Source organism: Treponema phagedenis (assembly GCF_008153345.1).
In the GTDB taxonomy this organism is placed as follows: domain Bacteria; phylum Spirochaetota; class Spirochaetia; order Treponematales; family Treponemataceae; genus Treponema; species Treponema phagedenis.
The window spans coordinates 519,042-576,712 of the sequence record NZ_CP042818.1; the positions used below are offsets into that span (position 1 = coordinate 519,042).

At 38.3% G+C, this 57,671-nt stretch carries 43 protein-coding genes, 1 tRNA gene and 2 pseudogenes (2 of these 46 cut by a window edge); 25 read left to right on the plus strand and 21 right to left on the minus strand.

The features are described 5' to 3' along the window. The 8 genes from FUT79_RS02305 to FUT79_RS02340 all read right to left on the minus strand — a co-directional run. Window positions 1-1,408, minus strand: partial view of an alpha-amylase/4-alpha-glucanotransferase domain-containing protein gene (locus tag FUT79_RS02305; RefSeq protein ID WP_231577610.1) — the 5' portion only. Its footprint begins 479 nt before the window's first position; only the first 1,408 of its 1,887 coding nucleotides appear in the window; the start codon lies at window positions 1,406-1,408; its stop codon lies off the left edge, out of view. 77 nt (window positions 1,409-1,485) lie between these two features. Next, entirely contained in the window at window positions 1,486-2,025 is a 540-nt protein-coding gene (locus FUT79_RS02310) for a hypothetical protein (protein WP_024752040.1), read from the minus strand. A gap of 201 nt (window positions 2,026-2,226) precedes the next feature. Then, window positions 2,227-2,814 (minus strand): hypothetical protein, encoded by a 588-nt coding sequence (locus FUT79_RS02315; RefSeq protein WP_024752041.1) that lies wholly within the window; start codon window positions 2,812-2,814, stop codon window positions 2,227-2,229. Between the two features lie 5 nt (window positions 2,815-2,819). Next, window positions 2,820-3,269 (minus strand): hypothetical protein, encoded by a 450-nt coding sequence (locus FUT79_RS02320; RefSeq protein WP_024752042.1) that lies wholly within the window; start codon window positions 3,267-3,269, stop codon window positions 2,820-2,822. Continuing rightward, window positions 3,253-4,281 carry an RnfABCDGE type electron transport complex subunit D gene (locus FUT79_RS02325; RefSeq protein ID WP_024752043.1) on the minus strand — a complete coding sequence of 343 codons (1,029 nt, stop codon included), beginning with the start codon at window positions 4,279-4,281 and terminating at the stop codon, window positions 3,253-3,255. Before FUT79_RS02325 ends, FUT79_RS02320 begins: the two co-directional genes overlap by 17 nt. Next, a complete protein-coding gene (locus FUT79_RS02330) occupies window positions 4,278-5,561 on the minus strand; it encodes an SLBB domain-containing protein (protein WP_024752044.1) in 1,284 nt (427 codons plus the stop codon). Before FUT79_RS02330 ends, FUT79_RS02325 begins: the two co-directional genes overlap by 4 nt. Then, on the minus strand, window positions 5,558-7,021 hold the full coding sequence (locus tag FUT79_RS02335) for a hypothetical protein (protein ID WP_024752045.1): 1,464 nt from the start codon (window positions 7,019-7,021) through the stop codon (window positions 5,558-5,560). The genes FUT79_RS02330 and FUT79_RS02335 overlap by 4 nt, the downstream gene beginning before the upstream one ends. Window positions 7,022-7,026: 5 nt before the next feature. Further along, complete coding sequence (locus FUT79_RS02340) at window positions 7,027-7,521, minus strand: divergent PAP2 family protein (protein ID WP_024752046.1); 495 nt, start codon at window positions 7,519-7,521, stop codon at window positions 7,027-7,029. 65 nt (window positions 7,522-7,586) lie between these two features. On the opposite strand from FUT79_RS02340, the gene FUT79_RS02345 reads away from it, so the two are divergent. After that, window positions 7,587-8,525, plus strand: a complete 939-nt coding sequence (locus FUT79_RS02345; protein WP_024752047.1) for an RluA family pseudouridine synthase — start codon at window positions 7,587-7,589, stop codon at window positions 8,523-8,525. Between the two features lie 4 nt (window positions 8,526-8,529). Next, on the plus strand, window positions 8,530-9,390 hold the full coding sequence (locus FUT79_RS02350) for an AAA family ATPase (RefSeq protein WP_002697087.1): 861 nt from the start codon (window positions 8,530-8,532) through the stop codon (window positions 9,388-9,390). Window positions 9,391-9,876: 486 nt separating this feature from the next. Here the strand turns inward: FUT79_RS02350 and FUT79_RS02355 are convergent, their stop codons facing one another. From FUT79_RS02355 to FUT79_RS02365, 3 genes are read right to left on the minus strand one after another with little or no spacing between them, the layout of a single operon-like run. Then, a complete protein-coding gene (locus FUT79_RS02355) occupies window positions 9,877-11,148 on the minus strand; it encodes an alpha-L-fucosidase (protein WP_244951121.1) in 1,272 nt (423 codons plus the stop codon). A gap of 17 nt (window positions 11,149-11,165) precedes the next feature. After that, a complete protein-coding gene (locus FUT79_RS02360; protein WP_148879574.1) occupies window positions 11,166-12,221 on the minus strand; it encodes a glycoside hydrolase family 18 protein in 1,056 nt (351 codons plus the stop codon). Between the two features lie 8 nt (window positions 12,222-12,229). After that, window positions 12,230-15,124: a hypothetical protein gene (locus tag FUT79_RS02365; RefSeq protein WP_024752051.1), complete on the minus strand. Its 2,895-nt coding sequence runs from the start codon at window positions 15,122-15,124 to the stop codon at window positions 12,230-12,232. A 153-nt stretch (window positions 15,125-15,277) separates the two neighbouring features. Here FUT79_RS02365 and FUT79_RS02370 point away from each other — a divergent pair, with 153 nt between their 5' ends. Next, the gene (locus tag FUT79_RS02370) at window positions 15,278-16,294 is read left to right on the plus strand and encodes a poly(ethylene terephthalate) hydrolase family protein (protein ID WP_039943387.1); all 1,017 of its coding nucleotides are present in this window, start codon (window positions 15,278-15,280) and stop codon (window positions 16,292-16,294) included. 321 nt (window positions 16,295-16,615) lie between these two features. Here FUT79_RS02370 and FUT79_RS02375 read toward each other — a convergent pair. From FUT79_RS02375 to FUT79_RS02405, 7 genes and pseudogenes are all read right to left on the minus strand, one after another. Beyond that, a tRNA-Glu gene (locus tag FUT79_RS02375) sits at window positions 16,616-16,687 on the minus strand. A gap of 198 nt (window positions 16,688-16,885) precedes the next feature. Continuing rightward, window positions 16,886-19,678, minus strand: a complete 2,793-nt coding sequence (locus tag FUT79_RS02380; RefSeq protein WP_148889224.1) for a hypothetical protein — start codon at window positions 19,676-19,678, stop codon at window positions 16,886-16,888. Between the two features lie 295 nt (window positions 19,679-19,973). Beyond that, window positions 19,974-20,339 carry a NusG domain II-containing protein gene (locus FUT79_RS02385; protein WP_024752054.1) on the minus strand — a complete coding sequence of 122 codons (366 nt, stop codon included), beginning with the start codon at window positions 20,337-20,339 and terminating at the stop codon, window positions 19,974-19,976. Continuing rightward, window positions 20,336-21,232: a patatin-like phospholipase family protein gene (locus tag FUT79_RS02390; RefSeq protein WP_044634750.1), complete on the minus strand. Its 897-nt coding sequence runs from the start codon at window positions 21,230-21,232 to the stop codon at window positions 20,336-20,338. The genes FUT79_RS02385 and FUT79_RS02390 overlap by 4 nt, the downstream gene beginning before the upstream one ends. A gap of 18 nt (window positions 21,233-21,250) precedes the next feature. Next, on the minus strand, window positions 21,251-22,210 hold the full coding sequence (locus FUT79_RS02395; protein ID WP_002697068.1) for a cation diffusion facilitator family transporter: 960 nt from the start codon (window positions 22,208-22,210) through the stop codon (window positions 21,251-21,253). Beyond that, window positions 22,203-23,237, minus strand: a complete 1,035-nt coding sequence (gene ltaE, locus FUT79_RS02400; protein ID WP_024752057.1) for a low-specificity L-threonine aldolase — start codon at window positions 23,235-23,237, stop codon at window positions 22,203-22,205. Before ltaE ends, FUT79_RS02395 begins: the two co-directional genes overlap by 8 nt. 624 nt (window positions 23,238-23,861) lie before the next feature. Next, window positions 23,862-24,083: pseudogene (locus FUT79_RS02405) on the minus strand (peptide-methionine (R)-S-oxide reductase); the annotation flags it as partial. Window positions 24,084-24,085: 2 nt separating this feature from the next. On the opposite strand from FUT79_RS02405, the pseudogene FUT79_RS02410 reads away from it, so the two are divergent. The 14 genes and pseudogenes from FUT79_RS02410 to FUT79_RS02490 all read left to right on the plus strand — a co-directional run. After that, window positions 24,086-24,706 (plus strand): annotated as a pseudogene (locus FUT79_RS02410) (methyl-accepting chemotaxis protein); the annotation flags it as partial. Between the two features lie 341 nt (window positions 24,707-25,047). Then, window positions 25,048-26,313, plus strand: a complete 1,266-nt coding sequence (locus tag FUT79_RS02415) for a Glu/Leu/Phe/Val family dehydrogenase (RefSeq protein ID WP_002697051.1) — start codon at window positions 25,048-25,050, stop codon at window positions 26,311-26,313. A gap of 737 nt (window positions 26,314-27,050) precedes the next feature. After that, window positions 27,051-27,845 (plus strand): undecaprenyl-diphosphate phosphatase, encoded by a 795-nt coding sequence (locus FUT79_RS02420; RefSeq protein ID WP_024752060.1) that lies wholly within the window; start codon window positions 27,051-27,053, stop codon window positions 27,843-27,845. 283 nt (window positions 27,846-28,128) lie between these two features. After that, window positions 28,129-31,230, plus strand: coding sequence for a DNA translocase FtsK (locus tag FUT79_RS02425; protein ID WP_148879956.1), 3,102 nt, complete (start codon window positions 28,129-28,131; stop codon window positions 31,228-31,230). Between the two features lie 275 nt (window positions 31,231-31,505). Beyond that, window positions 31,506-32,696: a class I SAM-dependent methyltransferase gene (locus FUT79_RS02430; protein ID WP_148889225.1), complete on the plus strand. Its 1,191-nt coding sequence runs from the start codon at window positions 31,506-31,508 to the stop codon at window positions 32,694-32,696. After that, window positions 32,693-33,772, plus strand: coding sequence for a tRNA 2-thiouridine(34) synthase MnmA (gene mnmA, locus FUT79_RS02435; protein ID WP_024752063.1), 1,080 nt, complete (start codon window positions 32,693-32,695; stop codon window positions 33,770-33,772). Before FUT79_RS02430 ends, mnmA begins: the two co-directional genes overlap by 4 nt. A gap of 590 nt (window positions 33,773-34,362) precedes the next feature. Continuing rightward, on the plus strand, window positions 34,363-35,772 hold the full coding sequence (locus tag FUT79_RS02445; RefSeq protein ID WP_052335643.1) for a leucine-rich repeat domain-containing protein: 1,410 nt from the start codon (window positions 34,363-34,365) through the stop codon (window positions 35,770-35,772). 945 nt (window positions 35,773-36,717) lie between these two features. After that, window positions 36,718-38,298, plus strand: a complete 1,581-nt coding sequence (locus tag FUT79_RS02455; RefSeq protein ID WP_024752067.1) for a type I restriction-modification system subunit M — start codon at window positions 36,718-36,720, stop codon at window positions 38,296-38,298. Next, entirely contained in the window at window positions 38,291-39,310 is a 1,020-nt protein-coding gene (locus tag FUT79_RS02460) for a virulence RhuM family protein (protein ID WP_148879285.1), read from the plus strand. Before FUT79_RS02455 ends, FUT79_RS02460 begins: the two co-directional genes overlap by 8 nt. Then, on the plus strand, window positions 39,300-39,620 hold the full coding sequence (locus FUT79_RS02465) for a virulence RhuM family protein (protein WP_215905082.1): 321 nt from the start codon (window positions 39,300-39,302) through the stop codon (window positions 39,618-39,620). The genes FUT79_RS02460 and FUT79_RS02465 overlap by 11 nt, the downstream gene beginning before the upstream one ends. Next, window positions 39,613-40,920, plus strand: a complete 1,308-nt coding sequence (locus FUT79_RS02470; protein WP_148889226.1) for a restriction endonuclease subunit S — start codon at window positions 39,613-39,615, stop codon at window positions 40,918-40,920. The genes FUT79_RS02465 and FUT79_RS02470 overlap by 8 nt, the downstream gene beginning before the upstream one ends. Before the next feature lie 16 nt (window positions 40,921-40,936). Continuing rightward, a complete protein-coding gene (locus FUT79_RS02475; RefSeq protein WP_215905233.1) occupies window positions 40,937-41,524 on the plus strand; it encodes a restriction endonuclease subunit S in 588 nt (195 codons plus the stop codon). Window positions 41,525-41,543: 19 nt separating this feature from the next. Next, window positions 41,544-42,560, plus strand: coding sequence for an IS5 family transposase (locus FUT79_RS02480; RefSeq protein WP_024751992.1), 1,017 nt, complete (start codon window positions 41,544-41,546; stop codon window positions 42,558-42,560). Window positions 42,561-42,840: 280 nt separating this feature from the next. After that, the gene (locus FUT79_RS02490) at window positions 42,841-45,870 is read left to right on the plus strand and encodes a type I restriction endonuclease subunit R (RefSeq protein WP_148889227.1); all 3,030 of its coding nucleotides are present in this window, start codon (window positions 42,841-42,843) and stop codon (window positions 45,868-45,870) included. A gap of 117 nt (window positions 45,871-45,987) precedes the next feature. Here FUT79_RS02490 and FUT79_RS15235 read toward each other — a convergent pair whose 3' ends face one another. Together FUT79_RS15235 and FUT79_RS15240 are read right to left on the minus strand one after the other, a co-directional pair. Next, a complete protein-coding gene (locus FUT79_RS15235; RefSeq protein ID WP_206172334.1) occupies window positions 45,988-46,518 on the minus strand; it encodes an MFS transporter in 531 nt (176 codons plus the stop codon). Window positions 46,519-46,637: 119 nt separating this feature from the next. After that, window positions 46,638-46,952, minus strand: coding sequence for an MFS transporter (locus tag FUT79_RS15240; protein WP_197071873.1), 315 nt, complete (start codon window positions 46,950-46,952; stop codon window positions 46,638-46,640). Window positions 46,953-47,588: 636 nt separating this feature from the next. Between FUT79_RS15240 and FUT79_RS02500 the strand changes: the two genes are divergently transcribed. The 3 genes from FUT79_RS02500 (at window position 47,589) to FUT79_RS02510 (ending at window position 51,001) form a co-directional block, all read left to right on the plus strand. Then, the gene (locus FUT79_RS02500; RefSeq protein WP_024752069.1) at window positions 47,589-49,166 is read left to right on the plus strand and encodes a glucose-6-phosphate isomerase; all 1,578 of its coding nucleotides are present in this window, start codon (window positions 47,589-47,591) and stop codon (window positions 49,164-49,166) included. 192 nt (window positions 49,167-49,358) lie between these two features. After that, complete coding sequence (locus tag FUT79_RS02505; RefSeq protein ID WP_024752070.1) at window positions 49,359-49,790, plus strand: bacteriohemerythrin; 432 nt, start codon at window positions 49,359-49,361, stop codon at window positions 49,788-49,790. A gap of 500 nt (window positions 49,791-50,290) precedes the next feature. Further along, complete coding sequence (locus FUT79_RS02510) at window positions 50,291-51,001, plus strand: histidine kinase dimerization/phosphoacceptor domain-containing protein (protein ID WP_244951123.1); 711 nt, start codon at window positions 50,291-50,293, stop codon at window positions 50,999-51,001. A 127-nt stretch (window positions 51,002-51,128) separates the two neighbouring features. Here FUT79_RS02510 and FUT79_RS02515 read toward each other — a convergent pair whose 3' ends face one another. Next, window positions 51,129-52,145 (minus strand): IS5 family transposase, encoded by a 1,017-nt coding sequence (locus FUT79_RS02515; RefSeq protein ID WP_024751992.1) that lies wholly within the window; start codon window positions 52,143-52,145, stop codon window positions 51,129-51,131. A gap of 166 nt (window positions 52,146-52,311) precedes the next feature. Between FUT79_RS02515 and FUT79_RS02520 the strand changes: the two genes are divergently transcribed. From FUT79_RS02520 to mutL, 5 genes are all read left to right on the plus strand, one after another. After that, on the plus strand, window positions 52,312-52,743 hold the full coding sequence (locus FUT79_RS02520; RefSeq protein WP_024752070.1) for a bacteriohemerythrin: 432 nt from the start codon (window positions 52,312-52,314) through the stop codon (window positions 52,741-52,743). Window positions 52,744-53,243: 500 nt separating this feature from the next. Next, complete coding sequence (locus tag FUT79_RS02525; protein ID WP_024752071.1) at window positions 53,244-54,362, plus strand: sensor histidine kinase; 1,119 nt, start codon at window positions 53,244-53,246, stop codon at window positions 54,360-54,362. Continuing rightward, the gene (locus tag FUT79_RS02530) at window positions 54,343-54,948 is read left to right on the plus strand and encodes a response regulator (protein WP_002696999.1); all 606 of its coding nucleotides are present in this window, start codon (window positions 54,343-54,345) and stop codon (window positions 54,946-54,948) included. Before FUT79_RS02525 ends, FUT79_RS02530 begins: the two co-directional genes overlap by 20 nt. A gap of 1,019 nt (window positions 54,949-55,967) precedes the next feature. Further along, on the plus strand, window positions 55,968-56,555 hold the full coding sequence (locus FUT79_RS02540) for an ECF transporter S component (protein ID WP_002694774.1): 588 nt from the start codon (window positions 55,968-55,970) through the stop codon (window positions 56,553-56,555). A 44-nt stretch (window positions 56,556-56,599) separates the two neighbouring features. Further along, window positions 56,600-57,671, plus strand: partial view of a DNA mismatch repair endonuclease MutL gene (gene mutL / locus FUT79_RS02545; protein ID WP_024752072.1) — the 5' portion only. Its footprint extends 770 nt past the window's final position; 1,072 of the gene's 1,842 nt are visible here — the first part of the coding sequence; the start codon lies at window positions 56,600-56,602; the stop codon falls past the right edge of the window.

Sequence of the window (57,671 nt, forward strand, 5' to 3'; positions counted from 1 at the left end):
CCACCTTTAAACTCAACTCGTGTCGCTGCGGATCAAATCCCGTTTCTCGATATATCTTATCGGAAAAAACAACAGGAAGCGCTTCTGTCTGTCCCGATCTCAGTAATTGCATATCCTGCTCGGAAAGAAGGTAGTCGATAAAAATCCCTCGCTCGTGAAAGGGAATAAACGCATAGTTTTTATATGAAGAAAAAAGGTCAAATTCGAAAATCTTGCCTCCGAGACTTTCTACATACATATTCATACTTTCTCTTTGAGAAAGAAACTCTTTTGTTCCGTCAAAATCAAAATCAAATTTTATAAGAGAGTCGGAAAAAACGCCCGGTATTCTTGTTTGTTTTTCCGCCATTAAAATATTTTTATACGCATGCCGAAAAAGGCTGCCGGCAAATTTTTTCTGAGAATCAAAAAGCGCAAACAGCTCGCCGCCCTCCCCTTTATGCAATTCATGCAAGACGGCGGTTTTTCGTTGTCTGTCTCCTTTTATTTGAGTAACCATATTGTAAACAAACATCATTTTTGCATAAAGTAAAAACGAATCTTTATCATTTGTAAGAATTTGTTTTATCGGCTTATGTAGAACCTCATCCTCAAATACGGTGTTTGCGGAAATATACACAGTTTTCATTTTTTGCCGATTCTTATATACTTCACCTGTATGTGTAAGCTTTATTGCCGAATTAGAGCTTTGCGTCAAATCGATAAATTCATCAAACCAACTTTTTTTCTCCTTTTTTGCCTGAAAGAGACTGTTAAAATTATCTATCGACAAAAAAATGATTACAAGCGAGTTCGGGGTATTTTGGTATTCTGAAACAAGTTTTTGATAAAATTCTTCGGGAGTATCCGTAATCACCGAATTTCGCCAATCTTTATACGGCAAGGCAACAATTGTTTTGCTGTTATCTTCAAGGATAACCGCTTCGCTGCCGTTTATTGACTCGGCTTTAAAAAGGCGGTGATCTAAAAGGCAGTATTCCATGCCTGTTTTTACAAAAGAGCTTATCAGTGAAGGAGCCCATGCCGACGCTTCCAAAAAACAGCCGCGCGGGCGTTTATCAAAATGTTTGCGCAATAAAGCTGTCAATGCTTCAACTTGACTTATAACCGTTGCCGAGGGCAGCAGAGGAAAATACGGTTGATAAAATCCTCCGCCTAAAAGCTCTAAGCGCTTTGCGCCCGCCATTTCGTTTATAATATAAGTGTACGGGGATTCCTTTTTTTGTAAGACATCAGCGAGAGCGCCGCTTATATGCAAACTAAGCGGTAGTTTTTCATGCTTACATAAATTTGAGAAAAAAAGTTTATGTTTTTGAACGGGGTCTTCTTTCAGAATTTGCTGTTTATAGGTAAATTCAAGCTTTGCTGCAAAACAAAGATTGATTTTTTCTCTTTTTATAATACTCACTTTATCCTCTTCTTTATTATTCGGCACGGTCTAAGTATAATCTGTAATAAAAAAAAATGATAGACTTTTTTTTGGTTTTATAAAAAACTCCACAAAACATCTGTTGCATAAAAAGCCATTGCAATAAACCCCATGCTGATAAGTAAAAGAGGCGCTGTTTTCCAATCTTTGCTCGCATATCCCTGATAAATTCTTTCTTTTATCGCATGCAGTATAACTGAGCATACAAGCAATGAGACATTTACCGCAATACAAAGATATACCGCATGTAAAAGGTTTTCCGCTGTGTAAAGGCATAAGAAAACTGTCCCATAGATAAAAAGCTTTTCTTCGGGAACCCGCTGCTGTATAAAGTTATGCAAACCCAGATCAAGCAAAAAAATACAAAGATATGTTATGAGTCCGATAAAAATCGGAATTGTAAAATTAAGTTTTAAAGGAATAAGTACCCAAAAGATGAGCCCGCTACATAGGATAAGGCTTAGACAAGATGCAATCAAAGGACGGATAACGCCAAGCAAAATGCCCTTGGAGGAGCCCGCCTGTATATAAAGCCGTTCGGTGCCCACTCCCCATAGAAAAATAATTGATACACTAAAAACAAATAAAAAAAACATTTTTCCTCCCATAAAAACCTTTTGAAAGAGTTATTAAATTCCGAAAGCCTTTTTTCCCTGCTCTTCTACGGCAAAATTTGAAAAAGCAGAATTGATAAACAATGTTTTGGTACAAAAATTTTTATGCATACTGCCTTATCTTTTACTCTCTTTAAAATACAATCGCTTTCGATACACGAATTGCTGTTTTTGTTTAGAAAATCAATACGTATTTTCAAAGGGCAGAATTTCTCCTCTCTTTATTGTTCGATAAACCCAAAGTCCGACGCCCGTTAACATAAAGGCTCCTGCGGAACTTGCTAAAAAACGCACGGGAACTGTAAAAGGTAACAGGTTAAAAAGCAAAAAACCGGAAGGAACAGGCAAAGAAATCGTTCCAAAACCAAGCAGCTCCCGTATAAGCGATAAAATTAAAAGCAAAAGAGAAAATGTCAAAGGAAATTCAAAAGATTCATAAAAAGCTTTGTAATGATTTAGGCTTATTGTCAGCACATACGAGCCAGCGATAAAATAAACATATAATGAAAGAGAGAGTTGTAATATGGGAAAAAGTGTTTCTAAAAAGGTATTGCAAAAAACTGCAGCGGAAAAAATAAAAAAAACCGAGAATACGCGAGCTGTTTTTTTTAGCTCTAAAAGGGTAATCAAAAAATCCGATAAAATTCCTGCAAAAAAAAGAAGCCAAAATACACAGAAAAGTAAAATCCCGTATGCAAAATAACTTGTAGCCGGAATAAGAATTCCCAATCCAAAAATAAATAATGCATTAAAATTTTTCATTACTTTCATGCTATTTAAAATCCTTCTGTTTTTTCTATTTTTTGGCAAATGATTTTACACATGTTTTTTGAAATTCCATAATAGTCGGCATCTTTTTGATCAAGGTTTCCTGTTAAACCTGAGAATTCGCAACCTTTTTTTGAATCATATACAAAAACTCCTTGAAAAGAGCCGTATTTTCCCATTAACGGCAGCAAAAACACTTTCACCTCTTTGTCATTATCTTTTGCATTCAATGCAATTCCTGAAAGAGGATACCCGGAATGTGTTTTGTTTAAGCTTAAAATTTGCACGTGCTTGTGCGCAGGTGTTTCTTTTAAAACATCTTGTGCTGCTTGAATAAGCACGGTCTCCTTTACAAATGTCGCCATAAAAGAAAAACCCCAAAGCAGTAAAAACATGCCGATAATTATGCCGAAAAGGTATCCATATTTAATAAGTTTTTTTTTAGTTTTCAAAGTCATATTTCATCCTTTTTCGCCGATATAGTTTTTGTTCGGCGGATTCAATGAGCGGAGTAAAAATATTTCCGGCAAGAACGGCAAAGGGAATACCGATTGCGGAAAATCCGGGACCAGCAATTAAAAATGCAAAAACTCCCGTCAACATACCGTATATACATCTTCCCGTTTTAGTTCGAGGAGAACTTCCTGATTCCGGTAATACAAAAAATGCGGTAAACAAAACTCCACTTGTTAAAAAAGCACAAAGCATATCGCCCGAAGCTACGCTGCCTAAATCGGGAAACCAAGGAAAAAGCCATACAAGGATTCCGTATGTTCCCAGAAAGGCTACAGACTGCATTTTCGGAATAATTCTAAAAGAAAACAGAATGATAGAAGACAGCAAGGTCAAAATATTATATCGAAATGCAGGAATCGGCGAAGAAATCCGCACCAATAAACTGATATACCCTTCCGGCAACGTTACTCCTATTCCATGCAAAAAAACGGAATTTAAGGCAGAGGTTATTTCCTGATCCTGCTTTATAACATGCAAGTCTGAAAGTTGTAAAACGGAAAAAACAGTACCGTTTCTTTGCAGTTTTTCCAAATTTAAACTTATTGCATGAAATACTTCAGGATAAGCAAGATAGGCAATACACACTGCAAACATAACGGGATTAATCCAGTTACTTCCTCTTCCGCCAAAAACCGCACATACAAGCGTAAATGCAAAAAAAGAGATGCAAAAAGAAGCAACAAAGCCTAAGCTGACCGGTAAAAAAAAGCCGCTTATAAGTCCTATTGTTAAGCTGTCAAAATTAAAATGAAAACGGTTTTCTCCAAGATATGTCAATAAAATATCTGCTGCAACAGCCCCCGCCGTTGCAAAAAAAATAGAAAAAAAGGCGACAAAATCCTTGTAGACCAATAAAACCAAAAGCTGCAAAGACAGGGAAAGTATAATAACGATATTTTTTTGATTCAATGTCAGCCCCGTATACACAAAAGGCGCCGAAAAATTTGCATTCATCTTCCCCCTCCTTGTATATTAAAGCTCATTTTTGCTTTTGCCAGAATTTCCGTTAAAGGAATACGAGAAGCACAAGATGCCGAGCAAAGTCCGCATTGACGACAAATGCGCAACGCTTGACGCACATCTTCCGTATACTGGTTACGTTCCAGCGCGGTAATAATCCGTATAGGATCAATATATACCGGACAATTTCTCACACAGCCTCCGCAATGTCTGCACCTACTTATTTTAGCTGCCGGATTTATTTCTTTTCCTACCGCGTGGATAGATTTTAAGCTTTTATCAACCGGCATATCAAGGTTATTGATAATTTCTCCTTTTAGCAAACCGTTAATAATAATATGGGACGGTTTTGTTTTAAATCCGCCGCATTCTTCAATTAAACTTCCAATCGGAGTCCCTATCCGTGCTTTCAGTACCTGCGGAGTCTTTAATGATCTTCCGGTAATAAGCACATATGACGCAGTAACAGGTTGATTATTTACTACCGCCTCAAAAACAGAAACTGCGGTTGCGGCATCAATTGTACAAGAATTTGCGGTTTCTTTTAAAAACGAAAAAGATCCGTAAGGATATAAAAACGGTTTTTCAGCATAATCGGCAGAAAATGAAACATAGTTTTTCAGTGTTTGCAACACGGAACCATTTTTTGAAAAAGAATGAAAGCAGGTGATGGTTTGTGCGTCAAGAATTTTTGCTATAATTGCAGTTCCCACCGCAACCTTTTCGGTAAATTTTTCCGTTAAAAAGCTATCCAATTTACAAGAAGGATCAAAATCGCTTGCAATAAGTGAAAGTTTTTGCCCTCCGAGCCTTTTTATCTGTCGTAATAACAAAGCAAGAGATACACTGTTTTCTGCGGTATTAACAACTCCCGCATCTTCAATTATCCTTATCAATTCATAGACAGAAGTGTTTTCCCATGGATAATGAGCTTGCGGTTTTCCTAAGTAATCAAACTTCCCTTGCGTGCGTATTTCTATACCGCGCAGATGGTTTTGATGCACACTCTCAATAGTAACAAAATTGGAAACAAATCCCGGCACCGATGCATGGACATGCACGGAATCGGCACTTTGCGCTCTTGCAATTATTTGCCCCTCCCGCACATATTCTCCGGGAGAAACAACGGGAATAGGAGGCGGAGCGGACTTGTTTTGACAATATAAGGGGATAGTTGCTTTGCGCGGAATAAAAGCATTCCCTGCAAAATCAAAAGGAAAATGAAAGTGTTTTAAATAGTCTCCACTACGCTTTGCGTATAAAAATTCAATCATCGTGTTATTCTCAATAAAACAGTAAATAAAGGTAAAAGTAAAACAAAGAAAGCAGCAAAAAGGTGAAATTTTTTGTATGAATCGGCAAAAGGAGGATAAAAAACTTCATATCCTGCCGAAACAAAACGGCCGCTCGCATATAACATTTTTTCCAATTCGGACATTTTATCGGATGCGAGCAGCTCCTGAATAAAAGCCGTATTAAATTCCAGAATAATTCTCTCGGTTTCCAGCAAAGTTCCGTCAGGAGCCTCTGAAAACTCATTGTACACTATTTTTGCGTCTTTTTGTATTATTGGAAGCTCTGTATGAACCGGCAAAAAAGGGAGCGCATCCTTGTACCATGCATCGGCAATAAAATCACTTAAATCGGGAAGCCCGACATTTTGTTTTTTTTGCGTAAACTCTTCATAACCGGTAAGCGAAAACCCTTGAACAAAATTTGTATATCGCGGCGAAGGAACGGAAACCGCTCCTTTTCGCAATTGCAAAGAATTATTTGAAATAAAATACAGGGAACAAACTCCGAAAAGAAGCAAAACACCGGTAAGAAAAGACGTAGATAAAATATCCTTTAATGACCAAAACGTATCGGTATAATCCGGATGCATGACATAGGGTTTGATTGACGGATGCAACCGAGTAGAATCTCGGGCTTCTTCAAAAATACTTAAAAAACGTTCTGCGAGAACGGCAAAAGAAAAAGAAGAAATAAGGGCTAAAAAAAACAAAAAAAACTCTTTTTCCCCTCCGAGAAAAGAAAAGATAATGGTAACACAGGGAATAATAATAAGCTGGATATTACACTTAACTCGCCGTATTATTTGCTCATAGGAAACCTGCAACGGTCCTCCAAGAGCCGCAGCCCAATAAGCTGCCCCGTAAATCATGAGCAGGGCGGCGGCAAAAGGAATAATTCCTTTTATACAAAAAGCATATACAACAAAAACAATCCCGGTGAAAAAAAAGAATAAACGACGTTTTGTTTTTATATAACAAAATAAAAACAATACACTTGCAAGCAACCCTTGAAAAAAAGAATACGCAAAGCCTTCTTCAAAATAAAAAGGAGTTCCCGCTGTACGCAAAGCTTTATACAAATGCCTGCTTAATCCTTTTTGCTCGGGAATGTATAGATACTGCAAACCTTCATTTTCATTGACAAACCACTGTTCATATCGATTTTTATCGGTAAACGGGTATCTTTGATAATCGGTAACCTCAAGTTCGGCAAATCTTTTCCAAATCGCGTATTTATTTGCCGTTCCGAAAATCTTTTGCTTGGAAAAATTTTCCATAATCGGCGAAAGTTTGGCTCCTGACGGAAGAATAACCATACGCCATCCGTTCCACAAAGTGGTTTGTTTTGATAAAGGTATAAAAATAAGTAAAAACAAAGAAAAGCTTGCAGCAAAAGAGAGAATAAAAATCGGTAAAAAAGATTTAACTGTATTATTCATATAATTTACCGACCGGCAATTTCACTGCAAAAGATAATACTGATAACAGCTCCTGCTAAAATACCGATTAAAACCTCTAAAGGTTTATGTCCGTGAATTTCTTTTACTGTAGTAAAAGGAAGGTCAAACTCTTTACGTATTTCCATGCCAAGCTCATTTAAGACTTTTGCCTGCACTCCGTTGGAACGCCTTACGCCAAGAGCATCTCGAATAACAATAATTGAGGAGAAAAATGCAAAAATAAAAATTGTTGAGTCAATACCTTCCTTTATTCCGATAGAAGTTGCAAGAGAGGAAACTAAGGCTGAATGACTTGAAGGCATACCCCCTGTTTGCCAAAGGACCAAATGCAGAAAATCTTGTTTAGAAGATATTGTGGATTTCCAAAACGCTATGATTGTTTTTACTACCTGGCAAAAAAACCAGCTGCAAACCGCGGAAAGAAAGATCGGATTGTTTGCCAAATTGATCATTTGAACCATCATATCATGTTTATTCATCTCAGTTTAATATTTTCTATAATTGTAGGCTTTTGTCAAGTGTTTTTTTACTATATACTGATCTCATGAACAAAAAAGACTTTGTGCTTGACAACAATGATTCCGACAGAAGGCTTGACCGAGTAGTACGCTTATTTTTACCGAAAATGCCTCTTTCGGTTATTTATAAGGCGCTCCGATCAGGAAAAATCAGAGTGAATGGCCAAAAAAAACATCCGGATTATAAAACAAAAGAAAATGATGTTCTTTCAATTGAGGAGCTTCTTTTTTCATCTTTTCTTCAAGAGCATAAAACAAGGAATAATCCGATACGGCAAATAGAGTCCTTGTATATATATAAAGGAAAGGATTTGCTTGTTCTAAACAAACCCGTAGACATTGCCGTACATGGCAGGGGCAGCTTGGCGGAATCAATTGCGTCCTCATATAAAAAAGACTCGTTATCTTTTAAGCCCGGGCCGCTTCATAGACTTGATAAAGGCACTGAAGGAATTATTTGTTTTTCGCAAAGCATAAAAGGAGCACAACTCTTTTCAGCCTGTTTAAAAGAGGGAACGTGTGCAAAATTCTACCTTGGAATTATAGAAGGCGCTCTTAAAAAAGAAACTGTTCACATAGAGCAAAATACATCCGAAGAGATAACTGCCATTATTCCGATTGCACAGAATACCGAACAGACTCTTTCCCTTGCAGTTTTTCATCTGATTACGGGCAAAAAACACCAAATTAGAAGACATTGCCACGCAATCGGCTATCCGCTTTTTGGCGATCTTCGCTATGGAGGCAGTAAAAGCATACAAAATATTATTGCACACCGTTATTATCTCCTCGCATGGAGACTGTATATGCCGAAAAACAGCGCGCTAATCGATTCTGATCTCCCCGATTTTTTTGAAGCGAAGCCTTCTCCTGAGTTTACAAAAATGCTGCATCTCTTTCCACCCGATAGTATAGAAAAAGCTATTCAAACTATTGAAAAAATACGAAAAGGCGCCGTATACTGAATATATGAGATGGCTAAACAAGCTCTTGCAGAGGTTTAAAAAGATTCAAGTATACGCACTTGTAGGCCCGAGCGGCACAGGAAAAAGCTTTCGGGCAAAGCTTGTGGCGCAGACATATGGAATCGACCTTATAATAGATGACGGACTTTTAATAAAAGCGGATAAAATTCTTGCAGGGCATTCGGCAAAACGGGAAAAAACTTTTTTGGCTGCCGTAAAAAGAGCGGTGTTTGATGAAAAACAACATAGAGATGAGGCGGCAAAAGTTTTACAGCGGCTCCCGTTAAAAAAGATCCTTATTTTAGGCACTTCGGAGAAAATGGTAAATAAAATAGCGATGCGTCTTCAAATCCCTCAGCCGCAAAAAATTATAAAAATTGAGGATATCGCCACCACGGAAGAAATAGAAACCGCTATGCGATCGCGAAATGTTGAAGGAAAGCATGTTATCCCCGTACCTTCCGTAGAAGTACAGCGCAGCTATCCGCAAATATTTTACAATAAAATAAAACTCTTATTTCGCGGCAAACAACTTGTTACCACGGATCAATCCACTATTTTTGAAAAATCTGTTGTTCGGCCGGAATTTTCTAAAACAGACAAAGTGGAAATATCGGAAGAAACACTTAGTCAAATGCTTTTTCATTGTGTAGAAGAATACGACCCCGCGATTCTCATAAAAAAAGTTGTTATTCGCCCCGAACAAAACGGCTATCGTCTCATTATGACCGTTGATGTTCCCTACGGCACCCAACTTACCGGCAAAATTCATAAGCTGCGCGCATATATTATAGAAAATCTGGAACGTTATACGGGCATTCTCATCATAGATATTAACATTATTGTTGATAAAATAAAAAATTAACACTTCCAAAAGCAAAGCAAAAAAGGGCGCCCGATTTCTGCGCATGACGAATAAACCTCTACATTTCTGGGCGCTGCGGTTTGAAATTTCCTCTTATCCGACTTATTTTTACTTATCGGAGTTAAACACCTACTACAGCGTTTTTTTTGATAACTCGATTATTTTTCTTAATGCATTTTATACAAATCGTAAAAAAATTTATAAAAAAGAGTCCGACACAACGGTTTAGTTTTTGACGTCCATGTCAAAAACTAAACCGTCTGCTTGGAACCACGGGCGTCCGTGCCCGTTCTGAGTTTTGCCATCCGTGGTAAAATGAAACCTATGAGTTTTAAAGCTTTACGAATAGTCTTACTTTAAAACATCGCTGCTGCGTGGAACCACGGGCGCGTCCGTGCCGACTGTGGTTTTACTCTTCCTATGCGGTTATTTTTTCATGCATAAGCCCTGATTAAAACCTGCTTGCAATATACAGAAGAACGCCGTTTATAATTCCTCGCCAAGCGGCGTTTCAAACTCAATTTCAAGGACGGCGTTTTGCGGCACGGGTTTTCCGCCTGAGCCGATGGTAAACCAAATAAGTCCCGGCACTTCTCCGGTCGGGGAACCGCCGATGCGCTCAAAATGCACCGGGGTGTCTTCAGAAAGAAGCCGAGCGGTGCATACTTTGTTTGGAATATTCTTAAGGAAAAGGAGCTTCGACGCATTAAAGCAAAAGAGGTAAAGTTTTTTTCTGTTTTTGGAAACGGTGGATTGACCGTGAAAGTATTGGTACCCGATGCCGGCGCCGGTGCCAAAGATCGCTTCTTTATTTTTGCGTATCCATGCGCCGAGCCCGCGCAGCCTGTCCTGCTGCTCTTGAGGAATGGTGCCGTCTTCCATCGGGCCGATGTCTAAAAGCAGATTGCCGCCGAGGCTGATACATTCGACAAACATTTGGATAATCTGCTCAAGCGATTTGTAATGCGTATCGCCGGCTTGGTACCCCCACGAATCATTCATCGTGGTGCAAAGCTCCCATGGCTCGGTAAGTTTTTGCGCCGGAAAAGCCTGCTCCGGCGTTTTATAGTCACCGAAGCCGTGCATTCTTCCGTTTATCACCGTGTGCGGACAAATCGAATGGATAAGGCTGCGAACTTCCCGCATACGCCATTGCTCACCGCTTTTTTCCCATTCGCCGTCAAACCAGAGAAGGTCTGGCTGAAAACGCTCAAGCAGCTCAGTTAACTGCGCCCGATGAAAGCGCAAAAAACGCTGCCATGCTTCGGGGCTTTCTTCGCCCATCGGATGCGTAAATTTATTCCGCACAAATGCTGTAGGGTTTTCTTGCACACGCTGTCGTTCATCTTCTCTCAATATTGAAGCATAATCGGGATGCGACCAATCAAGGTGCGAAAAATAGAGTCCCGCTTTGATGTTTTGGTTGCGTATTGCCTGAACCCAGGGCGCAATCAAATCTCTTCCAGCGGGGGAGGCTTTTACCGCATTCCAATCTGAAACCTCTGTGTCCCAGAGTGCGAATCCGTCATGGTGCTTGGTGGTGATAACCGCATAGCGGGATTCGGACTCTTTAATAAGCTTTGCCCAGTCTTCGGGGTTGTAGCGGCTTGCGGTGAAATGTTCCGCCTGCTGCATATATTCGTCATAGGGAATACGCCCGTGGTAAAACGACCATGATTCCGCGACTCCTTTTACCGCATAAATGCCCCAGTGAATAAAAATACCGAGTTTTGCTTCCTTAAACCATTCCTGCATCATAGCGCATTCTCCTTTTGTCAAGTTGAGTGTGCAAGAAGTGCTTCGGACAAAGCGGTGATAAGAGTTCCCGAGTCATCGCAGCTGAATTCCCAGAACATAAACCCGCCGAGTTTTTCTTCAATTACATATCTCATTTTTGCCTTAAGCGAGCGTTCATTGTCATAGCTGATAAAAGTTTCGCCGTTAAATAAGTAGGCAGCTTCGGCGCTTTCGTCCCAGTACTGTTTGTATGCGGGGTCTTTTAGCTGATTTTTGAGCATAATGCCAAAGTCTTCAAAGGCGGCAACGCCCTGCCCCGAATCTTGGAAGAGTCCGGTACCTTCGTTCCGTGTTTTATGCCAGAGCCTGCCGTAAAAGGAGCCGCCTAAAATAATTTTTTCCCTCGGAATGCCGGCGACAAGAAGCAGCTTGGTTTCTTTTTCCAAAGAGATTTGTTCCGGATCGTATGAGGGGCTTTTTAAACAGGTGTGATGGCGTGTTTTTGGGGAACTGGTACAAAGGTCGTAAGTCATCACATTGACAAAATCCATCACCGGCAAAAGTTTTTGCATTTCAATATCGTTCAAAAGCTTTTCGCCCGCGCCAAGCGCCATGGTCAGCAATGGTTTTTTGCCGTTTGCTAACTGTAAGCGGTCCAGCATTTCCCGCAGCTCGGTCATAAGGGCAGTGTAATTTTCGCGGTCTTCTTTTCGCGCCTTAATACCGGCGGCATCACTTCCCGGATATTCCCAGTCAATATCCAAGCCTTCAAACGGAGAATCCTTTAACGATTCGTATGCGCTTCGCACAAAAAGCGCCCTGCTTTCTTTAGTCAGCGCCGCATCCGAAAAGCCTTCCGCCGTCCAGCCGCCGATAGAAAGCTGTATGCGGATATCGGGACGCAACTCTTTTATGCGCCACAGTTTATCGAGCATGGTAAAATGCGCCGTACTGACTGCACCGTTTACGATTCTTCCGAATGCATAACAAAGATTGGTAATCGGATACGCACAAATCTGCTCAGGCGTCCAACCTCTTCCCGAATCCACATACGCCAATAATTTACACGGTAATTTTCTTGTGTCAAATTGCATAAAACCTCCTAAAATGATAAATCAAAAACAAAATCGATAGTTCCGAACTTTTTCTTTTCTCTTAACGGGTGCGAATACTGTAAACCGACATCTACGCCATTTATTGTCAACATGATGTTCCCTTTTGCAATATCTTTATATGAAAAAGCCTTTTTATTGCCGATTGCAAAATTCAAAACGCCTGCATACCCGATATTAAGTTTTATGCGATTATAAAAGATAGGAAGCCAGCTGCTGCCCTTTTGAATATCATAACTGAAAACAGTAAGTTCCGCATCAAATCCCAAACCGGTGTACATATCAGTGTTCGGGTCAAGTTTTTGTAACGTGTAAGCCGTAAGGGATGGCAAATACGCACCCTGTCCGACAGGGTAAGGAAAGTCTGCGAAAATATAGCTATCGGTTCCTGGTGTGTAACCTGCGTTATAACCGAAGTATCCGCTTACACTGAAAGAGAGCGGCACAACCGGCAGTCTGAATTTTCCTTTCGCCTGCACAAGGGCGGAGTTTTTATTTGAGTTAAAATTATATGCGTGCAAACCTGAAACCGCTACCTCGGCACCGCAAATATTTTTAGAAAAAAACGGTTGTGTGGAAAGATTTGTTGACTGCAAAAAGCTGTATGCGAATTCCACTTTGCTTGTTAAAATCGGGTTTTTATGCGGAGCATGGTAGTATTGTAAATACGCAGTATACTCCGGGTCAAGGTCTGCATACCAATCCGCGGATACATTAAAATTGAGCCCTAACGATTGCCGGAAATCTTTTGTCGGAAAAGATATTTGCGTATTGGCGCCGAGTCCCGTTTTTCGATATAAAAAATTATGACTGTCGATTGTGTCATAGCCTGAAAATCCGAATGATGCTTGTTTGGTATGAAAAAGAGAGGCAAATTGAACGGCGGTAAAAAATGGTTTAAAATAAAAAACCGCCCTTGATCGCAATTCAATTGTTTCTGCGGGATCAAGAGAAATGGTAGCAAGCCCCAAACCGTATTTTCCGAAATCTTTTAAACGGTCGCTTCCCGGAATCGTGACCGCAGGAAGTACTTTTGCACGCCAAAGCCATGCAATCGGATGATAGCGTTTCGGGGTAAAGTCAATCTCGTTTTGCGCTTTGGTTTCAGTTTCGCTCAATTCCGTATTTGTCGGAACCTTGTCTTTTTGTTCTTCAAGCGGCTTTTCCGATGGAACGCTTCCGCCTGGTTGTTCTTCAACTTTTGATTTCGCCGCATACGCGGGCATTTTCACTTCTTTTTTCCCTGTGAAGGCAACAAGACCGGCAGGTTTTTTTTCCAACTTTTCGGAAGAAAGCCGGTAAAAACGCATGTAATTTCCGTGAATTCCGGTATAGGCAATATCCGTTTTTCCGCCTTGCGGATTTTGTTTATTTGCCGTGTATACAACGGGAAAAAACACTCCGCCCGAAATGTCGGAATTGCTCAAACGCAGCGTTTTGGTTTGCATATCGTACATACCGAAACGGTAGAGCATGTTCATCTCTGCCCAAGAAAAAGTGAGTACATAGCCGTTTGCAGTTTTGTTTGATTGCAAATACCGTATCGCATAGGGAGTTTGCTCTTGCGGCAGCTGAGAAATTTCTCCCGTTTTAAGAGAGACAAATAAAAGACTGCGTCTTACTCCGTTTGCGGCAATAAAAGCAATTAAATCATCGCCGGCATAGGCGGGGTTATAAATGGCGGCAAATTCTTTTTCGGGGCCTGCCTCAAAAAGAACCTTTTCATCTTTTGGAAAATTCCTGTCTCTTAAAACCAATGCCGAGTTTTGGTTTTCAATTTTTACAAGACAAACTTGCCTTTCTGTTTTCCCGAAAGCAGCCTCCGAATGCGAAAGGTATTCATCGGACTCAAATTTTTTTAATACAGTGTCATAAATGCGCACCCGCTTTCTGTCCTTTGTCCACCCGCTAATACTGTCGGAAACAAGCAGATATCTGCCGTCGCTTGAAAAACTAAGATGTTCCAGACTCCTGTCGTGAGAAAAGAGACGTGTACGCGATTCGTCTTTGCCATAAAAATATACCACCTGCTTATTACTGTCATAATACGCAAAACCTTTTTCGGAGCTTGCGGGTGCCGCATAAATGCCGTTTGTCTTTTTTGAATCCAGTTGCTGCGGAGTATCTATCGTCTTTGGCACGGGAATCGTGTCGATAAAATCATCCCATGCGGCTTCAATGCTTCTATTAAAAATGGATTTGAATTTTGAGTTTGGGAAAATCTTCCATGATTTATGCCAGAGTTCTGCGTATTTTTCCGCACCGTATATTTTTTGTAAATATGCGGAAAAAGCACCGCCGTATAAATAGGGCAGCAAACCGCCCGGATACACATCGGGAGCACTTGCCGCCTCGCGCCAAGAAGGCGAGGTATTATCGATTTTTCCTTGAATGAGATAATGCATGACAAGCGGGTCATTCAGTCTGCCTTGCTTGCCGTCCAAGCTTTCAAACGAAACCGCAACACCCTCAACAAAAGAAAGCGGCATCATCATAGGCGTAAAAAAATCAAGTGAAATTCGGTGAGTTAGCTCATGGTAAAAAACTTTTAAGAGCGTTTGCTCAATATTGCCCAGCACGCCGTCGTCTGCCCGCACGTCGAAAAGCACAATGCGGTTATAAGGAAGCGGTGTATAATAGCCATTTAAGCCTTCGGTAGTTGCACGCAGAAAAACAGGCGTACGAGCTTTTATTGCTGTATTCAACCGTGCGCTGATTTCTTCGGCGTATGAATCCGCATGCTTTGCAAGCAGCAAAGCGGACTGCTCTGAAGTTTTTCCGTAAATAATATCAAAGTATTTTGTCTTTATAACCTGATAAGAATTTGCAAATACTGCAAAACCGAAAAGTCCAAACCACACAGTAAAAAACAGTTTCTTTTTCATATCTTATTTATAAAAGAAAGAGGGTAAAAAAACAAGGGCGCCATATATCGGAAATATTTGCGTAAGCAGCAGAGATAAATATTACATCAGCTTTATCTCTCAGCTCTTTTTATTTATATTTATAATAGTAAGATATGTAACTTCGGAGCAAATATGAGAAAATACAAAGTAATTTATTACATAAACATGGTAGTATTGATATTTTTTCTTAATAGTTTTCTGGTAGCCGACGGACAATATGCTTTATCATCGTATAATGACTATCTGCCGTTTTCTAAAAAGCGGGTATATAAAGAATTAGTAAAAGATAATACGGTTGATAAAACCTTAACCGACAATAATTTATTATGGTATCCGATGGCAATTTATTGTCCGCAGCAGCAAGGTGAATATCCGCTCATTTTGCTTACACACGGCTGGAACGACACGCAAAAAACACATCAGGCCCTTGCCCGATTTTTGGCAAGCTATGGTTTTGTCACTGTGGTGTTCACATCGGCAAATCAAAGACACCCTGAAAACTGGATAGCCGCTTTTGATACTGTTTTAAAAATTCTTCATAAAGAAGCAGAAAATCCTGATAGAAAATTCTATAAAAAAATTAATTTTTCAAATATGGGGATTATCGGGCATTCAATGGGAGGTACCGCTGCACTGCATTACGGAAATTTGCATCCCGAATTCATAAAAACAGTGATAGCCTTGCATCCGTTTAACGGAGCTTCAAAAATAATAGACACTATAAGCGGAGGAAATAAATTCTTAGGCGATTCGCTTCCCAATATGCAATCGGCTGTTTTAATAATAACGGGAACAAAAGATGTGGTTGCGTATCCAGAAAAAACTTATTTATTTTACAAAAATTTACCAAAAGATATTCCCGCATGCTTTCTTTCTTTCAAAGATTATAAACACAACCATCCGATCGAAAAAAAATCATTGAACGTTTTTACGGCGGATTTAAGCGGCAGGTATGAACCTGAAAAATATCAACAGTACCGCCGCGTCATTTGCTACTGGGAATTGCTGTTCTTAAAACAGCAAGAAGAAAACAGAATGTATTTTACGGAATTCGGCAAAGGATTCAAAGAAATAAAACCCCTGCTTGAAGGAAAAACCGGCGATGCTTCTTACGTTCCCGCTTTTGAAGAACAAAATATAAGCAAATAAAAACCAGTGTAAGATTCTTTTGGCACTTCAATTAAATTTTTAACTTACCTCATACAAATCCTAAACAATTTTATAAAAAAAGAGTCTCGGTTTAGTTTTTGCCGTCTGTGTCAAAAACTAAACCTGCGAGTTTTAAAGCTTTACGAATAGTCTTGCTTTAAAACGTCGTTTGGAATTGAGCAACGGTGAGTAAACTTACCATAGGAATGTTGAATTCGATAAGCCATTAGTATTGATAAACTCTCTAACATCAACGTACGTTAGAGAGCGCTGCATTAGTTTTACAGGGTTACTGATGAAAGGGGATTGTCTTTTATTTTACATCTCCTAGGGGAATTGAACCCCTGTTGTCGGGATGAAAACCCGATGTCCTAACCACTAGACGAAGGAGACAAACATTCGATGCCCTTTGGTTAAGAGAGCAACAATAGAGCTATCTTATACACTATTTAAGAAAGATTGTCAATATCTGTTTTATATCTTTTTTTGCACCTTAGCAGTTTTTATTACCGGCAAAAAGAAAAACGGCAGGCAGTTTTTTAAACCGCCCGCCGCCCGTTAACAAAAATCTAAAAACTTACCGTTTTTGTTTTATTCAAAACTAAGCGTATATGCTACCTCAACAGACCCAACAGCTTTATTTTCAGGATTATTTACTGTGTAGGTTATCCTAAAATCTTTTGTTTCGTCACGTTTAAGAGTAAACCCCTTATCGTACTCTACTGTAACCTTATCAATGTTGAAAGTTTTATCTTCGCATTTCCATTCATCATTGTCTTTGTTGTAGGTAAAACGAATAGTGCTTTCTCCGGCATTGGAGAGATTTTGTGTTCTTTTAAACGCTCCGAATGCCCCTTGATCATATTTTACAAGTTCAGTGTCAAGCTCAAAATAAGTACTGCTGGGCATTGAATCATATGTTTTTTTTGCAGTATTAACGCTCCCTTCCTGAATAGCTCCTGTAGAAAGGCGAAGAGCGTTTGTAGCTTGTTCTAGGCCTGAAAGTCGCTGTCCGTTTCTTATTGCAAAAAGAGAAGTATATGCACCTTTATTTTCTTCAGTATCAAAAATTCTTCCTTTCAAATTATAGATGAAAAAACCATACGATACCTCTGAAGAGCCAAAGACGGTGTAGAGCCCTCCTAAAGTATTATTTTTTACATGCTTTGAGTCTATTGTAAGGTTGCGGCTGTCGGGAATTTTTTCAAATTCCACACTCACCGTTTTTATATCTTCTTTTGAGTTAATAACCAATTGCGCCGTATTATTTTTAGGTCCGCCAAAAGGCTCTACTCCCTCCCATTCTTTTATTCTGTATCCGCGTTCGGGGCGTGCAAAAAAGATAATTGTATCTCCAAGTCCGATTTTTGCCGGACTAGTAAGTCCTTCGGAGCCTCTTGTTGCACTGAGCGTTCCGCCTGTGCTACATGCGAATGTAAGTTCAAATGCTTCTTTAAATTTCACTGTTGCTGTTTCACTGACTTCGGAGGAGCTTTTCGAATCTTTTGTATTTGTAACAATACAATAAAAAGACTTTTCGCCCGCCTCTTTCGGAGGAACTTTATAGCTTGACTCGGTTGCTCCCTCAATCGGTTTATTTCCTATAGCTTCATACCATTGATACGAAAGAGTTCCTCCGTCGGAAACCTCCACTTTTATTTCCAAGGTTACGGTTCCTGAGTTGGGGTCGGAAGAAACAAAATCAACTGTTTGGGTTCGCTTAGGCTGCTGTGAAATATACGGAGGTTCTACTGATTTATTAGCTTCTCCGGTCGGTGTAACGGAAAGTCTTACGGAATGTGAAGTTGTATTTGCCGTTTTTCCGTTATCGGAGTTTGTATTCGTAATAATACAATAAATCCATTCATCCGCATCTTGAGATATATCCGGACGGTATTCCGCCGAAGCGGCTCCTGAAATTTCCGAAATCCCTGAAGCAGTTCTTCTGTACCACTGATAAGAAAAAGATTCACCTTCCGGGGCAGGCTGCAGGGTTACGCTAAATGCGGATGCATTCGGCGATCCCGTTTTTGCAAAAATAGGCTCCGGTTGTTTAAGGATTATCGGTTTTGCAACAGTATATGCTGGGTTAACGTCCTTTTTTGTATCATATTTTTTATATGTAATCTCATTTTTGTATGGCGAAAAGCCGGGCTTAGAGGTTGAAAATTCAGCCTTTTTCTTGTATTTAGACTCTTGCGGGAACGCATATGAATCGTTTTTAATTGCAGTACTATACCATCTATAGATAGAGATTGTACCGTCATCCTTTACGTATCCTACCGGATCGGACAGATAAAAAGGATTGGACGCTTGCTTATGAATACCGCTACTCGGAGCCGCATAATCAGTCCATTCACGAGGAACATTGTTTCCTACTACAGTATCAAATTTTGATGGCTCGCTGTACGCAAATAAAAATTTTGAGTATGTGTCTACACAAAACATAGAGTTATCAAGCTGGGGGCCTGCAGTATGAGCCGTAAAGCGATAAAAATAAAAACGCTCTTCTTTTTTTGCTTCTTCCGTATTTAGATTAGGATCAAAGCTCCCCCCCCAACGATCTTTGCGCGTTTTGTAACGGAAATATTCAAGATTTGATATTTTAGTAAAGCTGCTGCCCGCATCAGGACCGGAATACAGGTTAGGATCTTTTCCTTCTGTATTCGGTATAAACTTATAAGACGGCACCTTATCGGACATGTCGTCTATTATTAAAAGCCAGTTGTCAAATTTGGAAGCAGAGAACCCTCCGGAATTTTCTGTATAATAATCAAAGGGGCTGATATTTTCGGTAGTAACCTTTGTTGATATAATAAATTTTTTATTTCCATTTTCATCGACAGGATTATCAATATTAACAGGGTCGTTTGGATCATCGGGAGTGTTAGGGGCGCCCGGGTCTGAAGGATTTATGTTTGAACCGCCATTTCCATGGCGAAATACTTTTATAGTCTTAGAGACCACGCCAAACTCTTGTTTTGCATCATAAATTTCTATAACAACAGGCGTTACTTCATCGGCTTTTAAAGGCACTAAGTCTCCCTTTATACTTATTCGACATTCCACCTTTTCCATTTTTTCGAGGGATGAAACAACGGTAACCGATATGTTTTCATTCGCTATTTCAGTGCAGCCATATGGAACTTCAACGTAATAGTCATCCATTTTAGCAAACTTTTCTAATTGTTGAATACCGGTATTTCCATTGTTTTTTTCCGGTTCAATAGAGTTTTTTGCTACAGTGATTCCAACAACATACATTGATGCCGCCTCATTTGTTCCCGAACGCTTATACCATGAGCTTCCCAATACAGGAGAGCAAGCGCTGAAAATAAGGAAAACAAAATACCCTAAAAAAAATAATTGCAAGTTTTTTTTCATTTTTTCCTCTGTGTTTTAAACGTAAAGTAATTTGTATAAAGTAATTTGTATAATTAAGATATTATACAAAATTTTACAAAGTGCCGGTTTTGCCTCAATATCTAATATTGCCGTATGGGCAAAGCCGACCTCTAAAATCAATATACAATATTTGAGATACTCACAAAAACTATAAGTTTTGCAATAGCCTTATTCTATCATAATCATAAAAAAAAGGCAATAGCTCAACATTTTTGAATTTAGCAGAAAAGATATGTAAATTTTTTGTGAAGAGTTTTTTTCTATATTGCTGTTATTAATTTGCCTTGGAATAGGTTCCTTCTATACGTAAAAACACTTGATTGGGCATACAGGCATTCCAATCTCCGTGTTTTTGTAGAGGGGGGCGCGCAACACATGTTTTATTTGTACAGGGTGAAGATAATACAGATGCGGCACCGTTTTTTATTTCTATCTCGGTATTTCCTAAAATTCCGGGAATAGCGATTTTTCGATTTTCTGCAAGCGAATATATCCACTTCCCGTTTGGAGATTCAATGAGTAGCTCGGGGGCTTTTTCTTTATTCCCGTAAATAAAAAAGCCTACCCAAAATACTACAGTAAGGACAAGAGCAAGTAACACAACATCAAATATTTTTATAGAAGAAAAGAATTTTTTCATAGTAAAAACCTCTCCTTTGTTTTTTTTTCTAATTTTCTTCTGTAAAAGTTACCCAATAAACCGGAATTAAAAAAATTGTTAAGCATTTTTTCGTTTTGCATAACCGCAGAATACCCTATGTTAACAAGATTACGTGTATTTGAGAAGTCAATTGATTTTGTTTTTGTATCAATATCAAGAACCGCAGTAGGATAATCTTCCGGAAGAAGTTCATAATGATGAGTCGCACAATCAAGACATCTCATTATTATATCAAAACCGTTCATAAAACTTTTTAACTCTTGATGCTGGAAAGTTCCGAGCGTTATTGCAAGTATATTGGAAAACCCTTCTTTCCGAGCAATCCACACAGGCGTATTGTTCAAAATGCAGCCATCAACAAAATACGTATTTTCGCTCTTAAACGGAGAAAATACTCCGGGGTATGCCGAAGAAGCTCTCATTGCGGCTGCAATGCTTCCTTCTGAAAAAACCTTTTCTTTTCCGGTACAGATATCTACCGCATTACAATAAAAAGGAATATAGCAGTCACTGAAGGATTTGTTTTTTGAAAGCTTTTTTAAAAGCCGAAAAATCCGTTCACCCGTATCCGCTCCAAGTTTTGTAATTAAATTTGTTAAGCCCGATCCGAGCTGTAATATTTTGCTGATATTCGGAAGGGCATTAAATTGCTTTGCTCCCACATAATCGGAAACATTAAAATCTGAAACAAAAAAATATTCCATCTCTGACGGAGAAACCCCTAACGAATACAAGCCTCCGATAATAGCACCCATTGAGCAACCGACAATACAAGAAGGCTTTGGAAAATTCAGTTCTTCCAAAGCTGTAAGCAGTCCTATATGCGCAATGCCTCTTGCGCCGCCGCCGGATAAAACTAACGCCCAATCCATAATCACTCCGTCCGTATACTATTCAATATCGCTTATAGTTAATCCATAGGATTCTTGCGTTCTATCGGAATTGAGCGGTTCTATATGCACCATAATATCATAAACATTTATGATTCTTTTTTTTATTGCCAAGGTTATTTCTTCCGCAATACTATGTGCCTGATTAACCGACATATTGCCGTCAACCTCAATATCAAGATCAATGTCCCAAAAATTTGCCATTTTTCTAATTCGCGCACGATGAGGATTTTTTGCTCCTTGCACCGTTTGCACTGCTTCAAAAAGTTTTTTATATAACTGCTTATTTGTATTGCCGTCCATCAGCTCAACATTTAATTCAAAAAAAAGCTGTATCGCTGTTTTCATTATCCAGCAAGCAACAAACAAAGCGATAATAAGATCCATGTAAGGAGCTTTAAAAATAAAAGATAAAAGGAAGCCGAGTAAAACGGAAACCGAAATAACAACATCGCTCACCATATTTTTTGCATTTGCCAAAATCATTGTACTGTCAGCCTTTTTTCCTAAAAGATATTGATTGAGTGCAAGTAAAAGCTTACCGACTATGGAAATAATAGTTACAATAAGAGCCCATGTGTTTGGAAGTGTAATAGTCTGTCCGGCGTATATGGCAAAAAGCTTTTTGCCGGCTTCAATAAAAAGCTGAAAACCGGCTGTAAAAATAACAAAGGTAAGCACAAGAGATGCCATTGTTTCAGCCCGCTGATGTCCCCATGGATGTTCCGTATCAGAGGGACGAGTTATAATAAAACTAATTATTAAGGTCATAACCGCAACGATAACATCGGTTGCGGAATCTAAACCATCCCCAAGAAGACCTAAACTTGAAACAAGAATACCTGCCGTTATTTTTATCACACATAAAAATAAATTACCGCAAAGCGCAATATATGAAGCAAGACGGACTATTTTTGTTCGCTGCTCGGCGGTATTTATTTTATCTGCTTTATCAGGCATAAAATTCTCTCATCGCGTTTACGATTTTTTCCACCTCTTCCATTCCGATATGATAATGCGTTGCAAATCTGAACCAGCCCTGAGGACTACAGGAATTGATTAAAATTCCTTTTGTTTCCATAAAATCAACCAATGCATCGGGGTTTAAGGTACAATCTTCTTTATGCTTGAAAAAAACAAAATTTATATCCAACCTATCCACAGCAATTTCTAATTGAGGAATTTCTTTTAACGCTTGAGCAAGGGCAGTCGCATGTTTATGATCTTCTGAAAGTCTGCCCCTCATATCACGTAAAGCGATTAACCCTGCGGCAGCAAGAATGCCTGCCTGTCGCAGCCCTCCTCCCATGATTTTTCGCTTTTTTCGAGCCTCTGCAATAAATTCTTTTGAGCCTGCAAGCATAGCACCTACCGGAGCGCAAAGCCCTTTTGAAAGACAAAGCATTACCGAATCCGCATAGCGGGTAATTTCATTTGCCTCAACACCAAGACTTACCGCTGCATTAAAAAGCCGCGCACCGTCCAAGTGAATCGGAAGCTTATATCGATCTGCACAACGCCGAATATCCTGCAACTCTTCAATAGAAAAAACATTTCCGTTTGAATGTGCGGTTTCAACACAAATTAAACTTGTTTTAGGATGCAAGATATTATCACGCACGCGGATTCTTTTTTCTATTTCTTTTCCGCTCAGCATTTTCCCCTGCATATCAATAGTTCGCAGTTGTACCCCGGCAATAATGGCCGGTGCCCCTACTTCATTTTGAACAATATGACATTCCTCATCAAGTATTACCTCACTGCCGCGCGGACAATGAGTAAATAATGCAAGCTGATTTCCGAATGTTCCCGAAGGTACAAAGAGCGCTGCCTCTTTTCCTACAAGATCCGCAGCAAAGGTTTCAAGCTTAATAACGGTAGGGTCGTCTCCGTAGACATCATCCCCCACTTCCGCCTCCGCCATTGCCGTTCGCATTTCCTGCGTTGGCTGAGTAACAGTGTCACTACGTAAATCAATGTATTTCATAAAAAAAGTGTAAACTATTCCTTGCTTCTTTTCAAGTAGAAAGGAAGCAGGCAGCATTTCCCCTTTTCTCCGTCCGAAACAGAATTTTACCTGTTTTTACTTAAAAAAGAGTCCAACACAGCGCAAGGGCGAAGTTTTGAAAATTTACTTTAACTTCGCCCTATGGTAAATTACTCACCGTTGTCAAACTCAGAACAAATTCAAACGATGTTTTAAAGCAAGACTATTTACAAAGCTTTTAAAACTCGCAGGTTTAGTTTTTGCCACGGACGGCAAAATCAGAACCGCCACGGATGGCGGTGGCTCTAAACAGAATTGAGTTTGAAAACTACCACAGCTATATAAACAGGAGTTTTCAAACTCATAGGTTTCATTTTGCCACGGATGGCAAAACTTAGAACCGCCACGGACGGCGGTGGTTCCAAACAGAAACGATGTTTTAAAGCAAGGCAGTTTATAAAGCTTTAAAACTCGTAGGTTTCATTTTGCCACGGATGGCAAAATGAAACCGTTGTGTCGAGCTCTTTTGTATAAAATTTTTTACAATTTAAATAAAATGTATTTAAAAAACGGATTGAGGTATCAAAGACGCTGTAAGATCGTTTGGGTATTGTAATAGTAAGCTTATTTTACATACGGCAGATAATCATTGTAGCCTTTCTCTGCCATTTCCTCATAAGGAATAAAAAGCAGAGAAGCGCCGTTGATGCAATATCTGAGTCCGCCTTTATCTATCGGCCCATCATCAAATACATGGCCAAGGTGTGAATTACCTGTTTTGCTAAGAACTTCCGTGCGTGTCATGCCAAGACTTTTATCTTGTAAATATTCCAGTGCGTTTGTTGTGAATAGAACAAGAATCCGGAATTCTTTTAGAAGCGTCAAATGTTATTCAGCATATCGCGAGTCAAACAAACCTGCTTGCAATGAATGCGGCAATTGAAGCGGCGCACGCAGGCGATACGGGCAAAGGATTTGCCGTTGTCGCCGATGAAATCAGAAAGCTGGCTGAGGAATCAAGTGTACAGGGAAAAAGTATAACAACGACACTGAAAACATTAGGAGGCGAGATAAGTACCCTTTCAACGTCTGCGCAAGCAGTGGCGGAAAATTTCAATATCATCTTTGATTTGTCAGGGCAAGTAAAAAGTATGAGTAACCGTCTCATGGAGGCAATGCAGGAACAGGCGCATGGAAGTTCGGAAGTTCTGACCGCAATTAAAGATATTAATGAAATCACTTCTCAAGTTAAAGCCGGCTCTACGGAAATGCTTATCGGGAGCGAAGCGGTTGCAAAGGAAATGCAAAAACTGGATAACCTCACGCGAATTATCACCGACAGCATGAATGAGATGGCTTCCGGTGCAATGCAAATAAATACGGCGGTACAGACAGTGAATGAGATAACACAAAAAAACAAAGAGAGTATTGAGAGTCTTTCCGCAGAAGTTGATAAATTTAAAGTATAAATAAAAATTTATTTTTCTTTATGCTCTTTGCTTGTCTCATGGATTTTACATTATTGGTCGTTTTTACGGCGAATAATGTAAATAAAAAACTAACCGCAATGCTGCTTATGCGCTTTATTGATAGTCAAATAGTATAACGGTTTGAAAACCATTCAAATACGGATTGCATAGTATTTTTACAATATAAAATTATCAAAAAAATACATAAAACGCGATTTTATACTTGACGGTTCCAATTTTCGGTTTTACAATTAGATAAGTAAGGTAATATTTTATTTTCGGTAACCTTTACCAGAATTTTTACCTTAATTATTAACCATCATGTTATAAGGAGAACTTTTATGTCCAAAGAAACACTTAACCCATTAGCAAACGCTCAGGCGCAAGTAAAAAAGGCCTGTGATGCCTTAGGCGCAGACCCTGCAGTGTATGAATTACTAAAAGAACCGCAGAGAATGATTGAAATCTCTATTCCGGTAAAAATGGATGACGGTTCCGTTAAAACATTTAAGGGCTATCGCTCTGCCCATAACGATGCGGTCGGGCCTTATAAGGGTGGTATTCGGTTCCATCCGAATGTAAATTCCGATGAAGTAAAAGCCCTTTCTATTTGGATGAGCATCAAATGCCAGGTAACCGGCATTCCCTACGGCGGAGGAAAAGGCGGAATCACCGTTGATCCTTCGGAATTATCTCAAAGAGAATTAGAGCAGCTTTCACGAGGCTGGGTACGCGGAATGTACAAGTACTTAGGCGAAAAAGTTGATGTTCCGGCTCCCGATGTCAACACAAACGGGCAAATAATGGCATGGATGCAGGATGAATACAATAAACTAACCGGCGAGCAAACCATCGGCGTATTTACCGGAAAGCCGGTAACTTACGGCGGTTCACAGGGACGCACCGAAGCAACCGGTTTTGGAGTTGCGGTAACCATGCGCGAAGCATGCAAGGTTTTAGGTATGGATTTGAAGAAATCCACCGTGGCCGTACAGGGCTTTGGAAACGTCGGTAAATTTACCGTAAAAAACATCATGAAATTGGGCGGAAAAGTTGTGTCCGTTGCCGAATTCGACAAAAAAGAAGGCACCTATGCAATATATAAGGAAGGCGGCTTTACATTTGAAGAATTGGAAGAGTCAAAAACAAAACACGGCGGCTTACTCAATGTACCCGGCGCAAAACGATTATCACTGGATGAATTCTGGGCTTTGGATGTAGATATCATTGCTCCCTGTGCACTTGAAAATGCAATTAAAGAGCATGAAGCAAACCTGATTAAAGCAAAACTCATCTGTGAAGGTGCGAATGGCCCCATTACTTTGGAAGCGGATGACATTCTCTACAAAAAAGGCATCGTTGTTACTCCTGATATTTTAACCAATGCGGGCGGCGTTACCGTTTCTTACTTTGAATGGGTTCAGAACCTCTACGGTTATTACTGGACAGAAAAAGAAGTGGAAGAAAAAGAAGAGCGCGCCATGGTTGATGCTTTCAAACCGATTTGGGAATTAAAAAAGGAAAAGAATGTTTCTTTCAGGCAAGCCACTTACATGAAATCAATCAAAAGAATCGCCGAAGCCATGAAAGTCAGAGGTTGGTACTAATCCAAACGTTTGATTTCTGAAAAACTTCAAAATTAAAGAAACCTTATTCTTATAACCGGACTCAAACCATTGAGTCCGGTTATTGCATAAAGTGGTTTAAAGCAGCTCGTGCAAAACCTCTGTGATCGATATTACCGGCTTAAAGCACTAGTATAACGTTTTGTAATTAACTTCCTGTTATAAAAATCGGGATATCAACAATAAGGGGCTGCGGATTTAAGCATTCCTATGGTAAACTACCCACCGTTGCGCCGTGTCGGACTCTTTTTTATAAAATTTTATGATCTGAATCTCAAACTCAGAACGGGCACGGATGGCAAAACCGGATTTAAGCATCACTATGGCAAATTACTCATCGTTGCTAAATTCCAAACGAAGTTTTAAAGCAAGACTATTTGCAAAGCTTTAAAACTCGTGGTTTAGCTTTTGACATGGACGTCAAAAACTAAACCAGGGCTCTTTTTCATAAAATTTTTTACGGTTTGTATAAAATATATCAAACATGGATAGAGCTACCAAAAAAACGCTACACTGGAAGCGTTTCCGGCAAGTTTTTGTTTGACAAAGGTATGCAAAACAATGATGTACGCCCTCTGAAATTTAGTTTAAAGCCTTTTAATTATCATAAAAATCAGATACACTGGGGCTCAAAGTTTTTGGCTGAGGTTTTGTGTGGTATATGGCTTAGCGGGATACTTTTTGTATGGAAAATAAATAGTATTTGGGTGGGTATATTGATGAGTTTTTTTGAAGCAATACTTTTGGGCGCATTACAGGGTTTAGCTGAATTTTTACCGATTTCGAGTTCGGGGCATTTGCAAATTGCGGAGCATCTGCTTCATTTAAAGGAAGTTCCGCTTTTGTTTGATATTCTGCTACATTTGGCAACTCTTGCGGCAGTTTGCCTAGTATTTTATAAAACAATCGCAAGACTTTTCGCCGTTTTAGGCAGGTTTATTATCCGAAAATCAAAGCTGGAAGATAAAGAAGATTTACAAATGATTGCCGCCTTGCTTATTGCAACGGTGGTAACCGGTGTTTTCGGGCTTTTATTAAAAGATTGGGTGAAAACACTCAATATTAAAGTTATTCCCGTTTGCTTTATTATCACAGGAGCAGTGCTTTTTTTATCTGAAAAAATACAGATTAAGAAAAACTTAGCGGTACCGTCATTGTTTGGCGCCTTTATTATCGGATTAGCACAAGGAATTGGCGTAACACCCGGTATTTCCCGCTCGGGAAGTACAATTTCCGCAGCGCTTTTTACCGGGCTTTCACGGGAACGCGCAGGAGAATTTTCTTTTTTACTTTCTATCCCCGCAATCCTTGCGGCATTTATCCTCGAGCTGAAATCTGCCGATACTTTATCTGTTGCCGTACCGCCTGTTTCTCTTATCGGAGGTATGCTGACCGCCTTTGTTGTCGGATTTTTCTCCCTCAAGTTTTTATTAAAACTGATTAACGGCGGAAAACTCGGGTTTTTTGCGTATTATCTGATTCCTGCAGGGATTTTACTTCTAATATTTTTATAAAACAAAGAGGTGAAACCTTTTCGCTATTTTTTGTTTTATGAAGCTCAAAAGATGGCGAAAATCAAACGGCGAATATTTTAACAGGAGATTAAGCTTACTAATGCAATTTGAATCAAAGATGAGAATTCTGTCCATTGTTATCGGTGTACTATTATTTGTAGCGGCGATAGCTCTTTCACTCTCTATTTTTACACCTCTTTTAACCGCAGGTGCAACCCACAACTTTTTTCGCATCGGTACTTTTTTATTTTCATCTTATCATGTCTCTACTTTTTTGATGCCGGTGCTCCTTTTATACGCATCAATTATTTTGCTCATACCGGGCTGGAATACGCAAACTGCGGGGATTCTTTTGGGAAGTCCTGTCTTTTTTTTAACCGCTGCAAGCGGAGAGCGACTGCTCTATTTTGTTCGCCCGCTTGTTACGATAACGGTGGTAAAAGACCTGGTAACCGCCTCAATTATTATTTGTATTATTCTTTTTATTTGTGTTGAAATGCTTTTAGCCATCTTTTTTGCCGAAAAAATTGCGCGTCGGATAAAAAAGGCTGCTGAGCACGATATTGTTGCCGAGACTTTTGAAGCTCCGATTCCCGACACCGATTTTGTAGAATCTAAAAAAAATCTCGATAATGAAATTTCTCATGAAGAGAAAAAGTCTCGAGCTTCTTTTTTGGAAGAGAGCGACCAAAGCGCAACAAAAGAAAATACGGATACTGTAATTCTTGATTCACCGATAGATGCTGACACCACTGCGGATAAAAGCGAACTGCGGAATACGGTGAGCATAAATACTACGCAGGAAGAAACACAAGAAAATATTTTAAATACGTTTGAAAAAGCAATCGACAGTTTTGAGCTACAAAGATTTGATTCGTCCGATCGAAGTGCGGTAATTGATACGACTGGGACAGCGGCAGGTAATGTAATCGGTGAATTTGAAACCGTTGACATTGCCGACATAACCGATTCTGCCGAAGACTTTGGCAGCTCCGATAGCATTGACGAAGAGCATTCCGATACGGATTTTTCCATATCAGAAAATGTCGAAATAAATGAGCGTGAAGAATCTTCTGAAGATGCGCCGATTGTCATCAGCCTTATAAAAGAAAATGCAATTGAAAATGCGCAGCGCATCACTGTTGCCGAAGAGGCGGCAATGCAGGAAAACCCGATTACGGAAAAAACCTTAAAAGGATTTACCGAAGATGTTCAAACTAAAGAAAGCGCTAAACCTGCCGCTGTACCAAGTTTTGACCCTTCCGATGAAAACAATCTTTTCTCTGATTTACATGAATTGAATGCGGAGCTTGATAAAATCGTAGTGGAAAAACAAAGTGCGCAAAAGCTTGAATCTTCCGAAAAAGGAATGCTTCAAAAAGATGAGGCTGATTTTGATTATACACCGTTGCCCGAACCCGCACGGCAAAACACTGAAGAAAAAATTGATGAAGAAAACAATGTCCGATCGACAGAGGAAAGAACAGCGCTTGAATCTGCAGAAGCGCACTCTGCAGCAGCTTTTGAAAATCCCGCAATGTCCGACCGGAAGGCGGAAGTTACCGAAAGCAAATACATCGAAACAGATATTGCAGCTGATTCAGATGAGTCGGAAAGCGGCACGGAACCTCTTACCGATTTTGAAGATACCGGTACAAGCGCGCCGGAAAATTCCGAGCAAGCAGTAAGGGAGGAGGCAGCAGCAGCAGAAGAAGAAGAAGAAGAAGAAGAAGAAGAAGCGGCAGAAGAAGAAAAAACCTCCTCAGGAGAACCGCAAAAAAAAGGCTTGTACCAAAAGCTTATAGAAAAAGAAAAGCGCAGTGCTGAAGAAAAAAAACTTGCAGCGCAGGATGTTGCGCTCCTTCATACGGATATGGAAACCGCCTCTGAAATTGAAGAAGCGCTTGCAAAAAACGAATCTTCTCAAGATAGAGGAAAAGCGCTTGAAGAAGAAAAACAAAAACTGCTGCCGAAAAAGAAATATGCGATCCCTTTTGATTTACTAAATAATTACCCTGACGGAGAATACTGGGTTGTCGATGAGGGAACAAAGCGTTCCGCCATTATCCTGAAAGAAACTTTTAACGAATTTAAAATACAGGTAAAAATTACCGGCATTAAAAAGGGTCCGGTTGTTACTATGTTTGAACTGCTGCCTCCTCCCGGTATTAAGCTTTCGAAAATAACCAATTTACAGGATAACATTGCGTTGCGTCTTGCCGCATCAAGTGTGCGTATTGTTGCGCCCATTCCGGGGAAACATGCGGTTGGCATCGAGGTGCCGAACAAAAAGCGCTCAATCGTAAGCTTCAGAGAACTTATTGAATCTGATCTTCCTGAAGCACAAAAAATGGCAATTCCGGTGGTACTCGGTAAAGACGTTACCGGCGACCCTCAGCTTCTTGACTTAGCGCAAACACCACATCTTCTTATTGCAGGCGCAACAGGTTCGGGCAAATCGGTTTGTGTTAATTCCATTATTCTTTCGATTTTGTATAACAGAAGACCGGACGAGGTAAAACTCATTTTAGTTGATCCAAAAATTGTTGAATTAAAACTATACAATGACATCGGGCATTTACTCACGCCGGTTATTACCGAACCTAAACGCGCTTTCCAAGCTCTTCAATACTGTCTTTGTGAAATGGAGCGCCGTTATGCTTTACTTGACAATATGGGATGCCGGGATATACGCAGCTATAACGCAAAAATAAAAGAAGAACATATTGCAACGGAGCGGTTACCCTATGTTGTGATTATTATCGATGAATTTGCGGATCTTATGGCAACTTCCGGAAAAGAACTTGAAGCAACTGTTGCCCGGCTTTGCGCGATGAGTCGTGCAGTCGGTATTCACGTAGTACTTGCAACACAACGGCCGTCTATTGATGTTATTACCGGCTTAATCAAAGCAAATATTCCGACACGAATTGCTTTCATGGTAGCATCTAAAACCGACAGCCGTATTATTCTTGATGAAATGGGTGCCGATAAACTTTTAGGAAAAGGCGACATGCTCTATGTAAGTCCAGTGAAACCTTTCCCGATGCGAATACAGGGAACCTTTGTCTCCGAAGAAGAGGTTGAGCGGGTTGTTTCCTGCGTAAAACAATTCGGCGAACCCGAGTACATTGATGATGAAATCTTTGTTGACGATGACGATGATGATTTTACCGAAACACTTTTCCCTGATGATGAGGATCCGCTTTACGACCAAGCTTTGGAAATTGTCCTCCTTGCAGGAAAAGCCTCAGCCTCCTATATTCAGCGTAAACTGAAAATAGGCTATAATCGTGCCGCCCGTCTTGTCGAAGAAATGGAACACCGCGGTATCGTCGGTCCCGCAAACGGCTCAAAACCTCGTGACGTCTTATACCACCCGTAACCGCAGCTGAAATCAATGGAAAAAAGTGAACGCATTCTTTTAAATGCAATGATAGACAGGGTAAGGACAACTTTTGCGCAAGAAAAATAATACATTCATAAACGCTGCGGTTTGACTTTTTCTCACATTCGGGTGTTCCCTGCTAAAATTATAGATTGTGTTTTGTTTCCGAACAAAAACATCCATCATAAATTTATTTCTAAAATCTGCTTGCCTTTTTTTTTCGTATTTTGTACCATCTGCGGGAAGTTTAGATGACGGGAATTATTTTTTAAATGAAAGAAACTTTATCGGCACAGGAAGCTGCGGATTTTTGCTTTGCGCAGGATTTTTATCTTATCGGGTTTTCAAAGTCTAAAAAAAATACCGACGTAATTAAAATGCGCATTCGGAGAGTCTTTGTGAAAAACGAAAAAGTTTTTCAGCTTGAGTCGTATACAAAAACACAGGTGTTTCATAAAACGCTTACGCAAGAAAGTTTACTTGCAGAGCTTGCCAATGCGTTTACACTTTTCGGAGCGGCAACCGTGGAGGCAAACGAGTTTCGGTTTTTCTTTTTTTCAAATAAGCGCGGTGCGATCCGGTATACAAAAAAAGCACGGAAGGAATCGGATGCGCTTCCGCTTACGCATGACAAAAAGCCAAATTATTTGCTGCCCGATTCCGAGCCTATTGCTTTTCTTATTGCGCAGGGAATAATGAGTACTGACGGGAAAGTCGTAAAAAAAATGTACCCAAAGTTTCGGCAGATAAATAAATTTTTAGAGTTTATACATAATGTGCTGCCGGCATTTGATGAAAATCAAAAAATTTCGATTCTTGATTTCGGTTGCGGAAAAGCATATTTAAGTTTTGCCCTGTATCATTATCTGCATGTTGAGTTACGGCGAGCGGTGCAACTTGTCGGTTTGGATTTAAAAGAGCCGGTAATCAAGAACGCAAACGCACTTGCAAAACGACTTGACTTCGCGGGACTGGAATTTTTTTGCGGAGACATTGCAAATTATAAAACCGAGTCTGCTCCCGATATGGTAATTTGCTTACATGCCTGTAATACCGCAACCGATTATGCACTTGCAAAGGCGGTTCAGTACGGGGCGAAAGTTATCATGGCGGTACCTTGCTGCCAGCATGAACTTTTTGCGCAAATAAAGCAAACCCCGTTACCAAAAGAAAATCCGGCGGCACCTCTTTTTGAACACGGCATTATTGCGGAACGTAGCGCCGCTCTTTTAACGGATACGATGCGGGCAACACTTTTGAAAGTCGCAGGTTATAAGGTACAGGTTATGGAATTTATCGATACGGAGCATACACCGAAAAATATTTTAATTCGTGCAATAAAAAAAGATTCTCGGAATGCGGAATATGAAAAAACCGTGCGGGAATCCTATTCCGCATTAAAAAAATTTTTCGGCGTTGAGCCCTTGTTAGAAACGCTTTTACGGGATGAGCAATTACTATGAAAATACTGGTAGGATTAAGCGGCGGTGTTGATTCCGCTGTTGCGGCAAAGTTATTATTGGAACAGGGACATGAGGTAAGCAGCGTTACAATGCAAATGATTTCTCCGGTGGGAGAAATCATCAAAAGTCAGGAACAGGATATTGCGGACGCCCGTGCGATTGCAAATACCTTAGGAATAGATTTTTTTACGCTTGACTTGCGCTCTGCGTTCCGCGAGGAAATTATGAATTATTTTGCGGAAACCTATAAGCAGGGTTTAACACCGAACCCTTGTTTTATTTGCAATAAAAAAATGAAGTTCGGAAGACTCCTTGATGTGGCATTGGAACGGGGCTTTGATGCAATCGCAACCGGTCATTACGCACAAATAATGCGGGATCTGAAAACCGGAAGATATTTATTGTTGCAAGGAAGCGATTCAAAAAAAGACCAAAGCTATTTTTTAGCACTTTTAAATCAGTTCCAGTTAGCGCATATTATGTTCCCACTCGGAAACTATACAAAGCCGGAGGTGCGGAAAATTGCGGAAAAGGCGGGACTGATTTCCGCACATCGACCGGACAGTCAGGATATTTGTTTTGTACCGAACGGAGACTATGCAAAAATAGTGGAAGCACTTTTGCCGGAAACTTTTACCGAGGGAAACTTTCTTGATACAAAGGGAAAGATTATCGGCAAGCATCGGGGGCTCCATCATTATACAATAGGACAGCGGCGCGGGCTTGCACTTGCATTCGGCGAGCCGGTATATGTTGTTTCCAAAGATGCAAAAACAAACACGGTTTGTGTGGGAAGTTCGGAAAACCTTTTTGCTTCCGCTCTTGTTGCGGAAAACGTAAATTTTATTGCGGTTGAAAAGCTTACCGAGCCGATTGTCTGCACGGTAAAAACCCGGTATCGACAAAACGAAATTCCCGCTCGCCTTATACCGATTACAGAGGATTCTCTGCGTGTTGAATTCCTTCAACCGGAGCGGGCGGTTGCCGCGGGACAAGCACTGGTTTGCTACAAAGACGGTGCAGTCTTCGCAGGCGGAATTATCACTGCGGTGGAACCATGGGCGAAGCCTCAGTAATTTCCTTTTGCTTCGCCTGCGAGTTTAAAAACTTCTATGTATAATGGTGTGGTAGTTTTTAAACATCGTTTTGAATTAAGCAGGGGCGAAGCCTCAGTAATTTCCTTTTGCTTCGCCTGACACTCCAGCGTAAACAGGCAAAACTTCGCCCTATGGTAAGTTTGCCCACCGTTGTCAAGCTCAGAACCGCCACGGACGCCCGTGGTTCCAAACAGCAACGATGTTTTAAAGCAAAACTATTTGCAAAGCTTTAAAACTCGCAAGGTTTCATTTTGCCACGGACGGCAAAACTCAGAACCGCCACGGATGGCGGTGGTTCCAAACAGAAGCGACGTTTTAAAGCAAAGCAGTTTGCAAAGCTTTAAAACTCGCAGGTTTGGTTTTGCCACGGACGGCAAAACCAAACCGTTGTGTCGGACTCTTTTTATAAAAAATAGTACAAGCGCTTTGTAAGTTTAAAAGTTTTAATTTTATAATTTTTCGATGATGCTTTTAAATGCTGCTGGAGTCCGGCGCTTCAAATGCCGTATAAATGGTTTTCTAATTGATAAAACAGTGCTATAATTATGGTGTTGCAAGGAGGTGTTTTGATGAAAAAGACATTGAATTGGAGAAAGCTTTCTTTCCTTTTAATTGCGCTTTTGCCGCTTGCGATGTGTACCGGTTGTTTCTTACTTGTGGCTTTAGAATTGATTGGTACCAATATAACAATACGGACTACCGACAGAAGTATTACCCTTCGAGTAAAAACAATGGATGGCAGTCCTTGTAAAGTTCTAAACGGATTAAGACGGCTTGGCACGATAAAAGGAGATGGCTCAAAGCAAATAATACGCCATATTAACTCGAAAGAAGAAATCGTTATTAACGGAACAAATATACAAGAGTTTGACTGTTCGAATAACGGCGGGCTTATTTCCTTGAAGTGCCAAAAGCAAGGACTTGCATCATTGAATGTAAGCGGATTAAGCAATCTAACTGAACTGATCTGTTCCGAGAATGGACTGACGTCTTTAAATCTAAGCGGATTAACCAATCTGGAAAAGCTTGATTGTTGGAATAATAAGCTTTCATCCTTGGATGTCAGCAGTTTGCGTAAGCTGAAAAAACTGCGCTGCACTTGGAACGAGCTGACTTCTTTACATGTAAGCGGGTTAAGCAGTTTAAGCGAGTTGGTTTGTCATACTAATCAGTTGGTATCTTTGAATCTAAATGGCTTGCATAATTTAACCCGTTTGGAGTGCAGTGGCAATCAACTCACCTCGTTAGACCTTAGTGCAGTACCAAAATTGCAAGAACTGTCGTGCAGCGGAAATCCCCTTGCCGTTTTAAATCTGAGCGCCGTACCACAACTGCGAGAACTGTGGTGCGTCGGCAATCAACTGGCCGCTTTGAATGTAAGCCATTTGAATGCTTTAACTCGGTTGAACTGTTCGGAGAATCAACTGACCTCTTTGGATTTAAGCGGTTTAAGTAAGCTTGCCGAACTGAAGTGCAATAAAAATAAACTCACTTCTTTAAATGTGAGCAATCAGAATGCTCTAACTTTGTTGGGCTGTTCGGAGAATAAACTCACCTCTTTTGATTTAAGCGGTTTGAGTAAGCTTGCCGAACTGAAGTGCGATAAGAATAAACTCACCTCTTTGAATGTGCGCAATCTGAGTACATTGAGTACGCTGAACTGTTCTGATAATCAACTTGCCTTCTTAGATCTGAGCGGTTTGACTAATTTGACCGAAGTGAATTGTCCAAGGAACCAACTTGAATCCTTGGATGTTAGCAGTTTAACTAATCTGAAGAAGCTATGGTGTTATAAGAATAAGCTCACCGCCTTAAATCTGAACGGTTTGAACAGACTAACTTGGTTGAACTGCTCCGCTAATCGGTTGACAGCGGAAGATTTTAAAAATCTTTTTAGTTCGCTTCCGGATCGAACAGATAAGGGTGAGGCTGGAGTAGCGGTATTATATATAGATATAGCCGAGGAAAAAAAATTATAAAGATTTCACACAGCCGGATGTTAAAGAAATCCTTGACAAAGCAAAAGCCAAGAACTGGGAATTGTATAAAAATGATCGATGGCAAAAAGAAAACGAATTGTAATCGACAATTAGATTTTAATTTATGTAATACAAGGGAAAAAATTTTATAAAAAAGAGCCCGACACGGCGCAACGGTGGGCAATTTACCATAGTGATGCTGAATCCGGTAAGCTTTACAAATACTTTTGCTTTAAAACGTCGCTTCTGCTTGGAACCACTGCCGTCCATGGCGGTTCTGATTTTTGACGTCCATGTCAAAAACCAAACCGTCTGCGTGGAACCACGGGCGTCCGTGCCCGTTCTGAGTTTTGCCGTCCGTGGCAAAAACAAACCTGCGAGTTTAAAAGCTTCAATTTTACACTTTTGTGTTGATGCTTTAAAACATCGTTTGGAATTTGGTAACGGTGGGCAATTTACCATAGGAATGCTTAAATCCTCAGTCCCTTATTGTTGATACTCCAATTTTTATAACAGGAAGTTAATTACAAAACGCTACAATAGTTTCAATTGAAGATGATGAAGAGATAATGCTATTTACCTTTCCGCAAAATAATTACTTTGACGGAACATATATCGATAAAAACAAAAAGAGCGCGCTCTTATCCTAAACGATTACAAAATTACGAGAAAAGCTATTATAGATTTCGACGGTATGAAATGGTCTAGCGGTTGGAATCTTGAGATACATATTAAAGATAAAAAATACACAATTGAATTGATACAGGAAGGTCATATTAACTTTGCATATTTTGAAGAGCTGTGCTATATTAAAAATATGAAAAATGAAATGAATCGGATACTGTTTCGCAGAACTCCTCCCCGGAGTTTTAAACGGCAAGAAAACCGAAGATGACAGAAAAAAGTTAGCGTGTTTAATTTGATAAAAAGGATAGAGTATTAATAATGGCAAATAATACAAACGGATCTAATGGAATGGTACAGAGGGCAGAGCTGCATCGTAAGATATGGGCAATTGCGGATGAGGTTCGCGGAGCCGTAGACGGATGGGATTTTAAACAATATATTTTGGGGATTTTATTTTATAGATTTATTTCTGAAAATATGATGGAGTTTTTTAATTCCGCGGAGCATGAAGCGGGCGATCCGGAATTTGATTATGCAAAAATAAGCGATAAAGAAGCTGAGAAAGATTTCAGACCAAATACGGTTGAAGCAAAGGGCTTTTTTATTTTACCGAGTCAATTGTTTAAAAACGTAGTAAAAACCGCGCGCAAAAACGAAAACTTAAATACGGACTTGGCGAATATTTTTAAATCGATTGAATCCAGCGCTGTCGGGTTTAAATCTGAAAATGACATTAAAGGTTTGTTTGAAGATGTGGATACCACTAGCAACCGCCTGGGCGGAACTGTTGCCGAAAAGAATTCCCGATTGGCGGACATATTGATTGGCATTTCAGAAATTAATTTTGGAAATTTTCAGGACAATGACATCGACGCATTTGGTGATGCTTATGAATACTTAATTTCAAACTATGCAAGCAATGCCGGAAAATCGGGCGGAGAATTTTTTACACCGCAAACCATTTCAAAACTTTTAGCAAGGCTTGTCATGGACGGGAAAACAAATGTTAACAAAGTATACGACCCGACATGCGGCAGCGGTTCGCTCTTGCTGCAAATGAAAAAACAGTTTGAAGAACACATCATCGATGAAGGATTTTTTGGTCAGGAAATTAATATGACCAACTTTAACCTTGCCCGCATGAATATGTTTTTGCATAATGTGAATTATAATAACTTTTCAATTAAACGCGGAGACACGCTTCTTAATCCATTGCATAATAATGAAAAGCCCTTTGACGCAATTGTTTCAAATCCTCCGTATTCAATTAAATGGATAGGAGATGATGACCCGACGCTTATAAACGATGCGCGTTTTGCGCCTGCCGGTAAGCTTGCACCGAAGTCCTATGCCGACTACGCCTTTATTATGCACTCCCTAAGTTACTTATCCAGTAAGGGGCGTGCGGCAATAGTTTGTTTTCCCGGCATTTTTTACCGCAAAGGTGCAGAGCTGACTATTCGTAAATATTTGGTAGACAATAACTTTATTGATTGTATTATTCAGCTTCCCGAAAATTTATTTTTTGGAACATCAATTGCAACATGTGTTTTGGTAATGGCAAAAAATAAAACAGAAAACAAAACGCTCTTTATTGATGCTGGCAAAGAATTTAAAAAAGAAACTAACAATAATATTTTGGAAGATAAAAACATTGAAAAGATTGTCGCTGAATTTAGAGACAGAACAAACATCGAATATTTTTCAAGATTAGTTGATAATAGCGAAATAGCCGAAAACGATTATAATTTGTCGGTATCAACCTATGTTGAAAAAGAAGACACGCGGGAAATTATCGATATCAAAGTGCTGAATAAAGAAATTGAAGAAACAGTACGAAGGATTGATGAACTTAGAGCATCCATAAATGAAATAGTAAAGGAGCTTGAAGATGAGTGATCGTAATGAATTTAAATTTTTGATATATAGTTCAGATGCTGAGAATGCTTTCGTTAATGTACTCGTAAAAGATGAAACTATTTGGCTTACACAAAAATCGATGGCGGAGTTGTTTGATTGCACGTCAGACAATATAAGTCTTCATCTAAAAAATATTTATCGAGACGGGGAATTGAATGAGGCTGCAACTATCGAGGAATTCTCGGTAGTTCAAACTGAAGGAAAGCGACAAATAAACCGAAAAACGAAATTCTACAACCTTGATGCAATTATTTCTGTCGGCTACCGTGTTAATTCCGCAAAAGCGACCAAATTCCGCATTTGGGCAACATCAATCCTAAAAGAATATATGATAAAAGGTTTTGCTTTGGATGATGAAAGATTAAAGCAAGGTAAAACCCTGTTCAGCAAAGACTTCTTTAAAGAGCTGTTGGAACGCGTCCGCTCCATTCGTGCAAGCGAAAGAAGAATATGGCAGCAAATAACCGATATCTTTGCTGAGTGCAGTATCGACTATGATAAGCAATCAGATGTAACAAAAGACTTTTACGCAACAGTGCAAAATAAATTTCACTATGCAATTACCGGGCAAACTGCTGCGGAGATAATTTATTCATCAGTGGATAAAGACAAGGAGCATATGGGTTTGCAAACATGGAAAAACAGCCCCGATGGCAGAATTTTAAAAAGCGATGTCGGCGTTGCAAAAAACTACTTGCAAGAAAAACAAATACGCCAACTTGAAAGAGCCGTTGTAGGCTACTTTGATTATATAGAAGATTTAATTGAGCGTGAAAATACTTTTACAATGGAAGAGTTTGCAAAAAGCGTAAACGAATTTTTAGAATTCAGAAAATACGATATTCTCAAAGACAACGGGAAGGTTTCGCGCAAACAAGCAAAAGAAAAAGCGGAATCGGAATATGAAATTTTTAATAAAACACAAAAAATCAACTCTGACTTTGATGAGCAGATAAAAAAAATGCTCAAGGATGAAAAAAATGATGAGTAGGGATATTATCATTTATAATACCGAAGACGGAAAAGCACAAATAAGCTTAAAACTTGAAGATGGTACAGTATGGCTGAATCAAGCGGAAATAGCTAAGCTCTTTCAGATGTCAAAACAGAATGTAAGTAAACATATTATAGCTATTTTTGAAGACGGAGAATTGGAGGAAGAAGTAACTGTCAACTATAAGTTGACAGTTCAAAACGAAGGAAGCAGGCAGGTTGAGCGGCGGGTTAGTTTGGAAGAAATAAAATGTATTGAAGCCATAGCAAAATCAACAGCAAAAAACAAGAGGCGTGAAGATGAGTAAAATAGATGAATTGTTAAAGAATGAAAAAGTGGAATGGAAGCATCTTTGGGAAGTTACAATTTGGGATAAAAAATTTAATGGTGTTGATAAAAATAAACAAAAAAAAGTTTATAAATATCATTATTATTTAGCAAGTGAATTACAAAACTTAGTTATTGACGGCGGCGATATAAAGATATTAACAACTAGTAGAACTGATTTATTTACTAATGAGTACTTAGTAAAAGATAATATTAAATGTGGTGAGATTATTTGTATTCCTTGGGGAGGAACTCCTATTGTTCAATACTATAATGGTAGGTTTGTTACAAGTGATAATAGAATAGCAACATCTTCAAACGTAAATTTCCTAAATAACAAATATTTGTTTTATTTCTTATCTGAAAAAATAGATGTTATATCAAGTTTTTATCGTGGTTCAGGAATTAAACATCCTGATATGTCAAAAGTTTTAGAGATGATTATCCCTATCCCATCCCTTGAAACACAAGAAAAAATTGTAAAGATTCTTGACCAATTTACTGAGTTACAAGTTAAATTGCGAACGGAATTACAGGCAAGAACAAAACAATATAATTATTATCGGGATATGTTACTAAGCGAAGAGTACTTAAATAAACTTTCTGAAAAGATTGATTTATTAGAAGATAAAAAAGAAATTGTTTGGGATACTATAGGTAACATTTGTACACGACAAAAAGGGATTAATATAACGGCAGGAAAAATGAAAGAACTTCATAAAGATGGTGCCCCTGTTAGAATATTTGCAGGAGGAAGTACATTTGCAGATATTGAAATAAAAGATATTGGTGAAGAAAATATAATTAGAAAAAATAGTATTATAGTTAAATCGCGCGGAAATATTGACTTTGAATTTTATGAAAAAGAATTTAGTCATAAAAATGAAATGTGGTCGTATTCATCAAAGGATGATAAAGAATTAAATATAAAATTTTTATATTATTATTTAAAAAACAACGTAAAATACTTTAGAGATAATGCTATAACCGGTAAATTGCCGCAAATTTCAATAGGAGTTACAGATAATTATAAAATTCCTAAGCCTCATATTTTTGTACAAAACCAAATAGTAAAAGTCCTCGACAAATTTCAGGAACTCCTGACAAATACAACCGGACTATTACCCGAAGAAATATCAAAAAGACAAAAACAATATGAATATTATCGTGAGAGGCTATTGACATTTAATTCAAAATCTGATAACACACACACACACACACACACACACACACACACACACACACACACACACACACACACACACACACACACTAGGTAATCATTTCTTTGATACTTTGAACGAAGCTGCAAAAATTGTCGGAGTTGAATTAGAAAGTAAAGTTGAGTGGAAAACTTTGGGAGAAATAGGAATTTTTACAAATGGTTTTGGAATGCCTAAATCGATGTTTGATGTAAATGGTGAAGTTGGAGCAATTCACTATGGACATATATACACTAAGTATAATCAATTTGTATTAAAACCGATTGTGAAAATTTCCAAAGAAAATGCACTAAAATTAAAACAAGTAACACATGGAGATTTGGTTATTGCCCGAACATCGGAAAATATAGAGGATGTAATGAAGACTATTGTGTATTTAGGAAATGATAATGCCGTTACAGGTGGGCATGCAGCAGTTTACTCTCATAACCAAAATCCTAAATATATGTCATACGTATTCAATGGTGCAAGTTATTTTATAAACCAAAAAAACAAGTTGGCAAGAGGAGTTAAAGTTATCGAAATATCTACGACTGATATGAATAAAATAAAAATCCCACTGCCTTCCATATTTGTGCAAGAACATGTTGTATCAATACTTGATAAATTCGATGCTTTAATCAATAGGGCACCTCTAAAAACCCCCTTTAAAAAAGATTAAAAAGATGATAAAATGAGGTATGAAACAAAAAGGATTATTTGATGAAGAAGATCGTTTAAGAGTATTAAGTAAGCTAGGAGATAGTCTTGAAAAATTAAACGAAAAAATAAATTGGGAAATATTCAAGCCCCTATTAAAAAAAGCATTAACTAAAGAGCCAAAAGGTTTAGGCGGAAGACCTGCATACGATTATGTAATGATGTTTAAAATAATAATTTTACAAAAATTATACAACATAAGTGATGACCAAACGGAATATCAAATAAACGATCGGCTATCCTTTATGAGATTTTTAGGATTGGAATTAAAAGATAAAGTACCCGATGCAAAAACAATATGGCTTTTTAAAGAAAAACTCATTGAAGCGAGAGTATCAAAAAAATTATTTGAAAAGTTTGGAAAAGAATTAGCTAAAAATAACTTAATAGGAAAAGAGGGAACGATAATAGATGCGACAATAGTAGAAGCACCGATACAGCATAACAGCAAAGATGAAAATGAACAAATCAAAAACGGAAAAATTCCTGAACAATGGCAAGAAAAACAAAATAAGGCAAAATTATCGCAAAAAGACTGTGATGCGAGGTGGACAAAGAAGCATAAACGTAATTATTACGGTTATAAAGATCATATAAAAATAGATAAAAAAAGTAAGCTTATATTGAAAGCAACGGTAACAGCAGCCAATGTTCATGATAGTAGAGAGTTAAAAAATTTAGTTGAAAGGAAAGATGAAAGATTATACGCAGATAGTGCCTATATAGGAGAAGAAATAGAGGGGATTTTAAAAGCGAAAGGGATAGAAGGACAAATTTGTGAAAGAGGAGCAAGAGGGAAACCTCTTACTAAAAAACAAAAAATCGGTAACAGAAAAAAATCAAAAATACGGGCAAGAGTTGAACATGTATTTGGCTTTATGACAAACTCAATGAAAGGTATCTATGTAAGAACGATAGGACTAGCTCGTGCAACATTTTCGATAATAATGATGAACTTAACATACAACTTATGCCGATATTGCTATCTAAAGAAGTAAAATGAGAGAGCATATAGGTAATAAAATGGAAAAGTAAGAGAACTAAGATAAAGAATCCAAGTTTTACACTAGACAATTTATAAAAAAGCTACTAAAATAATAAATAGGTACACTAAAAAATAGGTTTTTAGAGGTGCCCAATAATATCTCCGAAGGACTGCCAAAAGAAATAGAGCTGCACCAAAAACAGTATGAATATTATCGAGAAAGGTTGCTAAACTTCCCGAAATCATGTAATAATGAAAAAAGCTAAACCGATTACAAAGTAGGGGAGGATAGTATGTCTCAAGAACCTGTAAGCTATGGCGTATCTACAATTGCCGAAATGACAAACGGAATTATTTTGGCTCATTACGAAAAATTGTCAAGAGTAGAGGAGAGCTATCAAAGTGAAGCAGACCTTGAAAATAAACTGATAGCTGATCTTTTATCTCAAGGCTATAAAAAATTTTTTGCAAACTCTCCGGATGATTTATACGCAAACTTAAAAACTCAAATTGAAAAACTAAATAAGGTGTCATTTACCGCAGACGAGTGGAAACGTTTTTTAGCCGAATACTTGGATCCTCCTAATGACGGAATGATAGAAAAGACTCGCAAAATTCAAGGTAAAGACAATCATGTTTATGATTTTACCTTTGATGACGGTCATTTGCAAAATATTAAAATTATAGACAAGAAAAACATTCACAATAATTTTTTACAAGTAACAAATCAAATACAACAAAGCGGAACTCATAACAATCGATATGATGTAACAATATTGGTGAATGGCTTACCACTTGTGCACATTGAATTAAAAAGGCGCGGCGTGAATTTAAGCGAAGCTTTTAATCAAATTCATAGGTACAGCAAAGAAAGTTTTAATGCGGAAAATTCTCTGTATAAATATGTTCAAATATTTATTATTTCAAATGGTACTTACACACGCTATTTTGCAAACACAACTGCGCGCGATAAAAACAATTATGAATTTACTTGTGAATGGGCGGACGCTAAAAATAAGCCCATCCGAGATTTAGAAGATTTTACTGCAACATTTTTTGAAAAGCGAACATTGCTTGAAGTTTTAACTAAGTATTGTGTTTTTGATGTAAATAATACATTGCTCGTAATGCGGCCCTATCAAATTGCGGCTACCGAGCGTATCTTATGGAAAATAGAATCAAGCTATCGCAATAAAAAGTACGGCAAGGTGGATGCAGGCGGTTTTATTTGGCATACAACAGGTTCGGGTAAAACACTAACATCATTTAAAACTGCGCGGCTTGCTACTCAGCTCGATTACATCGATAAAGTTTTTTTTGTAGTTGATAGAAAAGACTTAGATTTTCAGACAATGAAAGAATATCAAAACTATCAACGTGACAGTGTGAACGGCAGTAAAGACACTAAAAAACTAAAAGAAAACATAGAGAAGGATGATGATAAAATAGTAGTTACTACAATTCAAAAGTTAAACGAATTTGTTAAAAAAAATCCTAATCATGCAATTTATAAAAAGCATTGTGTGATAATCTATGATGAGTGTCATCGCTCACAGTTTGGTGAAGCTCAAAAAAATATTACTAAATCGTTTAAGTATTATTATCAATTCGGCTTTACAGGAACTCCTATATTTCCTGAAAACGCATTAGGGACTGATACCACCGCAGGAATATTCGGAGCGCAATTACATAGTTACGTTATTACCGATGCTATTCGAGACGGTAAGGTTTTAAAATTTAAAGTTGATTATAATAATATCAGTGCAAAGTTTAAAAATGCGGAAACTGAGCAGGATGAAAAAATACTTAAAAATATTGAAGGCAAAATGCTCATGCATCCTGAACGTATTGCCGAAGTAACAAAACATATACTAAAAGTTTTTGATACAAAGACTCATCGAAATGAACAATATAATTTAAAGCAAAGACGATTAAACGGATTTAACGCAATGTTCGCAGTCCAAAGTATTGAAGCTGCAAAGTTTTACTATGATGAATTTAAAAAACAACAAGCAAACATACCCGAAGAAAAAAGATTAAAAATAGCAACGATTTATAGTTTTGCCGCCAATGAAGAACAAAATGCTATTGGCGATATCGAGGAAGAAAATTTTGAACCGACTGCTATGGATTCAAGTTCCAAAGAATTTTTAGATAAGGTTATTGCAGACTATAATGAATACTTTAAAACAAATTTTTCAACGGACGGAAAGGAGTTTCAAAACTACTACAAAGATTTATCTCTAAGAGTGCAAAACAAAGAAGTAGATATTTTAATTGTAGTCGGCATGTTTTTAACCGGCTTTGATGCGCCTATGCTCAACACTTTGTTTGTCGATAAGAATTTGCGATACCACGGCTTGATACAAGCTTTTTCAAGAACAAATCGTATTTTAAATAAGGTTAAAACATTCGGTAACATTGTTTGCTTTCGAAATCTGGAACAAGCAACCAAAGATGCTATAAAAATATTTGGAGATGAAAACAGCATAAATATTATTCTTGAAAAAAGTTATAACGAATACATATATGGATTTACAGATGAAGAAACGGGGAAAAAGATAAAAGGTTATATTGATTTATGCAATGAGATAATAACGAAATTTCCTGACCCCACAGAAATTGAAACCGATGCAGATAAAAAAGAATTTGCAAAGTTGTTTGGCGAGCTTTTGCAATCAGAAAATATTTTAAAAAATTTTGATGAGTTTGAAAATTTTGAAAAAATTATATCTGATAGGCAAATGCAGGATATGAAGAGTGTCTACATTGAAATTCGAGAAAGCCTGCTTCAATCTAAAACCGGAGGCGGCTATACCGATAACTCGAAAATTGATTTTTCCGATATTGAATTTCAAATTGATTTATTAAAAACAGATGAAATCAATTTAGATTATATTTTAGCTTTGATTTTAGAAAAAGCTAAAGACCTCAATGATATTGAAACATTAAAGGCTGAGATTCGAAGAGCTATTCGTTCCAGTTTAGGAACGCGTGCAAAAGAAGAACTTGTAATTGATTTTATTAATGAAACCGATTTAGCGAGTTTAAAAACCACCGAAGATATTCTTGATGCATTTTACAAATATGCAAAGCATAAAAAAGAGTTAAAAATTCGTGAGCTGATTAAAGAAGAGAATTTAAAAGACGGATCTATACGCTTTATCGAAAAATCAATAAATAAAGGATATGTTGAAACTGCGGGGACAGATCTTGATAGCTTACTTCCGCCAATATCACGGAAACAAGGTGCCCGTGAAGCTAAGAAGAAAACAGTATTGCAAAGAATCGGAGACATTGTCAAAGTTTTTATAGGAATTTAAAACGCTCCTTAGATTTTTACCGCACAAAAAACCCTGACTGGATTAGGACACAGTAAAAACAAGAATCACGGTAATTCAAAATTCCGCATAACCAACGCAAGCTCTGATTTTATTCGTTTATTCTCTTGCAGCTAATTTATTTAATCGTATTAAAAGCAATAAGGTTGTTATTGCGAAAACCGCTCCGCCGGGACCGACATAGTGTAGCCCCAGGTTTTTAACAATAAGGCTTCCGACGCCTGAGCCTAATGCAATTCCGAAATTTGCAAAAATTGAATTAAGTGAAGAAGCTAATACAAGGGATTGCGGAAATTTAGATTCTGCAATAGATAGCATGTGTAATTGAACCGGAGAATTAATTAAATACATTGTTAAACCAAGCAGCATTAAATCTGCTAAACCTATAGCAGGAATTCTTAAAACTAATGGAAGTAGTATAAGAAGGATAAACTGAACAACGTACACTAAAGGCATTTTTTTTATTCCGCTTCGTTCAGCCATTGTTCCGCTCAGGCGGTTACTAAGTAAGGACATAAATCCGTAAACTGTAAACGTAATAGTAATAAAACTTGCCGGTATATTTAATTGCGTAGTGAAGATCGGTCTTAAGTAAGTATAAACTACGTATACTCCTGCAAGATTAAACATAGTCGCTAAAGCCCCCAATTGAATTTGTCTGTTTGTAAAAATTGATAATTGTTCAGAAAGCTTTTTTGTTTTTGATGCAGCCTGACGAAAATCGCCGGGTATGTTTACATGGATTAAAATTATAGCGATAAAACAATCGCTGTAATTAAATAAAAAGCAATATTCCAACCGAACTGATCGCTTAACCACGTTCCTAAAGGTACTCCAAATACAGAGGCAACACTAAAGCCCGAGTACAACCAAGCTATCAGCCAAGCTCTTTTATTTATGGGAGCCAGATGGCTGCCAATTGCCATCGCTACAGAAATTGCTGCCCCTGAAACTAAGGCTACAATAATTCGAGATAAAGTTAATATACTGTAAGTTGGTGCAAAGGCTGTACAGAGATTTCCCAGCGAAAATACGATCATTAAAAAAAGCAAAACTTTTTTCAAAGACTTTTGCCCGATTAGCGAAGTGATACCGGAGTGCAGAATGCGTAAATAAGCGCGAAAACAGTTACCAGATATCCTACCGAAGATATTTCAACCGAAAAATGATTTGCTATATCTTCAAGTATTCCGACAATAATAAATTCACTAAAGCCTAAAACAAAGGCAATCAGTATCAATGTAAAACTTTAAAATTTAAAGTTTTTCATAAATGCATCCTTTTTGTTATTTTATTGTTTCTAAATAACAGTCCAATATAATAAAAACAACTTTACCTGTCAATTGAAAATTCTGTTTTGCCGACACTCTTATGGTAAACCGCCGAAGATATCAAAACTCAGAACGGACACGGATGCCCGTGGTTCCAAACAAAAGCGACGTTTTAAAGCAAGACTGTTTGCAAAGCTTTAAAACTCGCAGGGTTGGTTTTGACATGGATGTCAAACCAACCCGTTGTGTCGGACTCTTTTGTATAAAATTTTTTATGATTTGTATAATAAAAGTTTCCTGTATTTAGTCCAAGGCGTGGCTAAGAAGCGGCACGCCTCATTCTCCATTCTTAGGCACTGTCTCAAGTTTACATACGGCTTGCGAAGGGGAGATAAAGGCGGTATAATTTGATTGATTACGGAGGTTTACATGAAATGGAATAATTTTGATACGATGCAGGCGTATAAGGAGCTGCAAGCAGCGGCAAAAGTTTGCGTAAAAAAGGCGCTTTCGGAGGCGGGAGCGGCAAAGCGAATTCAAAGCTTTACGGTGCCCTTTGCCGGATTTGAATATAATTATGCGGCAAAACAGGTTGATGCTGATATTCTTGCGCTGCTGCAAAAGTTGGCGGATGAGCAAGATGTGATCGGCAAATTTACCGCACTTTTGAACGGAGAAGCGGTAAACACCGGTGAAAACAGAAAAGTGTTGCACCATCTTGCGCGGGGACAGCTTGGCTCCGATGTGCTTTTTAACGGAAAAAATATGCGCTCGTTTTATCTTGGCGAGCTTGAGAAAATGCGGCGTTTTGCCGATGATGTGCAGTCGGGTAAAATCCTTTCAAGTACGGGCAAGGCTTTTACCGATGTGGTGCAAATCGGAATAGGCGGTTCCGATTTGGGGCCGCGGGCAATGTATCTTGCGCTTGAAGGTTGGGCAAAAAAGCACGGCAAACGTACACTAAAAGCTCATTTTATTTCAAACGTTGACCCCGATGATGCGGCGGTAGTGCTTTCCGAATTGAATTTGGAAACAACCTTGTGTATTCTTGTTTCAAAAAGCGGCACCACGCTGGAAACACTCACCAACGAGTTATTTGTAAAAAAGTTTTTGCAGGACGCCGGTTTAAAACCAGAAAAACATATGGCGGTTGTTACCAGCGAAACAAGCCCGCTTGCAAATAATCCCGATTATCTTGCCTCGTTTTATATTGATGATTTTATCGGCGGCAGGTATTCAAGCACTTCAGCCTGCGGAGGACTTATCCTTTCGCTTGCCCTCGGGTTTAAAACCTTCGAGGCTTTTTTGGCAGGCGCTGCGGCAGCGGATAAGGCCGCAACCGAAAAGGACATCACAAAGAATGCGGCCCTGCTTGATGCGCTTATCGGCGTGTACGAACGGAATGTGCTCGGCTACGAAACAACCGCCGTTTTGCCGTACAGTCAGGCGCTTGCGCGGTTCCCCGCACATTTACAGCAGTTGGACATGGAATCAAACGGAAAATCGGTAAACAGATTCGGCGAGCCGGTTGCATACAAAACAGGCCCGATTATTTTCGGAGAGCCCGGTACCAACGGACAGCATTCGTTTTATCAGCATTTACATCAGGGAAAAACCATTGTTCCCCTTCAATTTATCGCTTTTGAAAATAATCAAACTGGAAAAGATATTGAGGTTGACGGCTCTTCAAGTCAAAAAAAACTGCTGGCAAACGTTGTTGCGCAAATCATCGCTTTTGCCTGCGGTAAAGAAGACTCTAATCCGAATAAGGTTTTTGAAGGAGAGCGGCCTTCAAGCTTGTTATATGCAAAAGAGCTTACCCCCGAAATACTCGGTGCATTGCTTGCCCATTTTGAAAATAAGGTAATGTTCCAAGGGTTTATCTGGAACATTAACAGTTTTGATCAGGAAGGAGTCCAGCTTGGCAAAGTACTTGCAAAAAAAGTGCTCGCAAACGATATGCCAGAAAGCTTAAAAGCATACTCCGACCTTTTGCATATTTTATAAAAGCAGAATAACTCACCGACCGGTATTGTTGCCGGTATCTTTATCAAGCCGTTTTATTGCACGATAAAACGGCTTATTTATTGTATTGAATTTTGCAGCTTCAAAGTATGAAAAGCAGGAATAAATGGTTTAAGTTCTGTAACTGCAAACTAACATATTGACCATAACTCTCTTGTAGACTACAATATCTTTATGGAATGTTCATTAAATTTTAAATGGAAAGACAGTCTCAGTGTGGGGTATAATACGATTGACCTGCACCACAAAAAACTATTAAGTCTTATTAACGATTTTGCGGATTTACTTTCATTACCGCAGGCGAAGTATAAGGTGCATGTTGGAAGAGTTTTAATGAGCCTCTGTGATTATACCGTTTATCATTTTAGCGAAGAAGAAAAAATTATGCGAAGATATAAGTATCCGCAATTTGAGGAACATGCACAAATTCATGCAGCATTTGTGCAGCGCATTAAGGATTCTTTAGTTCCCCTTGCTTCAGGAAATATGGAAGCGGGAGCTGAATTTTGTAATTTTTTAGGCGAATGGCTTCTTCACCATATTGCGGTAACAGATCAAAAATGGGCCGAATTCATACAAAAAAATCATCCCGATGCAAAGTTTTAAACTGATTTTCTTTTTTTAAATATTATAGAAAATTTTATAAAAAGAGTCCGACACTACGGTTTAGTTTTTGCCGTCCGTGGCAAAAACTAAACCACGAGTTTTAAAGTTTTAATTTTACACTTTTGTGTTGATGCTTTAAAACATCGCTTCTGCGTGGAACCACCGCCGTCCATGGCGGTTCTGATTTTGACGTCCGTGGTAAAACCAACCCTACGAGTTTTAAAGCTTTGCAAAATTATCTTGCTTTAAAACATCGTTTCTGTTTGGAACCACGGGCGTCCGTGCCCGTTCTGAATGTAATGTTTGCTATTCCTGTTTACAGTGGCTGCGAGCTATCATCGTTGATACATTCTCTACTGTTAACTTAACTACAGAACGTTATACTGATAATTTTCATGTACGGATTTTATCTATGATCAAATAATTATTGATTTATTCACCTTTTTAAATTATACTCAGGTTTGAAATTGAGGGGCAGTTTAACAAATCGGAAGTTGTATATGCTTTTATTTTTAGAAAATTTTTTGATTACATTTTTTTGTTCTCTTCTTCTAAAGGAAAATTTTCCCGATGCAATGGGCATAGAATATTTCATCATAATTTTTTCAGCATGCTTATGGCTCTATATCACCGATAATAAGAAATGGAAAATCCTGTTTCTTGCCGGTTTCATATTTTCTGTTTTTGTTGTTGATGCGACACTGTGTTTTTTCTCGCCCGCATTCATCACGATAGATTTAAAACTTTCAAATAAAAAAATAAAACCAGCCTCTTTTGAAATACCGACCGATTTGGTTTTTAAACTGATCCCAATCTCTTGCATTTTTTTTAATTTCAATATATTGCTTTTTATTTTTTCTCTTGTGGTATTTTTCTACTCAGGTATTAAGGAAAACTATTTTTTAACGGCAGCGGAATTAACAATGCTGCAAGATATATTGTCCGAAAATAAATTACACGCAGAAAAGCAAAAGCGTATTTTCCAAATCGATTTGCTAAAAAATGCAGAGGTCTCAATCTTAGCGGAACGCAATCGTATTTCCGGAGTACTGCATAATTCAATCGGGCATACATTGAGTTCCGCGATTTTACAAGTTAATGCCTTAAAGTATATCGCAGATAATGAAGAGGTAAAAGACAAGCTTGCGGTTTTACAAACATCGTTAGAAACAGGTATGACCGAAATACGAAAAAGTTTAGGGCACCTCTAAAAACCTATTTTTTAGTGTACCTATTTATTATTTTAGTAGCTTTTTTATAAATTGTCTAGTGTAAAACTTGGATTCTTTATCTTAGTTCTCTTACTTTTCCATTTTATTACCTATATGCTCTCTCATTTTACTTCTTTAGATAGCAATATCGGCATAAGTTGTATGTTAAGTTCATCATTATTATCGAAAATGTTGCACGAGCTAGTCCTATCGTTCTTACATAGATACCTTTCATTGAGTTTGTCATAAAGCCAAATACATGTTCAACTCTTGCCCGTATTTTTGATTTTTTTCTGTTACCGATTTTTTGTTTTTTAGTAAGAGGTTTCCCTCTTGCTCCTCTTTCACAAATTTGTCCTTCTATCCCTTTCGCTTTTAAAATCCCCTCTATTTCTTCTCCTATATAGGCACTATCTGCGTATAATCTTTCATCTTTCCTTTCAACTAAATTTTTTAACTCTCTACTATCATGAACATTGGCTGCTGTTACCGTTGCTTTCAATATAAGCTTACTTTTTTTATCTATTTTTATATGATCTTTATAACCGTAATAATTACGTTTATGCTTCTTTGTCCACCTCGCATCACAGTCTTTTTGCGATAATTTTGCCTTATTTTGTTTTTCTTGCCATTGTTCAGGAATTTTTCCGTTTTTGATTTGTTCATTTTCATCTTTGCTGTTATGCTGTATCGGTGCTTCTACTATTGTCGCATCTATTATCGTTCCCTCTTTTCCTATTAAGTTATTTTTAGCTAATTCTTTTCCAAACTTTTCAAATAATTTTTTTGATACTCTCGCTTCAATGAGTTTTTCTTTAAAAAGCCATATTGTTTTTGCATCGGGTACTTTATCTTTTAATTCCAATCCTAAAAATCTCATAAAGGATAGCCGATCGTTTATTTGATATTCCGTTTGGTCATCACTTATGTTGTATAATTTTTGTAAAATTATTATTTTAAACATCATTACATAATCGTATGCAGGTCTTCCGCCTAAACCTTTTGGCTCTTTAGTTAATGCTTTTTTTAATAGGGGCTTGAATATTTCCCAATTTATTTTTTCGTTTAATTTTTCAAGACTATCTCCTAGCTTACTTAATACTCTTAAACGATCTTCTTCATCAAATAATCCTTTTTGTTTCATACCTCATTTTATCATCTTTTTAATCTTTTTTAAAGGGGGTTTTTAGAGGTGCCCTGTATTGAATTTTGCAGCTTCAAAGTATGAAAAGCAGGAATAAATGGTTTAAGTTCTGTAACTGCAAACTAACATATTGACCATACACTCTCTTGTAGACTACAATATCTTTATGGAATGTTCATTAAATTTTAAATGGAAAGACAGTCTCAGTGTGGGGTATAACACGATTGACCTGCACCACAAAAAACTATTAAGTCTTATTAACGATTTTGCGGATTTACTTTCATTACCGCAGGCGAAGTATAAGGTACATGTTGGAAGAGTTTTAATGAGCCTCTGTGATTATACCGTTTATCATTTTAGCGAAGAAGAAAAAATTATGCGAAGATATAAGTATCCGCAATTTGAGGAACATGCACAAATTCATGCAGCATTTGTGCAGCGCATTAAGGATTCTTTAGTTCCCCTTGCTTCAGGAAATATGGAAGCGGGAGCTGAATTTTGTAATTTTTTAGGCGAATGGCTTCTTCACCATATTGCGGTAACAGATCAAAAATGGGCCGAATTCATACAAAAAAATCATCCCGATGCAAAGTTTTAAACTGATTTTCTTTTTTTAAATATTATAGAAAATTTTATAAAAAGAGTCCGACACTACGGTTTAGTTTTTGCCGTCCGTGGCAAAAACTAAACCACGAGTTTTAAAGTTTTAATTTTACACTTTTGTGTTGATGCTTTAAAACATCGCTTCTGCGTGGAACCACCGCCGTCCATGGCGGTTCTGATTTTGACGTCCGTGGTAAAACCAACCCTACGAGTTTTAAAGCTTTGCAAAATTATCTTGCTTTAAAACATCGTTTCTGTTTGGAACCACGGGCGTCCGTGCCCGTTCTGAATGTAATGTTTGCTATTCCTGTTTACAGTGGCTGCGAGCTATCATCGTTGATACATTCTCTACTGTTAACTTAACTACAGAACGTTATACTGATAATTTTCATGTACGGATTTTATCTATGATCAAATAATTATTGATTTATTCACCTTTTTAAATTATACTCAGGTTTGAAATTGAGGGGCAGTTTAACAAATCGGAAGTTGTATATGCTTTTATTTTTAGAAAATTTTTTGATTACATTTTTTTGTTCTCTTCTTCTAAAGGAAAATTTTCCCGATGCAATGGGCATAGAATATTTCATCATAATTTTTTCAGCATGCTTATGGCTCTATATCACCGATAATAAGAAATGGAAAATCCTGTTTCTTGCCGGTTTCATATTTTCTGTTTTTGTTGTTGATGCGACACTGTGTTTTTTCTCGCCCGCATTCATCACGATAGATTTAAAACTTTCAAATAAAAAAATAAAACCAGCCTCTTTTGAAATACCGACCGATTTGGTTTTTAAACTGATCCCAATCTCTTGCATTTTTTTTAATTTCAATATATTGCTTTTTATTTTTTCTCTTGTGGTATTTTTCTACTCAGGTATTAAGGAAAACTATTTTTTAACGGCAGCGGAATTAACAATGCTGCAAGATATATTGTCCGAAAATAAATTACACGCAGAAAAGCAAAAGCGTATTTTCCAAATCGATTTGCTAAAAAATGCAGAGGTCTCAATCTTAGCGGAACGCAATCGTATTTCCGGAGTACTGCATAATTCAATCGGGCATACATTGAGTTCCGCGATTTTACAAGTTAATGCCTTAAAGTATATCGCGGATAATGAAGAGGTAAAAGACAAGCTTGCGGTTTTACAAACATCGTTAGAAACAGGTATGACCGAAATACGAAAAAGTTTACACAATATACACGACACCTCTTTTAACTTACAAACCGCCTTAGACAAATTGATAGAAAAAATATCAAACCCTAAAATAAAATTGATTTATAAAATAGATGCACTTCCCTATGTGTTGAAACATGATATCATCTCAATCATAAAAGAAGGAATTGCAAATACCGTTAAGCATAGCGGCGCAACACTGATGGACATTATTCTTTTAGAGCACCGCGGTTTTTATTCTGTTGTAATTAATGATAACGGTTGTGGTTTTAACTCATCTGTTCCAATACAAGAAGGAATCGGACTTTCTGTGTTAAGAGAAATAGTAGAAAAAAATAATGGGACAATAAACTTTTATTCCGATGGTGGCTTTAAAATTCATATTATATTTCCAAAGCAAATAGCGGAGGCAGAAAATGAACATCATAATAATTGATGATGACCCTCTTGTCATATCGTCATTAACAACAATATTAACTGCGAATAAATTTACTATATCTGCCTGCGGTTCTGATGGAGAAGAGGCAATACAGCTCTTTAAAAAATTCAAGCCGGATATTTTGTTAATGGATATAAGAATGGAAGGAGTCAATGGTATTACTGCAAGTGAAAAAATTTTAAAAGAATATAAGGATGCAAAAATTTTATTACTTACAACATTTCAAGACGAGGAATATATTACCAAAGCGTTAAATTTCGGATGCAGAGGTTATATCTTAAAACAAAATATAGAGTCGCTTGTGCCTGCGCTTAACGCAATCGCTGCAGGCAGTATTGTTTTTGATTCTCAAATAATGAATAAAATCCCGACCAAAAAACCACAAAAAGAAAAATTCTTTGAAGACCTTAACGAAAGAGAAGCTGATATTTTAGAGCTCATCGCAGACGGATTAAACAATAAAGAAATTGCACAGCGGCTCTACTTAAGCGAAGGCACGATACGAAATTATGTTTCCTCCATTTTAGAAAAACTCGCCTTACGCGACCGCACGCAATTAGTTGTTTATTATTACACTAAATAAAAACCGCTAAACATAACTATTCTTATATCTGCGGTAACCAGACCACCGGCTCCAAACAAATGCAGAATCATGCAAGCCACATCTAATACAACACTGTGCCGGATCAAACAGAGAGAATTGTTTTAAAAGAACAGATTTTAGCCTTTTCGCCACTGTAGGTAGCGTGAACTTCGCTGCCTACAAACATACGATTAAAGGCAGTTATAAATTATTTGAAAAATGCAAAAGGAAAAGTTTAAACCCTCCCAAAAACTATAAAATAAATTTCAAACCGCTAATTCTTTACTTTCAGCGGTATAGAAATAATAAAAAACCTCGCTTATTTTATTGCTATTCAAGGCATTTAAAAACTGCTTTTTATTTATGGAAAATCATATTTCACTACAGACCATACACATAAAAAAACAACCGATATAAGGAGAGTAAAAACTACTGTAGCGTTTTGTAATTAACTTCCTGTTATAAAAATCGAGGTATCAACAATACGGGACTGCGGATTTAAACATTCCTATGGTAAATTGCTCACCGTTGCTCAATTCTAAACGATGTTTAAAAGCATCAACACTGTTTTGCAAAATTGAAGCTTTTAAACTCGCAGGTTTGGTTTTGCCACGGACGGCAAAAACTGCCCCGGATGGCGGTGGTTCTAAACAGAATTGAGTTTGAAAACTACCACAGCTATATAAACAGGAGTTTTCAAACTCATAGGTTTCATTTTACCACGGACGGCAAAAACTGCCCCGGGCTCTTTTTTACAAAATTTTTTATAGTTCGTATTAAAAAACGAATCGACTTATTAAAAAACGTTATAGTAGTTCATCCGCAGTTCCGCCGGCGATTTATAAGTATTCAACTCCGGCAAAGTTTAAGCTAAAGCCGATTTTTTGTAAGCGCCAAACCGCAACGCCTGCGCTTTCTTCGTAAGTCCTTGTATTCCTTCATTCCCCCTTGTTTTTTTCAGTTGTTTACAATATGCTAGTGTTCACGTGATTATATAATCGCAAAGATAAGGAGCAATAATGAAACAGAGAGAGAAAAAACTTGTAATGATCGGCGCCTTGGGAGCGCTGTCTGTCTTTTTGGGAATTACACGTCTCGGCTTTTTTCCGTGGATTTCAGGAGTCACTATTACTGTTTTACATATTCCCGCTATTATCGGGGCTATTCTTGAAGGCCCCGTAGTAGGCTGCGGCATCGGATTAATATTCGGCTTATTCAGTTTATTAAAAGCAAATATTGCGCCGATGGGACCGGTAGACATTGCTTTTAGGAATCCTCTTGTTTCGGTTTTACCGCGAATCATATTTCCTCTTGCTGTTTGGGCTCTGTATATATTGATACGAAAAATCAATAAATACATAAGCTTCGGGCTTTCCGCATTTATCGGTACTCTTATTCACACTGTGCTAGTATTATCCATGATGTGGGCAACCCAAGGTTCGGGAATTTTAACCGGCGCAACGGGAATAGGTATTTGGGCGGCAATCGGAACCGTTATTGTCGCAAACGGCATTCCCGAAGCAATTGCTGCAGCTATTATTGCAACAGCAGTTTGCGCAATTTGGCTTAAAGAAGATACCGGCAGAAAACCGAAAATTTTTTCTTGACCGCAGGCACCGGTTTTGCATACTAAGGCAAATTGAGTTAAACAATGAAAGCGCAAAGCAGATATCATCCTATTAAAAAACTTTCTCAAGAGTCTGCACAAAAAATTGCCGCAGGAGAAATAATTGAACGCCCTGCATCCGTTATTCGCGAACTGTTGGATAACGCAATAGATTCCGGTGCAACAAAAATTCAGGTGGAAATTAAAAACGGCGGTATTGATTTTATCCGCGTTGTCGATAACGGATGCGGTATGACAAAAGAAGATGTGGAACTTTGCACGCAAACACATGCCACCAGTAAAATAGAAACCGTAGAAGATTTGCTTAAGCTCTCGACGCTCGGGTTTCGCGGCGAAGCCCTTTCTTCAATTGATTCGGTAAGCAGATTGGAAATTACCTCCACCCGTGAAGGTCCGAGCGCATGGCGATACCAATTAAAAAAAACAATCCCCGCGCGCCTTGCAGAAGGAACCAGCGTACAAATAGAGAATCTTTTTGAAAATTTTCCCGCACGTAAGCAGTTTTTAAAACGGGCAAGTGCGGAAGCAAACCTCTGCCGCCAAATATTTATTGATAAAGCACTTCCCCACTTCGAAACCGAATTCACTTTCACTGTAGATGATTCCCTTAAGCTTAGGTTACCGGCTTGCAAAAATTTAAAGCAACGCTACCTCAATGCGCTGCAACCGAAAGAGCCTGAAAAACTTTTTCATCAAATCGAAATTGCAGAAGAACGCTTTTCTTTTGCTGCGGTACTCGGCAGCCCTGATGTAGTTCGATCCGACAAACGAAATATTATGATTTTTGCAAACGGGAGGCGCATCACCGAATACGGTTTAACGCAGGCAATTTTATACGGCAGCGAAGGTTATTTTCCTAACGGAGCTTTTCCGATCGGTATTCTCTTTTTACAAGTAACCCCCGACCGGGTGGATTTCAACATTCATCCGGCAAAAAAAGAAGCTCGCTTTCAAGATTACGGAGAAATCCATCATGCGGTAAGCTCCGCAGTTGCCAACTTTTATAGACAAAAAACGGTTGCGAATCTCTTAAAAGATACCAAGTATGATCCGAGTTTTTCACAAGAATTAAACTTCACTGAAAATCACACCAAAA

What these genes read in the sequence shown, in the direction of transcription:
- FUT79_RS15235 (WP_206172334.1), bottom strand. Translation starts at nt 46,518, where the DNA reads ATGTTTAATCTTGCAGGAGTATACGTAGTTTATACTTACTTAAGACCG.
- FUT79_RS02325 (WP_024752043.1), bottom strand. Translation starts at nt 4,281, where the DNA reads ATGAATGCAAATTTTTCGGCGCCTTTTGTGTATACGGGGCTGACATTG.
- FUT79_RS02540 (WP_002694774.1), top strand. Translation starts at nt 55,968, where the DNA reads ATGAAACAGAGAGAGAAAAAACTTGTAATGATCGGCGCCTTGGGAGCG.
- FUT79_RS02415 (WP_002697051.1), top strand. Translation starts at nt 25,048, where the DNA reads ATGTCCAAAGAAACACTTAACCCATTAGCAAACGCTCAGGCGCAAGTA.
- FUT79_RS02370 (WP_039943387.1), top strand. Translation starts at nt 15,278, where the DNA reads ATGAGAAAATACAAAGTAATTTATTACATAAACATGGTAGTATTGATA.
- FUT79_RS02525 (WP_024752071.1), top strand. Translation starts at nt 53,244, where the DNA reads ATGCTTTTATTTTTAGAAAATTTTTTGATTACATTTTTTTGTTCTCTT.
- mnmA (WP_024752063.1), top strand. Translation starts at nt 32,693, where the DNA reads ATGAAAATACTGGTAGGATTAAGCGGCGGTGTTGATTCCGCTGTTGCG.
- FUT79_RS02360 (WP_148879574.1), bottom strand. Translation starts at nt 12,221, where the DNA reads ATGCAATTTGACACAAGAAAATTACCGTGTAAATTATTGGCGTATGTG.
- FUT79_RS02335 (WP_024752045.1), bottom strand. Translation starts at nt 7,021, where the DNA reads ATGAATAATACAGTTAAATCTTTTTTACCGATTTTTATTCTCTCTTTT.
- FUT79_RS02355 (WP_244951121.1), bottom strand. Translation starts at nt 11,148, where the DNA reads ATGATGCAGGAATGGTTTAAGGAAGCAAAACTCGGTATTTTTATTCAC.
- FUT79_RS02430 (WP_148889225.1), top strand. Translation starts at nt 31,506, where the DNA reads ATGAAAGAAACTTTATCGGCACAGGAAGCTGCGGATTTTTGCTTTGCG.
- FUT79_RS02445 (WP_052335643.1), top strand. Translation starts at nt 34,363, where the DNA reads ATGAAAAAGACATTGAATTGGAGAAAGCTTTCTTTCCTTTTAATTGCG.
- FUT79_RS02310 (WP_024752040.1), bottom strand. Translation starts at nt 2,025, where the DNA reads ATGTTTTTTTTATTTGTTTTTAGTGTATCAATTATTTTTCTATGGGGA.
- FUT79_RS02455 (WP_024752067.1), top strand. Translation starts at nt 36,718, where the DNA reads ATGGCAAATAATACAAACGGATCTAATGGAATGGTACAGAGGGCAGAG.
- FUT79_RS02500 (WP_024752069.1), top strand. Translation starts at nt 47,589, where the DNA reads ATGAAATGGAATAATTTTGATACGATGCAGGCGTATAAGGAGCTGCAA.
- FUT79_RS02465 (WP_215905082.1), top strand. Translation starts at nt 39,300, where the DNA reads ATGATGAGTAGGGATATTATCATTTATAATACCGAAGACGGAAAAGCA.
- FUT79_RS02315 (WP_024752041.1), bottom strand. Translation starts at nt 2,814, where the DNA reads ATGAAAGTAATGAAAAATTTTAATGCATTATTTATTTTTGGATTGGGA.
- FUT79_RS02520 (WP_024752070.1), top strand. Translation starts at nt 52,312, where the DNA reads ATGGAATGTTCATTAAATTTTAAATGGAAAGACAGTCTCAGTGTGGGG.
- FUT79_RS02385 (WP_024752054.1), bottom strand. Translation starts at nt 20,339, where the DNA reads ATGAAAAAATTCTTTTCTTCTATAAAAATATTTGATGTTGTGTTACTT.
- FUT79_RS02505 (WP_024752070.1), top strand. Translation starts at nt 49,359, where the DNA reads ATGGAATGTTCATTAAATTTTAAATGGAAAGACAGTCTCAGTGTGGGG.
- ltaE (WP_024752057.1), bottom strand. Translation starts at nt 23,237, where the DNA reads ATGAAATACATTGATTTACGTAGTGACACTGTTACTCAGCCAACGCAG.
- FUT79_RS02490 (WP_148889227.1), top strand. Translation starts at nt 42,841, where the DNA reads ATGTCTCAAGAACCTGTAAGCTATGGCGTATCTACAATTGCCGAAATG.
- FUT79_RS02510 (WP_244951123.1), top strand. Translation starts at nt 50,291, where the DNA reads ATGCTTTTATTTTTAGAAAATTTTTTGATTACATTTTTTTGTTCTCTT.
- FUT79_RS02480 (WP_024751992.1), top strand. Translation starts at nt 41,544, where the DNA reads ATGAAACAAAAAGGATTATTTGATGAAGAAGATCGTTTAAGAGTATTA.
- FUT79_RS02340 (WP_024752046.1), bottom strand. Translation starts at nt 7,521, where the DNA reads ATGAATAAACATGATATGATGGTTCAAATGATCAATTTGGCAAACAAT.
- FUT79_RS02390 (WP_044634750.1), bottom strand. Translation starts at nt 21,232, where the DNA reads ATGGATTGGGCGTTAGTTTTATCCGGCGGCGGCGCAAGAGGCATTGCG.
- FUT79_RS02330 (WP_024752044.1), bottom strand. Translation starts at nt 5,561, where the DNA reads ATGATTGAATTTTTATACGCAAAGCGTAGTGGAGACTATTTAAAACAC.
- FUT79_RS02365 (WP_024752051.1), bottom strand. Translation starts at nt 15,124, where the DNA reads ATGAAAAAGAAACTGTTTTTTACTGTGTGGTTTGGACTTTTCGGTTTT.
- FUT79_RS02380 (WP_148889224.1), bottom strand. Translation starts at nt 19,678, where the DNA reads ATGAAAAAAAACTTGCAATTATTTTTTTTAGGGTATTTTGTTTTCCTT.
- FUT79_RS02515 (WP_024751992.1), bottom strand. Translation starts at nt 52,145, where the DNA reads ATGAAACAAAAAGGATTATTTGATGAAGAAGATCGTTTAAGAGTATTA.
- FUT79_RS02420 (WP_024752060.1), top strand. Translation starts at nt 27,051, where the DNA reads ATGAGTTTTTTTGAAGCAATACTTTTGGGCGCATTACAGGGTTTAGCT.
- FUT79_RS02345 (WP_024752047.1), top strand. Translation starts at nt 7,587, where the DNA reads ATGAACAAAAAAGACTTTGTGCTTGACAACAATGATTCCGACAGAAGG.
- FUT79_RS02320 (WP_024752042.1), bottom strand. Translation starts at nt 3,269, where the DNA reads ATGACTTTGAAAACTAAAAAAAAACTTATTAAATATGGATACCTTTTC.
- FUT79_RS02470 (WP_148889226.1), top strand. Translation starts at nt 39,613, where the DNA reads ATGAGTAAAATAGATGAATTGTTAAAGAATGAAAAAGTGGAATGGAAG.
- FUT79_RS02395 (WP_002697068.1), bottom strand. Translation starts at nt 22,210, where the DNA reads ATGCCTGATAAAGCAGATAAAATAAATACCGCCGAGCAGCGAACAAAA.
- FUT79_RS02530 (WP_002696999.1), top strand. Translation starts at nt 54,343, where the DNA reads ATGAACATCATAATAATTGATGATGACCCTCTTGTCATATCGTCATTA.
- FUT79_RS02460 (WP_148879285.1), top strand. Translation starts at nt 38,291, where the DNA reads ATGAGTGATCGTAATGAATTTAAATTTTTGATATATAGTTCAGATGCT.
- FUT79_RS02350 (WP_002697087.1), top strand. Translation starts at nt 8,530, where the DNA reads ATGAGATGGCTAAACAAGCTCTTGCAGAGGTTTAAAAAGATTCAAGTA.